Genomic DNA, 56,625 nt, shown 5'->3' with positions numbered 1-56,625 from the left:
GGCGCAGCCCAAGAATCTGGCCCACACCATCCTCGCCATGGCCCCCCACGCCGGGTATTATTATTCCGGCATCATCACCGGCGTCACCCTGGGGCAGGCCAACCTGGGCGAGACCATCCTCATGCTCGGCCCCAACCACACCGGCATGGGCAAATTCTTCGCCGTCTGGCCCGACGGGCGCTGGCTGTACCCCGGCGGCGCGCTGGCCGTGGACGACGAACTGGCCGCCCTGCTCTGCGAGCAGGAGCCGCTGCTCACCCCGGACACCCTGGCCCACCAGCGCGAGCACTCCCTTGAGGTCATGGTGCCTTTTCTGGCCACCATCAACCCGGCCACGCGCATCGTGCCCATCTGCGTCTCCCAGCCCAGCCTGGACACGCTGCTTGGCGTCGGCAAGGCCATCGGCCGCGCTTTGCGGGGCTTCACGCGCTCGGTCAGCATCCTGGTCAGTTCGGACATGAGCCACTTCGTGCACCACGAACTGGCCAAGGAGCAGGACAGCCAGGCCCTGGAGCCCGCCCTGCACCTGAATCCCGTGGCGTTTTACGAGACCGTGCGCGGCAACAGCATCAGCATGTGCGGCGTGCTGCCCATGACCATGGGCATTGCCGCCGCGCTGGAGCTTGGCGCCGCGGAAACCGAAATCACGGGGTACGCCACCTCCGGCCAGGTCAACGGCGAAATGCGCCGCGTGGTCGGCTACGCGGGCATGCTCGTCAGCTAAGGCACACAAGCCGCAAGCCGCAAAAAAGGCCCGGAGCAGCAATGCTTCGGGCCTTTTTGATGGCAATGAAACAGGAGGCGGCGCTACCAGCCCCGCGGCCCGGTCGTGCGCACCATACGGCCGGAGAACTGCGTGCGCTGGCCCGCGGGCCTGGCGCCTGCGTCCACGCGTTCGCAGGTGAGGGGAATGTCATCTTCCAGGGTGGCGCGCAGGTTGCCCACGCACTCCAGCACCTTGACCGACATCCGGGCGCGCAGAACGTTGGCCAGAAAACCCTGCGGATCGTGCAGCTCCCGGCGGGGCAGGGCCGGCTGCACGCTCAGGCGCAGATGCAGGTTGCCGCCGTCCATGGCCAGGCCTGTCAGACTCATGCGGTCCACCAGCTGCGAGTCGCCCTCAAGGGTGCCGTAGAGGGTGTCGCCGCCGGGCTTGAGCGCCAGCATGGGCAGCGCAAGATTGTTGTCCGTCTCCAGCCGCCACACTCCGGCCAGGCGCTCCAAAATGGCGGTGCGTTCGTCGACCCTGTCGACCCTGGGACGCGGCTTGGCCGGGCTGACCTTGGGCAGCTGCGGCATGGGGTCGACGCTCGCCACCTGGACCGTCGGCGCGGCAGCCGGCTTCTGCCCGCTCTGCTCCGCGGCCTTTTGGGCCTGGGCAGCCTGCTGGCGGGCCGCCGCCAGTTCGGCGCGCTCCTGCTCCAGCTTGCGGCGCTCGGTCTCCAGTATGGCCAGCTGCTCCTTGAGACGCTGCTCCTGCGGGGCTTGCGCGGCCTTGAGCTTCTGGGCCTCATCTTCGTCCAGCTGCTGCCTGCGGCGCACCAGCTCGGCCTTGTCGCGCTCGACCTGGCGCTTCTCCGCCTCCAGCCCGGCGATGTACTCCTTGAGCTTCTGGTCCTGCAAACGCTGCTGCTGCGCGGCCTGGGCCGAGGACATCTGGTTGGCCGCCTGTGCCGCCACCCCTTGGGGCTGGCCTCCGGCAAGGTAGAAATATCCGGCGATGGACGAAGATTCCCACGGCACCTGCTTCTTGCTTGTCTCGTTCATGACGCCGATGCGCACGCGCTTGAACACTTCCTCGATGGGCACGCCGGGCGTGGCGATGTTTTGCAGCAGGTACTTGGTGTACAGGCCGTTTCTTCCGCCGCCGTCCGAGGCCACGGAGTTGGGCGCCGTGGCGTAGGCCACCAGCGAACCGGTGGGCGCGTCCATGCGCGCCAGACCCTGATCGGCGGAGCGGAAGCTGCGGGCAAAGGGATTGTTGCGGCAGGCGTCGAGGATGACCAGGTTGAGCTCGTTGCCCGCGTCCTCCATCTTGCCCAGCACGCGGCCGGCGTCCACGCATTCGAACTTGGCGTCCGACTCGGACGTGAGCCGCGCGCCGATGGGCACGAGGTAGTTGACGCCCTGCACCTGGATGCCGTGCCCGGCGTAATAGAATATTCCTACCCCGCCGCGCTTGAGCTTGAGCCCGAAGTCGCGGATGGCCTCCTCGATATCGCGCAGCTTGGCGTCGGTCTTGAGCTGCACGTCGAAACCAAGGTTTTGCAGCGCGCGGGCCACGTCGCGGGCGTCGTTGGCGGGATTTTTCAGGGGCTTGTCCGAATAGGCGGAATTGCCGATGACCAGGGCGTAGCGCCCGCCGGAATCGGCCAGGGCCGGAGCCGTGAGCAAAAATAGCGCACAGAGCGCAAATCCGAGTCCTGGCAAAAGGCGCATAGGCATCCCCCGTCGTGCAAGCTATTCCAGTTCCGCTATCAATATCCAAGCCGGGAGCATCTGGCAATTGCTTAAAACGCGGGCACTTGCCAGACGCCTGGACAGCTGTGCTCCACGCGGGTACAAACATCAGGCAAATTGCCAGGCCCGGCGCGGCCAATGGAACACCTGAGCGTTTGCAAAGAGGGAGCCAGACGCGTGATAGTGAAAACTGTGAAGAACTGGTTCGCCCACCACCACGCCCCGCGCTTTTCCGGGCTGGAAATCCTCAAATACATCGGTCCCGGGCTCCTCGTCACCGTCGGGTTCATCGACCCCGGCAACTGGGCCGCCAATGTGGCGGCTGGCGCGGGCTTCGGCTACAAGCTGCTGTGGATGGTCACGCTGTCCACGCTCATGCTCATTGTGCTGCAGCACAACGCCGCGCACCTTGGCATCGCCACGGGCTTGTGCCTTTCCGAGGCGGCCGTGGCGCACATGCGGCCCCTTGCGGCGCGCGCGCTGCTGGGCTCGGCCATGTTCGCGGCCGTGGCCACGGCCCTGGCCGAACTGCTCGGCGCGGCCATCGCCCTCAACATGCTCTTCCACCTGCCCATCTGGGCGGGCGCGCTCCTCACCACGTCCTTCGTGGCCTGGATGCTCTACTCCAACTCATACCGAAGACTTGAGAAATTCATCATCGGCTTCGTGTCGCTCATCGGCATCTCCTTCATCTACGAGCTGACCCTGGTGCAGATTCCCTGGGGACACGCGGCCGCCTGCTGGTTCACGCCGAGCATGCCGCCCGGCTCCATCCCCATCATCATGAGCGTTCTGGGCGCGGTGGTCATGCCGCACAACTTGTTCCTGCACTCGGAGATCATCCAGAGCCGCCAGTGGAACCTGAAGGACAAGAAGGTCATCCGCCACCAGTTGCGCTTCGAGTTCGCGGACACCCTGTTCTCCATGCTCGTGGGCTGGGGCATCAACAGCGCCATGATCCTTGTGGCCGCGGCGACGTTCTTCGCCCAGGGCGTGGCGGTGGACCAGATCGAGCAGGCCCAGGCCATGCTGCAGCCCATTCTCGGCAGCTCCGCCGCGCTCGTCTTCGCTTTGGCGCTGCTCATGGCGGGCCTGTCCTCCAGCGTCACGGCGGCCATGGCCGGGGGCAGCATCTTCGCCGGCATGTTCTCCGAACCCTTCGACATCAAGGACGCGCACAGCAGGCTCGGCGTGGCGTTGACGCTCGTTCCCGCCGCCCTGTGCATCCTGTTCATCAGCACGCCCTTCCAGGGCTTGGTGGTCTCCCAGATCTTCTTGAGCATCCAACTGCCCTTCACCATCTATCTGCAATTCCGGCTCACGGCCTCGCGCGCGGTCATGGGCGAGTTCGTCAACACCAGCTGGCACAACTTCGTGCTGGCGTGCATCAGCGTGGTCGTGGTAGGCTTGAACGTGCTGCTGCTGTGGGACACGTTCTTCGGCAGCGGCGCGGCCTAAGGCCGGGCACTTCACACAGACGGGGACACAATGGCGGACAGCTTTCCATATGAGGTGACGGAATATACGGCGGACGGAGCCAAGCAGGTGGCCATCGAGGCCATCCGCGAAGTGCCGCTGACGATTTATCTCAACGGCCGCGAGGTGGTGACGCTTTTGTGCACCGGCAAGTACCCCCGGCACCTGGCCGTGGGCTTTCTCAAAAGCGACGCCCTGCTGACCGAGCCCTCGCAGCTTGAGCACGTGGACATCAAGGACGAGGACGGCCGCATCACCGCCAACGTCACGGTGAACCACGACCCCTTCGCCGACGGGCGCACCATCCAGCGCTCCATCACCAGCGGCTGCGGCAAGGGCACCAACTTCGACCGCAACGTGGCCACCATCTCCAAGCGCCGCGTGGAGTCCGACCTCAAGGTCACCCCGGCGCAGATACTGGCCCTGGCCGGAGAGCTGAAGCGCCGCAGCACGCTATATGGCCGCACGCGCGGCTGCCACAACTCCTCGCTGTGCACGCCGGACGAGATGCTGCTCTTCCGCGAGGACATAGGGCGGCACAACGCCATCGACATGATCGTTGGGGAATGCTTTCTTGAGGGCATGCAGACCGAGGACAAGATGATCGTCTCAACAGGCCGCGTGGCCTCTGAGATTCTGCTCAAGACCGTGCGCATAGGGGTTTCGCTGCTGGCGAGCACCGCCGTGGCCACCAGCTTTTCCGTGGAGCTGGCGCGCAAGATCGGCATGACGCTCATCGGCAACATCAAGGCCGACAGCTTCTGGGTCTACAACGACCCCGGCCGCATCGTCGGCAAGTAGGCGTCAGCGCGGCAGCGCCTTCAGCCATTCCAACACAAGCGGCGCAGCGGCCGTGGGCGTTCCCAGGTGGTCCGCGTCGACTGTGGCGTACCGGCTTTGGGGATGCGCGGGGGCGCGGTCAAAGGCATAGCCCGGGCCGGGCCGGGAGAGCGGATCCAGCGCGCCGGCTATCCACAAAATAGGCAGCGGCGGCTGTATCATGCCCGCGCTCACCGGCATTGCCGCAGGGCCCTGCGGATCATAATAGCTCAGGTACACCTCGGCCGAAACCACCATGTCGTGCGGCTTGCCCATGTTCAGGTCCGTGAAGCGGGCCTGGCTTGCGCCTTTTCCGGCGGCCACAAGCGCTCTTGCCTGGGCCACGCTCTCTCTGGAAATCTCCAACGCGCGGCCGATATCCGGCGTATGCGCGGCGGCGAGGCAAACAACGCCTGCCAGGCCGGGATATCGGGCGGCATAGGCCAGCGCGGCATTGCCGCCCAGGCTGTGCCCGCCCACCAGCACCTGCGAGGCGCCCTTGGCGCGCAGGCCGCGCACGGCCAGGTCCACCTCCGCCAGACCGGCCAGGAACCCGGCGTCATAGTTGCGGCGCTTGGACCAGGGCATTTCCGGCGTGGACACGAGATACCCGGCGGAGCGCAACGCCGAGGCCAAGACATCGATATGTTTGTCGGGCGCGCCGAACTTGCCGTGCAGCAGCACTATCCCCACCTCGGCCTTGGCCGGCGCGGCGGAAATGCCCGCAACGAAAAGCAGCGCCAACCCCACACAAAGAATGCGCAGCGGTGCTCTCATCAAAACCTCCGGGGGGGGCTATTTCGCAGGCGTGTCCAACTGGCTGAAGAGGTCGCGCAGCCACTCGGCCACAAGGCGGGCGGCGTTGCGGGGCACGCTCGCATGATCGCCGGGCACTGTTTCGTAGCTGCTTTTCGGGTGGCTGGGGGCTTTGGAAAAAGCATAGGAACGGCCAAGGAACTGCAACGGATCCTGCTGGCCCACCACCCACAAGAGCGGCAACGGCTCCTTGAGCGCGGCGCACGAGCGGGCCATCACGGCCTGCCCCTCCGGATCGTTGTAGCTCAGGTACACCTCCGCCGTGGTGGAGAGGTCGTAGTCCTTGTTGGTGTTGAAGTCCGTGAAGGTTGAGCGCTGGTTCCCGCTGCCGACGGTAAGCATGGTGCGCGCCTTGCGCACATCGGGCAAAAAGACCTCGCGGTGGCGGTCCGGGTCGTGGGAGGGGGCCAGGGCGGCGATGGCGAAAATGCCCGGCCTGCTGGCGGCATAGCCCAGGGCTGCGTTGGCTCCCAGGCCGTGTCCCACCAGGGCCACCCGGGTGCAGCCGTCGAGCCGCAGTTCCTCGGCGGCCAAGCCAATCTCCACCAGCGCCTGCTGATAGGTGGCGTCAAAGCCGCGTTTTTTCGACCACGGCAGCTCCGGCACGATGACCTGGAAGCCGACGTTGCGCAACACGCGGGCCAGATCCGCAAGGTGCTTCTCCGGCACGCTGTTTTTGTCGTGCAAAAGCACCACGCCGAGACGCTCCTCGGCCTTGGCCGGAGCAACGGCGCAAAACAGAAGCAGCGCAAGGGCTGCGGCGAGAATGGGGCAAAGCGGAAACCGTCGCGGCATGTCCACCCCGGCAGGCTGGTGCAACGAGGCGAAATGCCGCCTCATCCTGATGGAGATATAGCCCGGAGGATGAACTTTAGCAACCGTTTGAATCGGCTATCCGCCGCAGCGCGCCTCGAACTGGCGCAGACGCTCGGCATAGGGCGGGTGGCCGAAGAACGCTGAGCCGGACACCAGGACATCGGCTCCGGCGGCCGTCAGCTCCGCACAGTTTTCAAGGGTCACGCCGCCGTCCACCTGAATGAGCGTCTCGGCCCCGGCCGCGCGGATCATGGCCTTGAGCTCGCGCACCTTGTCCATGCAGAAGCCGATGAACTTCTGCCCGCCGAAGCCGGGGTTCACGCTCATGATGAGCACCATGGACAGCTGGGGCAGCAGGTAGCGCACGGACTCGAGGGACGTGGCGGGATTGAGGGCCACGGCGGGCTTGCACCCGGCCTGGGCGATGGCCGCGCAGGTGCGCTCCAGGTGGTTGGTGGCCTCGGCGTGGATGCAGATGAGGTCCGCGCCGGCCTTGGCGAAGTCGTCGATGTAGCGGCCCGGCTCGTCGATCATCAGGTGGCAGTCGAAGAAGAGCGTGCTGGTCTTGCGCATGGCCTTGATGACCGGCGGACCGAAGGTGATGTTCGGCACGAAGCTGCCGTCCATGACATCCAGGTGCGCCCACTTGATTCCGGCGGATTCAAGCGCGGCGAGTTCGTCGGCAAGACGGGCGAAATCCGCGGAAAGCAGCGAGGGCGAAAGAATCATGACGGGCTCCTTTGCTCTGCAGTGGGCACGGCCTACTCGGCCTGGTCGCCCATCTGGAAGTCGACCTTGATTTTGAACAACTTGCTGGCGGGCAGGTTCATGATGGGCACGCCGGTCTTGGCGGTGATGCCGTTCAGGGTCGCCTCGATGTCCTCGGTCGTGGGCGCGATGAGCGCGAACCAGACGTTGAACTTGTGCGCGCGCAGGTAGTTGTGCGTCACGCCGGGGTGCTTGTTCACCTCGGTCACAAAGGCGTCCAGCTTGTCCTGGGGCACCTCGGCGCCGCACAGGGTGGACTTCCAGCCCAGCTCGCGGGAGCCGAAGTTCGCGCCCATGCGGCGGATGACGCCCTCGCCCTTGAGCCTGCGCACGCGCGCCAGCACCTCGGCCTCGGTGAGCCCCACCTGCTCGCCCACAACGGCGTACGGGCGCGGGTCGATGGGAAAGCTCGACTGGATGATGTCGAGGATCTGCTTGTCGTAATCGTCCATATTGGGCACTTCCCTCTGCTTGGGCGCGGCGGTATTGCTCCGCAAGCCCTTGGTGTTTCTGCCGCGCCGGGCCGGTCAGGCCAGGCGGACGGCGTCGCCGGGGCGCACGGGACCGCCGGTCAGAACCTTGGCGAAGACGCCTTCCTTGGGCATGACGCAGGTGCCCACGGCCTGCATGATGGCGCAGCTGTGGCCGTGGCATTCCTTGCCGATCTGCGTCACCTCGAGCACGGCCGTCTCCCCGACGCGGATGCGCATGCCCGGCGCCAGTGCCAGCTCGTCCAGCCCCTGCACGTTCAGGTTCTCCGCAAAGTCGCCGGGAATGATGCTGGCGAGCTTCTGGCGCATGCGCTCCAGGCTCTCCAGGGCCAGCAGGCTCACCTGCCGACCGCTGCCGGCGTGGGCGTCGCCCTCGACGCCGGAATCATGCACCAGCATGATGGCCTCCACGGCCTGCTTCTTTTCGCCCTTGCGCTTGCTGACGCACACGGAATGCACAACCGCCATGGTCCGCCTCCTGGTGATTTCCGGAATCAGTCCTTGGCGCGCAGCTTCACCGGCGTGTGGGAGCACAGGGGCTCCTCGCGCAGGTAGTGGCCGCGCATGGTAGCCGCGCGCGCGCGGCAGCCGCCGCAGACCTTCTCGTATTCGCACACGCCGCACTTGCCGTCGTAGGCCTTGGGATTGCGCAGGTTGAGGAACTCCGGACTGCTGCGCCAAATCTCCGGGAAGGGCGTCTTGCGCACGTCGCCGCAGAAAAGGTCCAGGTAGCCGCAGGGCTGCACGATGCCCGAGTGGGAGATGAAGCAGAAGCCCACGCCGCCCAGGCAGCCCCGGCTCACGGCGTCGAGGCCGAAGGTCTCGAAGTTGACCGGGACGCCTTCCTCCTTGGCCCGCTGCCGCAAAATGCGGTGGTAGTGCGGGGCGCAGGTGGCCTTGAGCTGCATGCTGGTGGTCTTGCGGAAGTCGTAGAACCAGTTGAGCACTTCCTCGTACTCTTTGTCGCTGATGACCTGGGCGCCGAGCTCCGCCGCGCGGCCCGTGGGCACGAGCAGGAAGATGTGCCAGGCCGAAGCGCCGAGGCTCTCCGCCAGGTGGAAGATCTCCTTGAACTGGTGCAGGTTGTCCTTGGTCACCGTGGTGTTGATCTGGAACTCCATGCCCACGTTCTTCAGGTGCTCTATGCCCTGCATGGAGGCCGCGAACGCGCCTTTGACCCCGCGGAATTCGTCGTGGGCCGCGGCGTTGGGTGCATCGATGGAGATGGAGCAGCGTTCGATGCCGCAGTCCTTGATGCGCTGGGCGTTTTCAGCCGTCAGCAGCGTGCCGTTGGGAGCCATGACGCAGCGCAGGCCCTTGGCTTTCGCGTAGGGGATGAGCTCGAAGATGTCGTGGCGCATGAAGGGCTCGCCGCCGGTGAAGATGATGATGGGGCTGCCCGTGGCCGGGAAGGTGTCGATGAGGGCCTTGGCTTCCTCGGTGGAAAGCTCGCCCTCGTAGGGTTCGGGGTGCGCCTCGGCCCGGCAGTGCTTGCACGCCAGGTTGCAGGAGCGCGTCACCTCCCAGGCGATGAGCCGCAGGGGGGGCATGCCGTCCTTGCCTTCAATGTGCTGCTCGCCGGGATGCTTCCCCACGCTGCCGGGATGGCCACCGGAATGGCCACCGGGGTGCCCGCCGGGATGTCCGGCCGGATGCTGTGCTTTCGGATGTTCGCTCATGCGCTTGCGCCTATTTGTTGAGCCAGCCGAGAACGTCCTCGGCGAAGTAGGTGATGACGATGTCCGAACCGGCGCGCTTGAAGCTGGTCATCATTTCCATGACCATGCGCTGCTCGTCCACCCAGCCGTTTTGGGCCGCGGCCTTGACCATGCTGTACTCGCCGGAGACGTTGTACGCGGCGATGGGCGTGTCGAAGTTGTCGCGCAGTTGGCGGATGACGTCGAGGTAGGGCATGCCCGGCTTGACCATGAGGATGTCCGCGCCCTCGGCCAGGTCGGCCTCGGCTTCGCGCAGGGCCTCGCGGCTGTTGGCCGGGTCCATCTGATGGGTTTTGCGGTCGCCGAACTTGGGCGTGCTGTCCGCCGCCTCGCGGAAGGGGCCGTAAAAGGCCGAGGCGTACTTCACGGCGTAGCTCATGATGGGCGTGTTCATGAAGCCGTTGTCGTCCAGCATCTCGCGGATGGCCAGAATGCGGCCGTCCATCATGTCGCTGGGGGCCACCATGTCCGCGCCGGCGCGCACGTGCGACAACGCGGCTTGGGCCAGCAGGTCGATGGTGGGGTCGTTCTGGATCTCTCCGCCCTTGTGCACAATGCCGCAATGGCCGTGAGAGGTGTACTCGCACAGGCACACGTCGGTGATGATGACGAGCTCGGGGAAGCGGTCCTTCAGGCGGCGCACAGCCTCCTGAACGATGCCTTCGTCGGCGTAGGCCTGGGTGGCCAGTTCGTCCTTCACTTTCGGAATGCCGAAAAGCATCAGGCTGTTCAGCCCGTTCTTGACCGCGGCGGCCACGGTCTTCTCCAGCTCCTGCAAGGAGAGCTGGAACTGCCCGGGCATGGAGCCGATGGGCTTCTTGAAGGAGGCGTCGTCCGTCTCCACCACGAAATAGGGCATGACCAGGTCCGCGGGGCGGATCTCGTTCTCGCGCACGAGGGCGCGGATGCCGGGGTTCATGCGCAGCCGGCGGCCGCGATAGAAGTCGGAATCGAGCATGGTGTCAGCTCCTTGTTTGGAAACGGCGAAGGCCGTGAGGGGGTTCGCCGAAAATGGCGGGCAGGGCGGGCAAAGCCGTCCGGCCGCGGCCGCAAAGAACGCGGGCCCCCTTTCGGAGGCCCGCATGTCGCGTCGCTAGTCTTTTCTGATCTCGTCGTCCGTCAGGTAGCAGGCGGGGTCCTGGGCCCAGATGTCGCCGTAGTAGGCCTCGGCGCGGGCGCGGAAGTTGCCGCCGCAGATGTTCAGGAACTTGCAGGTGGCGCAACGGCCCTTCACAAAGGGCTTCTTGTCCTTCAACTTGTGCAGCAGCTCGATGTTCGGGTCGTCCCAGATCTGGGAGAACGGGCGCTCAAGCACGTTGCCGAACACATGCTGCCGCCAGAACTGGTCCGCGTGGACCTTGCCGTCCCAGGAGATGCAGCCGATGCCGCGGCCGGTGCTGTTGCCCTCGTTCATCTGCAAAAGCTCCATGACCTCGGCCGCGCGCTTGGGGTCTTCCTTCAGCATGCGGTAGTACACGTGCGGACCGTCGGCATGGTTGTCCACGGTGAGCACTTCCTTGGGCTTGCCTTCGTCGAAGAGCTTGCGGGTCTCGTCCATGATGAGATCCACCACGGCGCGGGTCTCGGCGTGGTCCAGGTCCTCTTTGATGAGTTCGGAGCCGCGGCCGGAGTACACCAGATGGTAAAAGCAGATGCGGGGCACGTCCAAATCGCGGATGATCTGGAACAGGGTGGGCACCTCGCCCTGGTTGCGCTTGTTGATGGTGAAGCGCAGGCCCACTTTGAGGCCCTCGGCCTGGCAGTTGGCCACGCCTTCCAGCGCCTTCTTGAAGGAGCCGGGCACCTTGCGGAACTTGTCGTGGATTTCCTCGCCACCGTCGAGGGAGATGCCGACGTAGGACAGGCCGACGCTTTTAAGCTCGCGGGCCTTTTCCTTGGTGATGAGCGTGCCGTTGGTGGAGATGACCGCGCGCATGCCCTTGCTGGTGGCGTGGCTGGCCAGCTCGACCAGGTCCTGGCGCACCAGGGGCTCGCCGCCGGAGAACAGCATCACCGGCGCGCCGTAGGCGGCCAGGTCGTCGATCATGGTCTTGGCCTGATCCGTGGAGATATCATCGACGCCGTTGGGATCGACGGCCTTGGCGTAGCAATGCACGCACTTGAGGTTGCAGCGCTTGGTCATGTTCCAGACCACAACGGGCTTCTTGTCCGCCGAGAACTGGAGCAGGTGCGAGGGCAGCTGCCCGGAGTGGCGGTTGTAGCGCAGGGCGTCGGAGGGCTCGACGGCCCCACAGTAAAGTTTGGAAATGCCGATCATGAAAACCTCGTTTCTTCAGAGCGTTGATATCGCGCGTATGCGCGGGAATTGCCACGAGGCCCCTCCCCTATCACATTCGCGGCCCGGAGCAAACCCGAAAAAAAGGGGCAGCCTGAGCCGCCCCCTTTATTAGGAATTATTCTTACAAATGTACAGCTAATTTGCCGGGCCATCCAGACGCACTTCCACGCGGCGGTTGCGCTGCTTGTTGGCCGGGCTGGTGTTCGGCACCAGGGGCCGCGTCTTGCCGAAGCCTTCGGTGCGCATGAGCTTGGGGTCGATGCCGCCGCGCTCCGCCAGATAGGCCTTCACGCTGGCCGCCCGGCGCTCGGAGAGCTTCTGGTTGTACTCCAGCGTGTAGTCCGAGTCCGCATGACCGGAAATGACGACACGCCGTCCCTTCAGCTCCTTGCCCTTCAGGGCCTTGGCCAGCTCGTTCAGCAGCGGGTAGGAGTTCTCGCGGATGCGCGAGGAGTCGACGTCGAACTCCACCTTGAGCTTCACGCCGTCGGTGGAGGTTATTCCGGAACGGCTCTTTCCGGCCATGCCGTTGCCGCCCCCGCCGCCGTTGCCGGAGCCGCTGGCCATGATGTTCCTGGTCATGCCCGACTCGTTGTCCGCAAAGCCGAGCTCCTCATCGGAGGGCGGCACCCAGGACTTGAGCGGCACGGCCATGTCGTGGGCGATGGAGGCGATGGCTTCCGCCAAGGGGGAGTCGGACAGGCGCGTTTCAATGGTGAACACGACCCAGTCCTGGGTGCGCTTGGCGTTCACGCGGGCGCTCTGGTCCATGGAAACCAGCAGGTTGCCGGTCTTGGTCTCATAGATGCGGATCTGCAGGGTCAGCGCGGTGCTGTCCACCGTGCCGCCGGTGATGAAGTACGGCACAATGCCCACGACCACGAGGTCGGCGCCGGAGGCGCGGGCCACGCGCACGGCCTGCTCGGGTCCGCGGTACACCAGCTCCGGATCATAGGCCAGGGTCTGAAAAACCTCCTCGCCGGTCCAGGTTTGGTGGAATATGCGCCCCACCTCCCGGCCCACCAGCATGTGGTTCTCCATCTTCTGCGCAATCCAGAAGGGATACATGAGCACCTTGGGCGAGTCGTACAACCTGGCCTTGGGCCGCACGTTCACGGCCAGCTTCGATTTCTCGACCTTCGCGTCGACGTAGACCTTGCTCTGCTGCGTTATGGAGGGCTCGACGTTGGCGCAGGCGGACAAAAGCAGCGCGGCCAGAACCGTCAATGCCAGGACGCGGAGGATATGTTTCATGGGCTACACTCGCTTTTTGGGGGGCCTTTTCCGCGCGCGTGACAAAACATCGACGCCGGCGCGGGTTCTGACCGTGTAAAGCAAGATACGTACCGGAAGGCGCGGCCGGGCAAGGCCGTCGACCGGGAACTACTGCAAAAGGCGGGTGGGCGCGGGCGTTTGGCCCATGACGCGCAGCAGTTGCTCGCGCGATTGGACCAGCCCCTTGCGCAGCATTTGGCGCTTGCCCGGATCAAGCCGCCGGAACTCCGGGGTTTCCGCCAGGGCGGCAAGGCGCAGCATTTCCTCGTGCACGGCGTCGATGCGCGCCTGCAGCTTGCGCTCCGGCGGGCACACGCGGCGCGCCGCCTCGGCCAGGGCGCGCACCTCGCCGGCAAGGCGCAGCAACCCGCCGGGATTCTGCTCCTTGGCCGCCTGGCGCGCGGAGCACAGGGCGCGCCACTTGCGGCCGAACCAGCCGAGAATGGGTCTGTCCGCCGCCATGGTCCTACCCTGCCTGCAGCATGCCCTGCAGCAGTCCGATCACAGCGGCGAGCATCATGAGGATGGGCACCAGCACCGCAAACAGCGCGGCCGAGGTGCGGGTCTTGTGCGCCACCTTGAGGCCGATGACCGTGAGCCCGATGCTCCACACGCCGCCCACAAGCGGCCCAATGGCGGGAATAACGCCCAAAAGCAGCGGCGCGGCGGAATAGCAGAGCACGCGGAAGGTGGCCTCCGCGCCGGAGTCGCCGGAGCGGATGAGCCGCAGCAGCACATGGATGATGCCGGTCACGATCATGACCCGCAGCACCAGCAGCAGCGGATAGATGAGAAAAAGCATGAGCGGCGCGGCCTGGGCCAGGCCAAGCCCCATGTCCATGACTTCCGGCTTGCCCAGGTACTCGGCGGTGGCGCCAATGCCCGCCATGCTCCACAGGTACTGGCAGACCACCATGAGCTCGGCCAGCAGGATGTGGAACGCCAGCGGCTTGGCCATGCCCGCGTGGGTGGGCATGGCGCGGAAGAACGCCACGGGGGTCATGGTCACCTGGCGGATTGTGCCCCAGATGCCGGGAAAGAAGCCGTAGCGCGGCAGATCCTCAAAGGGCACGGAGGAGCCGGTGGACGCGGGGCCTTTGTGCTCGGGATTATCCTGCGCGGCATTGGCCTGGACGTCATTGACCTGGGAATTCAGGGCCGAGGAGTCGGGAGCTGGCGCGCCCTGCTGCGCCGCCGGTACGCGCTGGTTCTGGCCGGCCGAGGCGGCATCGCCGGGCTTCTGCCCCTGCAAACGCTTCCAGGCCAAATCGGCCGCAAGGCGCTGCGCGGCCATGGGGTCCGGCTGCGAGGCCGAAAGATCCTGCCCGGAGGGGAAGCTCCCCGTGGTGTTCACGGGCGGGGGGACGGCGGCGGTGGCGCTGCCGGGCATCGTGCCCGGTGCTTTCGCCACGGCCAGGGGCTCAAGATCATCCACCACGCGGAAGCGGAACTTGTGGGCGCACTTGGGGCAGGTGGCCATCTGGGCGCGCGGGGGCACCTTGGCCTCGTCGATCTCGCGGCCATATCCGCACAGTGGGCAAAGAATCCGCATCCGTAGTCCTTGTGGAATTTTAAGGTTGGGCAACTCTTGGGAGTCTAGACTGTTCGTCCAAGGGAATCAAGCCGCCCTGCCCGCAAGCGTGGCAAGCCGCTGCACGCGACTGTACCACAAAGATAAAAATCAACCCAGCTCCGAGGGCAGCAAAAGTCCGTGCCGGGCACGCGTGGCGCGCGGCGACACGATGTCGCGCGGAACGCTGGGATATTCCACGCTCAAGGCGTGGCGCACAAGTCCGGTGCCGGCCTCGTCGAAGCCTTGCAGCTTGCGCCGAAGCTCGGCCTCGCTCTTGCGGATGCGGCTCAAATGCACAATCTCCAGGTCGAGGGCCAGCCCCTGCCTGCCGCACAGCCCGGTCAAACGCTCGTGCACGGGGTTGAAGAAACACAGCTCCTGGGTGCGGCGGAACAGCCGCAGCTGCAGATCGGGCCAGAGGCCGAAGCCCGTGAGCACACGGTCCGGCTCCGGGTACAGGGTGACGCGCGGAAACAGCCAGCCGCCCACGCCGGGCACGGCGCACAGGCGCGGCAGCGCGTCCCAGTCCAGGGACGAGAAGCCCTCGTCCGCATCCAGATAGAGCACGAAATCGCCCCGGCAGGCGGCCAGCATGAGGTTGCGCTGGGCCGAGAAATCGCGCTCCAGGCGGTGGGCCGACTGCCACACGGGAAAGTCCTGCGGCACGGGGATGTCCGGTATGGCGTCCGCGTCCCACACGATGGCGAGTTCAAAAAGCCAGTTCGGCAATTGGGCGAAGAACTGCGGCAGCCCGGGCTCGTCCGGCGAGAGGATGGCCGCGGCCGAAAGCTTGGGCAGCGGTGCGGAACTGGGCAGCGCCACCACGTCGGACCGGGTGAGCAGCAGTTCCAGAAGCCGCAGCCGGGCCTTTTCCGCGGGCGGCAGCTCTGGATTGGGCAGGACCATGAGCTGCGAAAGCTCCAGTCCGGCGCGGTCGAGCAGGAACAGCAGGGCCCAGGGCGAGGCGTCGAGCGCCAGGCGCGCCGGGCCGCAATCGCCGTTGGGCTGGCACCACAGCAGGCGCCCCTTGGTCAGCAGCAGGCGGGCCAGGCCCAGATCCTGCTCGCACACGAAAAGCGCGCCAGGCGGCAAGAGCTTGGCCAAGGCCGCGGCCACGGCCCCGGAACCGAGCCCCAGCAGCACGAGATGCGCCTTGCCCGACCGCGTGAAGGCGGCGGCGCAGCGCTCGGCCATGCGGGTGACCGCTGCGGGGGAAGGGTCGGCGGGAACCACGACGGGCGGCGCGTCCTTGAAGTCAAAAGCCAGAACCTCGGAGGCATATTCAAACAGCAGGTCCGGACCGCTCATGCGCCACCCCCATGTATCTTTCGCGCCAGGATTTCTGTGTACATTTTGCCAAGCTCCGCCGCCACGCCCTGGGCCCGGAACAGCCGCGCCGCCTTCTCGCGCCCGGCCCGGCCCATGCGCCTGGCCTCGTCAGGGTGCTCAAAGAGCCAGCGCACCGCCCCGGCGTATTCTCCGGTCGTCTGGGCCACCAGCCCGGTGACGCCCTTGTCCACAAGCTCCAGCTGCGCGTTGTCGCGCTCGCCCGGGCACGGCTGCGTCACCACGGGCAGACCGCAGGCCATGGCCTCGGCGATGACGAGCCCGAAGCTCTCCCCCGCGTCGTTGGCGTGGGCCAAGACGGAAAGCGAGCCGTAGAACGCCGCCAGCTCCGCGTCCGTCTCCAGCGGCGGCAAAAACTCCACGCACCCGCTCAGGCCATGCTCGCGCACAAAGGCCTCGGCCTCTGGAATGCCCCCCACGATGCGGCAGCGGAAGTCCGGCACGTCGCGTTGCAGCAGCGGCAGAATATTGAGCGCCAGCGGCGACCATTTGCCGGGGTCCGGCCGGGAGATGCGCCCCAGCACGGGGCCTCTGCCTTGCGGTTCGTCCGGGCAGGCGGCGGCGAAAAAATCCGTTTCCACGGGGTTGTACAAAACCCCGTAGGCGGGCCAGGCCGCGGCGATGCCCGTGTGCCGCGCAAAGCGCTCTGCACAGAAATGGGAGACGAACAGATGCGTGTCGATGACGCGGCCCGAGGGCGAAGGGTCGTACCGGCCAAAAACGTTGGTCTCGAACACGGCCACGGCGTTTTTCGCGGCGTAGTCGCGCACGGGCCGCAGGAAGTCCGGCTCCGGCCAGCCGGCCCGGTGCAGATGGATGACCTGTGGCCGGAACGTTGCCAGGGCCTTGGCAAGGGGAACGCCCACGAAGGTGGCGCTGCCGCCCGCGCGGATCTGCGCGGCGCGGGGGCCGTCGACCGGGCTGTGCACGGCGGTTTCAAAGCGCGCGGGGTCGAGATGGCGCAAAAACAGCTGGGCGACCTTCTCCGTGCCGCCCAGGCCAAGGGCCTTCAGCACATGGAGCACGCGAATGCGCGGCGCGGCGGCCTGGCTCATTGCAGACCTCCCGGCTCCGGCGCGGGCAAGACCAGGGGCGTGCCCAGCATGGTTTTGATGTCGGCGAGGAGCTTGGCGCGCAGGACGTCGGCCGCGCCCTGGTCGGCCATGGCCATGTCCAGCTGGCGGGTGTGCACCAGCAGGTAGCCCAGAATGCGCAGGCGCGCCAAAATGAAGTCGTGACGGCGGCTCTCCACCTTGGCGAAGAGATTGTCGCCGCGCAGCTTGGTCTGGAAGTCATACTGCTCCAGCACCTCGGCGATGAGCGCGGCCCGAAGGTTGCGCCGGTTCTCGTCCGCGGCGCCGCCGCTGAACTTGAAGCCCGCGTAGCTGTCGAAGCCGCCCTCGGCCAGCATGGCCTCGATGGTGGTGAAGTGGAAGCCAAAGCGCGAGTTGAGGCAGGCGTAGCGTTTGGAGATCATGAACACGTTGCGCTCGCCGAAGCCGCCGGCCGCGCCCTCGGCCAGTTCCGGGTTCATGGTGGCCTGCAGAAAGATGTTCATCATGCTGGCGTTGCTTGCGGGCGGCGGCCCGGCCCAGGGCACGGCGGTTATGCCGTCCCAGATGGCGAGCATGGGCGGGCTCACTATGTCCGAAAGATTCACGAAGCGTTCCGGCACCTCGCGCGCAAAGCCGTTGTCCAGGTTGACCACCCACCACTGCATGGGCACCTTGCACACCAGCTGCTTGCTGGCCTGGCTGGCCAGCCCGCTCTTGGAGCCGAAGTCGAACATGCCGCGCACGCTCATCTCGTGGGCGTAGCGGGTGATGTCGTGATACGTGGCGCAGGCTTCGGGCTTGAACTCCGGGGCCTCCGGGTCGGTCAGGTTCAGCGGCAGGATGAGCCGCGTGACCTCGCGCAGGGTCTCGTACACCGGGCTGCCCGCCATGACCGGCGCAGGCGCGGGCGACTGGTCGAGAAGCTCCTCCACCCGCCCCTGGTAGATGCGCCGCCCCAGGGCATCCACCGTGACGGTGCCGCCCTCGGCAAAGCGCGTGCTCGCGTCCTGCACGTCGAACAGCGCGGGCACCCCGAACTCCCGCGCGACATTGGCCAAATGCCCGGTGATGCCGCCCTGCTCCGTCACCAGGGCCGAGGCGCGGGACAACAGCGCGGCCCAGCGCGGCAGGGCCATGGGCGTCACCAGCACGCCGCCCTCGGGAAAACGCAGGGCGTCGAGCTCGTTCCTCGCCACGAACACGGGACCAGCGCCGACACCGCCGGAAGCCGTGGCCCCGCCGGCGAAAAGCACATCCGCCCCTTCGACCGCCCGGCCGGAGGGGACGGCGTCGGACGGCTGCGCCACCTGCTGCAACGGGCGGCATTGCAAAAGCTGCACGTCTCCGGCCTGGTCCACGGCCCATTCGATGTCCTGGGGGCCGCCGTAGGACTGCTCCAGCACAACGGCCAGCCGCGCCAGCTCCAGGGCCTGGGCGTCGGTGAGGGCGGCCTCGCCAGCCTGGGCGGCCTCGACGGTTTCGCGGCGCAGCCCTTCGCCCAGATCGGGCACGGTGCGCTCCGGTTTGCGCTTGATGGCCCGCTCGCGCAGGAGGAACGCGCCCTGGTCCGCGGCGGAGGAATCGTCCGGAGCGCCCGGCGCGGCGGCGGGCTTGCGCTCCACCACATAAAGATCCGTGGGCGTGGTGCCGTCCACCACGGCGGTGGGCAGCCCCCACACGGCGTTGATGAACACCGAGGCGTCGCGGGCGTCCAGTGGGTTGCGCGAGTACATGACCCCGCCCGCGCGGGCGTCCACCAGTCGCATGCAGCCCACGCACATGGCCACGTCCTCGTCGCGGATGCCCCGGTTCAGGCGGTAGGTCATGGCGTGCAGGGTGTGCTTGCTGGCGACGATTTCCTTGTAGGCGTCGAGGAGATGTTCCGGCGGCACGTTCAGGAGGCTCTTGAACTGCCCGGCAAAGGTGGTTCCGGCGGCATCCTCGCCCAGGGCGCTGCTGCGCAGCGAGACGCGCACGGGCGCGAGCGCGTTTCCGGCCTCGGCGCACAGGCGGCCGTATGCGGCGGTGATGGCGTCGGCCAGTTCCTCGGGAACGGGCGCGGCCATGATGCGTTGCTGGATGTCGGCCGAGACGCGGTAGCGCACGGCGATGGCCTCGGAGGCGTCGACCCCGGCGTTGTCCTCGGGCAGGGATTGCAGCCGGGCGTTGATCTCCGCCTGCAGGTCGCCCGCGGCCATGAAGGCCTCGTACCCGGACGCGGTGATGACGAAGCCGTCCGGCACGGGTAGGCCCAGACTGGTGCGCATGTCGGCCAGATTGGCCATTTTGCTGCCGGTCAGGTCCGCGGCGTGGCGGTCGATTTCTGAAAAATGCAGCACCAGGGGCGAGGCGTGCCGGGGCGCGCGGCGGGACAAAATTTCGTCGATGCCGGCCTGGATGGCGGCAAGGCGGGAATACAGCGTCTCATAGCGGCCGGGCTCAAGCTCGGTCAGGGCGCGCACCAGCTTGAACACGTTGACGCCCACGGCCGTGGCGCTGGCGCGCACAAAGCTCATGCCGAAGATCGTCGTGCCCTTGAGCGCTTCTTCAAGATCGCTCATTATTTCAAGTGCTTTGTTGTTGGCTTCCAGCAGGCGGGTAAAGGCCTGGGAACGGGCGACGAACAGCGCCCGCAATTCCTCATGACTGGGGGCTTGCGCTGCATTGCCGCCGGAAAGGGCCTGCATGATCCTGCCGAAGAACCCGGGTCGGTTGCCCATGTCTTTCCAATCGCAGAAAAATCCAGCCGAGACAAGCCGCGCGGGGCCGCTATCGCGTCCTGGGTGCTATTTTCTCGCCGCCAGCACGGCCCGCGCGCCAATCCCCTTGAAACCCCTTGCATAACGGACCTTCAGAGGGTATTGGGCAAGGCTGGGCGCAGGCTCCACAGCGTCTGTTTTGACGCCTGCGCTCTTTGCCCCCTAAACACCTGCACAAGGGTTCGCGACATGATCGAAAGCTCGGGCTATACGAAGCTGCGCATCAAGATGATCCTGACCACCCTTGGTTTCTCGCTCATCCCGCTCCTCATCCTCGGCTTCACCATCTACCGCCAGTTCGAAGCCGCGCACACGGCCAAAATCGTTCAGCACCTGAACCACATCACCGAGAACAAGCGCCGCACCATCGACCTGTTCCTGAACGAGCGCCTTTCCCAGCTCATGGCCATCGCCTACACCCACAAGCTGGAATACTTTCTGGAAAGCGGCACCCTGGAGCGCGTGTTCACGCTCATGCAGGCGCGCAGCAAATACTACATCGACCTGGGCATCATCGACCAGGACGGCAACCACGTCATGTACACCGGCCCCTATCAGGCCATCCGCACCGCCAACTACAAGGACCAGGAGTGGTTCGACCAGGTGCAGGCCAAGGGCTTCTACATCAGCGACGTGTTCATGGGACGCCGCAACTACCCCCACTTCATCATCGCCGTAAGCCGCCGCGACGGCGACCGGAACTGGATTCTGCGCGCCACCATCGACTCGGACATCTTCGACTCGCTGGTGCAGAGCGACCAGCTCGGCGCCAACGGCGACGCCTTTTTGCTCAACAGCGAAAGCATTCTGCAATCCAAGCCGCGCTTCGGGGCCAAGCTGCTGGGCAAAATGGACCTGGGCTCTTACGCGCGCTTCCCCGGCGTGCGGACCGAGTCCATCACCGTGGACGGCAAGCCCTATCTCTTCGGCCTCACCTGGCTTGAGAACAAGAACTGGATGCTCGCCATCCGCGACGACCCGGCCGAGGAACTGACCCCGCTTGCCCACACGCGCTCCACGGTCTGGATCATCCTTGCGGGCGGCTTTCTGCTCATCGCCGGGGGCACCATCCTCACCAGCAACACCATCCTGTCCCAGCTGCTGGAGTCGGAGCGGGAGAAAGCCTCGCTCAACGCCTCGCTCACGCAGTCGAGCAAAATGGCCTCCCTGGGCAAAATGGCCGCGGGCGTGGCGCATGAGATCAACAACCCGCTGGCCATCATCAAGGAGCAAGCGGGCTGGATGCGCGACCTGCTGGGCGAGGAGGACATAAAGGCCAGCCCGAACTTCAAGGAGTTCGCGGACTCCATCACCAAGATCGAGTTCCACGTGACCCGGGCCAAGGACGTGACGCACCGGCTGCTCGGCTTCGCCCGGCGCATGGACCCCGTGCACGACGACGTGAACATCAACGAGGTCATCCTCCAGACCATCACCTTTTTGCAGAACGAGGCGCGCTACCGCGCCATCGAGATAGACACCAACCTGCAGAAGGACCTGCCCTTCGTTGCCAGCGACCCGGCCCAATTGCAGCAGGTGTGCCTGAACATCATCGACAACGCCATCGACGCCATCGGCAAGGACGGCAACATCCACGTGGCAACCATGGCCGTGCACGACCCGGACGAGGTCATCATCACCATCAAGGACTCCGGCCCCGGCATTCCGAAAGAGAAGCTGGACAAGATCTTCGATCCGTTCTTCACCACCAAGAAGGTGGGCGAGGGCACGGGCCTGGGCCTCACCATCAGCTTCAGCATCATCCAAAAGCTTGGCGGCAGGCTCAAGGTGGAGAGCGAGGAAGGCCACGGCGCCACGTTCATCATCAGCCTGCCCATGCATTAAGAATCTGCCCCACACGGCATCAAGGAGCGCACATGGACATACACATCCTGCTGGTGGACGACGAAGCGGACTTCGTCGAAACCCTGACCAAGCGCTTCCGCATCCGCAAAATCCCCGTGGCATCCGCCGGGAGCGGAGCCGAAGCCTTGAAGCTCTTGGAGGAGCAGGAATTCGACGTAGTCATCCTCGACGTGCGCATGCCCGGCATGGGCGGCATGGAGCTGCTGCGCCAAATCCGCGCCAAATATCCCCTCACCGAGGTCATCATGCTCACGGGCCACGCCTCGCTCGAAACCGGCATGCAGGGCATGAGCATGGGCGCTTACGACTACGTGCTCAAGCCCGCAGATTTCGATGAACTGCTGGACAAGGTGCGCCGGGCCGCCGAGCGCAAGGCGCTCAATGTCCGAGCCCAGTCCGGCAACTAGCGCGCACAGCGCCCCCCAGAGCGGCGCTGCTGGGCTCTTTTCCAGGGCCACGGGCGCGCGCGTCTGGCGGGAGCACCGGCTGGTGCTCTGGCTGCACTTCCTTCTGCCCCCGCTCCTGGCCGCCCTTGTGGTGGCGGCAACCTTCGCCAGCCCGCCCCTGGCGGCCTTCCTCGCGGCCATGGTGCTTTTCCTGGCCGCCTGCTCGGCGCGCGGGCTCATGTCGAGCCTCTCCCGCGCGGAGGAAGCCAAGAACTCCCTCAACGCCCAGCTCATCCAGTCGCAAAAGCTGGCCGCGGTGGGCGAGCTCTCCGCTGGCATCGCCCATGAGATCAACAACCCCATCGCCATCATCGCCCAGGAAACGGAATGGGCCACGCACCTGCTGAGCGAGGCCGAGAAGCAGGCCACGCCCGACTTCGCCGAGGTGCGCGACTCCCTGCGCGAAATCCGCTCCCAGGTGGACCGCTGCAAGAACATCACGCACAAGCTGCTCGACTTCGCCCGCAAGCGCGAGCCCGTGCTGCAAGAGGTGGACGTGGCGCGCCTGGTGGACGACATGGCCCGGCTGGTGGACAAGGAAGCCTCGTACAAGAACGTGAGCCTGACCCGCGACCTGCCCGAGGACCTGCCCACCCTGCGCACGGATGCACCTCTTTTGCGCCAGGTGGTGCTGAACCTGATGACCAACGCCCTGCACGCCGTGGACAAGGGCGGCGCCATCAGCATCACGGCCCAGGCCACAGAAACGCGCATGGACATCATCATCTCGGACAACGGCTGCGGCATTGCCCAAGAGAACCTGGACAAGATCTTCAACCCCTTCTTCACCACCAAGCCGCCGGGCCAGGGCACCGGCCTGGGCCTTTCCCTGTGCCACAACCTGGTGCAGGGCATGGGCGGCACCATTTTGGTGAACAGCACCGTGGGCAAGGGCACCACCTTCACCGTGCGCCTGCCGCGCAACCCCTGACGTGCGCATATGATCCGCCTAACCACCCATGACGGCCAAAGCCTGGAGCTGGCCCCGGACGCCCGGCTCACCCTGGCCCAGCACATCTTTCTCGCCGGGCTGTGGGACGGCGTGCCCCTGTGCGCTGGCCTGGGCAAGTGCGGCCTGTGCCGCGTGCGCTTCGCCACCGCCGCACCGGAGCCCGCCGCCGAGGAGCTGAAGCGCCTGGGCCAGGCCGCCATCGACCAGGGCTGGCGGCTCTCCTGCCTGCATCCGGCCACGGCCTGCGACATCGAACTGCCCGAGCCCAAGCGCTCGGCGCAGCCGCGCAGCAGCGGGGCCACGGCGCAACCCGGCCAGCACGCGGACGGACTTTGCCTCGCCGTGGACCTGGGCACCACCAGCATCCATTGGGCGGTCAGCGCGGCCTCGGCGCAGGACGCGCCGCCGGGCGCACAGCCGGACACAACCGTTCTGTCCAGCGGCCAGGGTTTGAACCCGCAAATGGGCCTCGGCAGCGAGGTCATGTCGCGCCTGAGCTTCGCGGCCCGGCCCGGCGGTGAGGAGATCCTCTCCAGCCTGTGCCAGGAGCGCCTGCGCGCGCTGGTGCGCGAGGCCGAGACCCGGCACGGGGCAAAGGTCACGCGCCTTTGCGTGGCGGGCAACAGCGCCATGACCTATCTGCTTTTGGGCCTGCCCCTGGACGGCCTTTCGCGCGCGCCCTACCGCCTGGACGACGCGGGCGGCGACGACCGCGACATCGCGCCCGACCTGCCCCAAACGCGCATCCCGCCCCTGCTCTCGCCCTTTGTCGGCGCGGACCTGAGCGCCGGACTGGCCGCCCTGACCTTTGCGCCCCGCGAAGCCGGCCCCCCGCGCTATCCTTTTCTGCTGGCCGACCTGGGCACAAACGGCGAGTTCGTGCTGGCGCTTTCGCCCACGGAGCACCTGCTGGCCAGCGTGCCCATGGGACCGGCGCTGGAAGGCGTTGGCCTGCGGCATGGCCGCACCGCCGCGCCCGGCGCCGTGCGCGCCTTCGCCCTCACCCCGGCCGGGCTCAAGCCGGAATATATCGAACGCCCGCCGCTGACCGGCGTTGACGGCAAGACCGAAGACCCCGGCATCACCGGCGTGGGCTACCTGTCCCTGGTGGCCGCGCTGCGCCGCGCGGGCGTGCTGGACGACTCGGGCCGCTTCGTGGTACCCGCCACGCCCCTGGGCAAGCGCATCGCCTCCGGCCTGGGGCTGGTCCAGGGCGAGCCAGTGCTGGACCTGGGGTCCGGCCTCGCGCTTCCCGCCACGGACGTGGAGGAGCTGGTCAAGGTCAAGGCGGCCTTCAATCTTGCCCTGTCGCGGCTGCTGGCCGAATCCGGCCTGGCCGCGGGCGCGCTCACGGCCGTGTATCTGGCCGGGGCCATGGGCGAGCATGTGGACGCCCGCGACCTCGCCACCCTGGGATTTTTGCCCGAAGTGCTCACCGCGCGCCTGGTGCGCGCCGGAAACACGTCCCTGGAGGGCGCGGGCTTACTGTTGCATTCCGCCGAGGCCTGGGCCTGGGTGCGCGCGCTGCCCGCCAGCTGCCGCGCCCTCGACCTCGCCTCGGATCCGCGCTTCGGCGCTCTTTTTGTCGAAAGGATGGTGTTGCGCCATGTCGCCTGAACAAATTTTTCCGCGCCCCAGCCGGGAGTTTTTGACCCTGCTCGCCGGTCTTCCCAAGCACCTGGACGCGGCCATGCCCATGCGCCGCCAGCACCGCCGCGAGCTGCCGGGCGACATCCGCCACCTCTCGCACCTGCTCACCGACGAGCGAGGCGACCTGCGGCGCGACTATCTGGCCGACCCGGCAGCGCTCTCGGCCTACATGCGCTACTTTCTGCCCTGGAACATCTACCGCCTGGGCACGCTCTTCGCCGGGCTGTCCATCGATCCGGGCGGCGACAATCCGGACGGCGCGGCCACCATCGTGGACCTGGGCACCGGGCCGCTCACCGCGCCGCTGACCCTTTGGATGAGCCGCCCGCACCTGCGCAAGCGCCCGCTGACCTTCATCTGCGTGGACCGCGCGCCCAAGCCCATGCGCCTGGGGCTCGACGCCCTGCACAGCCTCGCCGCCGCCCAGGGCGGCCTCGCCCCCTGGAAGGTCACGCTGGTCAAGGGACCGCTGGACGCGCGCCTGCGCGAAAAGGCCGACCTGCTCATCATGGCCAATGCCCTGAACGAGGTGCTGCACCGGGGCGAGGGCGAACTGCTGGAAGACGCCGACGCCCTGGCCTGGCACTTGTCCAACATGCTCACGCCCACGGGCTCGCTTTGCGTCGTGGAACCGGGCATCCGCCCCTCGGCGCACCTCATGTCCGCCCTGCGCCGGGGCTTTTTGCACCACGGGCTGAACCCCATCGCGCCCTGCCCGCACACCGGCCCCTGCCCCATGAGCGGCCGGGGCTTCACCGCCTGGTGCCATTTCAATTTCGACGCCGAGGCCGCGCCCAACTGGCTCAAGGCCTTGTCCGACGAGGCCAAGCTGGCCAAGGACAACGTGAGTCTGAGCTTCCTCAGCTTCTCGGCCAAGGGCCGCAAGCTGGAGCCCGCGCCCGGCAAGACCTTTGTCCGCGCCGTGTCCGGCCCCTTTGAGCTGCCCGCGCCAGAGGGCCAGAACGCTGCGCGGCGCTTCGGGCAATATGCCTGCTCCGAGCACGGCCTGACCTTGCTGAGCGTGGCGCAGAAGCACCTTGTGCCGCTGCCCGGCGCGCTCCTGGAGGCCACATGGCCCGCGGAGCCCGTGCAGGACGCCAAGTCCGGCGCGTTGATCCTGCCCATGGGCACGGAGCACACGGCCATGCGCCGCAGCGAAGCCGATCCGGCGGACCCGGCGCCGAAGCACACGTCTGCGACAGCCGCCCGCAAGGACGCTTCGACACGTCGGGACGCGCCCGCCCGCCATGATGCGCGCGATGGGCGGAACGCAAGGGACTTCAGCGGCAAGAAGGACGGACGCTCTGCCGCGCCGCGCTCCCGGCGTCAGGACGAAAGCGGTGCCGACGCGCCCGGACGCGGACCGGAGCGCACGCCGCGCCCCGCGTCTGACCATGGGTCTGGTCCCGCGGCCGCCAAAACATCCCCGCGCCCGCCCAGGGACAGCGCGCCCCGAGACGCAGCACCTCGAAACGCGGCGAAGGACGGCCCGAAGCGCACGCCAAGGCAGGATCGGAACCCGGAGCAGGAGCGCGAACGTTCCCAGAGCCAGGGCCAGCCGTATGACCGCCCCTCCGAGCGGAAGCAATCCGCTGGCGCGCCCGACAAATCCCTGCCGAAAACCCTGACGGTGGACGCGCTCATCGCTGCCGAGGAGTCCGGAACCATTGCAGCGCCCAAGGCCGAGCGCCGCAAGCGCCTGCCTTCGGAACGCCCGGCGGACGAGAAGCGTTCCCCGCGCAAGCCCGGAGCAAAAAAGCCCGGCGCGAAAAAACCGGATGCCAAAACTGGCGGCAAGGCCCACGCATCCCGCGCGGAACGCAAGGCCGGCGGCAAGCCAGGTGCCCAAAACAGCGGCAAGCCAGGCTCAAAACCGGGCAACGCCAAGAAGCCCCGGAGCAAAAAGGAGTCGTAACGTGCGCATCGTGGACCTGGGGCTCATGCCCCATCACGAGGCCGAGACCCTGCAACTGGAGACCCTGGCCGAGGTGCAGCAGGGGGCCGAGGAAACGCTCTTCTTCGTGGAGCACCCCAAGGTCATCACCCTTGGTAGGCAGGGCGGGGCCGAGAACCTGCACGTGGGCCGCGCCTATCTGGAGGCCCAAGGCATCGAGCTGGCGCAGACCCGGCGCGGCGGCAACATCACCTGCCACTTTCCCGGCCAACTGGTGGCCTATCCTGTTTTCCGCGTGGAGAAGCGCCCCGGCGGCATTCGCCAGTTCTTCTTCGACATGGAGGAAGCCGTGATCCGCACCACGGCGGCTTTCGGCGTCAACACCGCACGCCGCCAGGGCTTTCCAGGCGTCTGGACCGGCAGCGACGCCAGCGCGCGCAAGATCTGCTCCATGGGCATCGGCGTCAAACGCTTCGTCACCTACCACGGCCTGGCCCTGAACGTGGCCGAGGACGTGAGCCTTTTCGAGCTCATCACCCTGTGCGGCATAGGCGGCGCGCACGCAACGTCCATGAGCCGCGAGGCCGGGCGCACCATCAATATGGAGGAAGTGAAGGATGTCCTTGCCGGAGAGTTCCGCGCCCGTTTTGCGCATTCCCCCCTGGCTTCGGGTCAAGCTGCCCAGGGATAAAGGCTTCGCCTGCACCAGTTCGCTGCTGCGCGACCTGGACCTGAACACCGTGTGCCAGGGCGCGCGCTGCCCAAACACCTGGGAGTGCTTTTCGCGCAGCGTGGCCACCTTCCTCATCCTCGGCAAGGAATGCACGCGCAACTGCGCCTTCTGCAACATCAATCCCGGCCGCCAGCTGCCGCCCGATGCCGACGAGCCCCGGCGCGTGGCCGAGGGCGCGGCGCGGCTCGGCCTCAAGCACGTGGTCATCACGTCCGTCACGCGCGACGATCTGCCGGACGGCGGCGCGGCGCACTTCGCCGAGACCATCCGCCAGGTGAAGCAGCGCATGCCCGGATGCACCATCGAGGTGCTCATTCCCGATTTCCAGGGCGATGCCGAGGCCCTTGCCGCAGTGCTCGCCGCCCGGCCCGATGTGCTGAACCACAACGTGGAGACCGTGCCCCGGCTGTATACGGACATCCGCCCCCAGGCGGACTACGCCCAGAGCCTGGAGCTGCTGCGCCGCGTGGCCGAGGGCGGCACGGGCATACCCGCCAAGAGCGGCCTCATGGTCGGCCTGGGTGAAACGGACGAGGAGCTCAGGGACGCCATCCGCGACCTCAAGCGGGCGGGCTGCTCCATGATCACAGTCGGGCAGTACATGCGGCCCTCGCGCCTGCATCCGCCCGTGGTGCGCTACATGCCGCCGGACGAATTCGACGCCCTGGCCGCGTTCGGCCGGTCCATCGGCGTGGCCAAGATGTTCTGCGCGCCCCTTGTGCGCAGCAGCTATCACGCGGCGGAAATGGCGGCTCAACCGGCCCCTTGATTTTTGCAGGTTACGAGAGCCCAAACGCAAAAATCCCTCTGGATTCTCTGGACAAGCTTATGGCGAACGACTAACTTGTGAATTGTAGAACAAGATCTTTGAAGCATGCCCGTATCAGCCCCCGTTCCTTTCACCTTAGGAGGACACCGTGAGCAGATTATGGAAGGGTCTCATTCCAGTCCTGGCCGCGCTGGCAGTCTGGGCAATCCCGACGCCGCAGGGCCTGGAGCCCTACGCGTGGCAATATTTCTCGATTTTCGTCGGCGTGGTCGTAGCGCTCATTCTGGAGCCCATACCCGCCGCTGCCGTCGGCCTTGTCGGCGTTGTTCTCTGCGCCTCGCTCATGCTCGTTCCCGGCGATCCGCCCAAGCCGGCCCCGCCCAAGGCCGATGCGGCCAAGGCCGCCGATGCGCCCAAGCCTCCTGACGGCGTAAAGGCCCCGGACGGCGCGAAGCCGCCTGTCCCTGATGCAGCCAAGCCCGATGCCGCCAAGCCGGGCGCGCCTGCCGCAGCCGCAGCTCCCGCCGTGGCCCCGCCCGCCGCTGGCGCAGCCCCCGCTGCCAAGTCCGACGCAATCAAGCCAGACGCCCCCAAGGCGGATGCTCCGAAGGCCGACGCCGCAAAGAAGCCCGAGGCCAAGAAGCCGCCCAAGCCCGCCGACGAGATCAAGTGGGCCCTGGCCGGATTCTCCAACGGCACGGTGTGGCTCATCTTCATCGCCTTCATGTTCGCCCTGGGCTATGAGAAGACCGGGCTGGGCAAGCGCATCTCCCTGGTGCTCATCAAGAAGCTGGGCAAGCGCACCCTTGGCCTGGGCTACGCCGTGGCCCTGGCCGATCTGGCCCTGGCGCCGTTCATGCCTTCCAACACCGCGCGCAGCGGCGGCACCATCTTCCCCATCATCAAGAACATTCCCGGCCTGTACGGCTCCACCCCAGACACCGAGCCGCGCAAGATCGGCGGCTACCTCATGTGGGTGGCGCTGGCCACAACCTGCGTCACCAGCTCCATGTTCTTCACCGGCCTGGCCCCCAACCTGCTGGCCATGAGCCTGGTGGAAAAGACCATCGGCCTCAAGTTCACCTGGATGGAGTGGTTCACGGCCTTCGCGCCCGTGGGCATCATCCTGTTCCTGGCCGTGCCCTGGCTTACCTACGTGCTCTACCCGCCCACCATGAAGACCAGCGAGGACGCGCCCAAGTGGGCCGCCAGCGAGCTGACCAAGCTGGGCCCCATGACGGGCAAGGAATGGGCAATGGCCGGACTGGCCTGTTTGGCGCTGCTGGGCTGGATCTTCGCGGGCGACTACCTGGACGCGACCCTGGTTGCGCTCATCGCGCTCACGCTCATGATCCTCTTTGACGTCATCAACTGGAACGACCTCTTGGGCAACAAGCAGGCCTGGAACGTGCTGTTCTGGTTCGCCACCCTGGTGACCCTGGCCGACGGCCTGGGCAAGGTCGGCTTCCTGAAGTGGTTCGCCACCACGGCGGCCGGGGCAATGGTCGGCTACTCGCCGAACACGGTCATCATCATGCTCTTGGTGCTGTTCTTCGTGGTGCACTATCTCTTCGCCAGCCTGACGGCGCACGTCACCGCGCTGATGCCGGTGTTTTTGACCACGGCGGCGGCGATTCCGGGCGTGAACCTGAGGACGCTGGCGCTGCTGCTCTGCCTCAGCCTGGGCCTCATGGGCATCATCACCCCGTACGCGACCGGGCCAAGCCCGATCTACTACGGCTCCGGCTTCGTGAGCCGCAAGGACTTCTGGCTGCAAGGCTTCATCTTCGGCGCCATCTTCCTGGGCGTGCTGCTCCTGGTGGGCGTGCCGTACATGATGGCCATGTAAGCGGACTAGCTTAGCTTAAGGCAAAACAAAGCCCCCCGAGCCGAAAGGCGAGGGGGGCTTTTCACAGAAACCAATAGATCATCGTGCTAATAACTTTGAGCTGACAAGACGCTTTCGCGCATTATCTTGATCAATCGTAAGGCTAAGGAATGGTATTATTTTTTCTGCAAGTTCATACTGTTGTACTTCCAAGGCCTTAGCGATAATACGCTTATATGCATCGTCTTGCTCTATCGACAGACTTAACTTAGATACAAGAGGAGTGGCAAGATCAGGCCTACTATTATTTAAACAATTAGTAATAATTTCTTTGTAAGCATTATTACGGTCAATACTCAGAGTCATCAAGTCTGCCGCCCGAGTGGCAATAACAATATTACGCTCTAGCCTATCACCAGGAGAAGGCACAACTCCTTCGACAACGACTCTATCTGTCAACGGAGGATTTTCATAATCTGAAACAAATTTTGCTGGTTGTTTGGAGAATCTCCGCTCTAGTACATCATAAATTTCATCAAACGCCTTTGTACATTTCGCCAAAGACACAATAAAAATTGTTCCCCCAGCAATCCATGCGAATAATTTCTTTTTCATAAGCCTCAGAATCAGATTTGAATTCCTAAAATAATAACATTGTTTCGCATCAATCCCGTCACACGATTCCAAAGTCCGGATAGATGCTTTCCACCTATCTACCCACGTTGTCCTCTACTTCCCCCGCTCAACCTGCCCCTTGACCAGTCCCTTCAACCGCACAACATCGTTGAAGGATATCTTGTTCTTGTCGAAGAGGGCCATGAGCTCGAAGAAATTATTCGCCGTGCAGGTGAGCTGCTCGGGCGGGATGCTGACCGTGCCGCCGAAGTTCTCCAACCCGCCGAAGCTGATGGAGATGTCCCGCCCTTTCAGCCCCCTGGCCGTGAACGTGTACAGCTTCCCGATGGGCCGAAGCTGGCATATCCATTTTCCCAGCGCCATGAATTCCTGTCTGCGGCTAGCCATTGAATCTCCTTAAGAATGCACGGCAACACGTTGCAACGGCCCACGGCGCACGGGGGCTTGCGGCGCGCGCCCGCACGGCGGCCCCCCCACGGCCAAGCGCCCTATTCATCCCAGTCCTTCACCTGCAGCTCAATCTTCGGCACCCCGTCGAAACGGTCGATGCGCGGGGTGAAGGCGAAGCGCTTCAGCGTGCCCATGACGTCGCGCGTCAGCTCGCTGGCCTTGCGCCAGGCCTTGGCGGGCAGCACCGCGCCGGGCCGCACGCCCACCTGGTCGGCGGGCAGCTGCTCCACCAGCTTGAGCTTCACGTGGTCCTTGCCGAACACGCGGTAATCTTTGACCATGACCGGCGGCGAGACGAAGGTGGGCTCCGGGTTGCCCATGCCGAAAGGCTGCAACATCTCCAGTTCCTTCAGCAAAGTGAAGGAGATGTCGCCAAACGAGAGCTCGCGGTCGAGCTTGAGCGAAGGCTTGAGCGGCACCGGGCCAAGGGACGCCTCCACGGCGAGGTGGAAGCCCTCGCGCAGGGCCTCAAGGTTCTCCAGCGGCATGGAAAGCCCGGCCGCCTGCTTGTGTCCGCCAAAGCCCAGGAACAAATGCTCCATGCCGGAAAGGCCCTCGTGCAGGTCGAACTCGGACACGCTGCGGCCGGAGCCCTTCCAGTGCCCGCCGCCCGCATCCTCCTCGCGGCAGAGCATCAGCACCGGGCGGTAATACCGCTCCACCACGCGCGAGGCCACAATGCCGATGACGCCGGGGTGCCAGTGGTCCGCGGCGAGCACGAGCCCCAGCCGCTCCTTCTGCTCCTCGGCCTGGGCAAGGGCTTCCTCAAGGATGGCCTGCTCTTCGCTGCGGCGCTTGGCGTTCAGGCCGTCGAGCTTGGAGGCCAGCGGATTGGCCGTGTCCATGTCCGGCGCCAGCAGCATGGTCAGCGCAATCTGCGGGTCGGCCATGCGCCCGGCCGCGTTGATGCGCGGCGCCAGGCCGAAGCCGATCTGCCCCGCGCCCAGCTCGGCCAGGCGGTCGTAGCCGCTGTAGACCTTGAGCGAGGCGATGCCGGGCCGCTTGGCTTCCTTGATGAGCAAAAGTCCGTTCTTGACCAGGATGCGGTTCTGGCCGGTCAGGCCCACCACGTCGGCCACGGTGCCCAGGGCCACGAGGTCCAGGAATTGGCGCATGTCCACGGGCTCGCCGGGCAAAAGCCGGTTCAGCGCCGCAAGCAGCATGAAGGCCACGCCCACGCCCGCCAGCTCGCACATGCCCACGCACGCGCCGCCGCAACCGCCGGAATAGCCGCCCAGCACGCCCTCGGAGCCCTGGCACAGGCGGGGATTGCAGATGGCCGCGGCAGGCGGCAGCTCGCCCGGCGGCATGTGGTGGTCGCTCACCACCACGGTCATGCCGAGTTCATTGGCCCGCGCCACCTCGGCCACGGCGCTGATGCCGCAGTCGACCGTGAGCAGCAGGCGCACGCCGTCCTCGGCCAGGCGTTCGATGCCCGCCGCGTTCAGGCCGTAGCCGTCGTCCACGCGGTTGGGCAGGTAGTGGCGCACCTGTCCGGTACCGTCCAGCGCGCCCTTTTCCGGTCCGAGCCGCTTGAGGAAAAAGTCCTTCACCAGCGCGGTGGCCGTGATGCCGTCCACGTCGTAGTCGCCCCAGACGCAGAGGCGCGCGCCCGCCTCAAGCCCGCGGGCCAGCACCTGGGCGGATTCGCTCAGGCCGGGGATGGACTCCGGCTTGGCCAGGTGCCGCAGACCGGGCGAAAGAAAACGGTCCATGTCCTGGGGGGACGTGAACCCGCGCCGCCACAGCACCTCGGCGATGACTTGGGTGATGCCGAGTTCCTCGGCGATGGCCCCGATGTTGGCGGGCACGGGCGAGCCCGAAAGCAGCTTCCAGTTGCAGGGCATGGCGCGCCTAGCCCTGCGCCTGGGCAGGCTGGGCGGCGGCCTGGGCGATGCGGCGCAGGAACTCGCGGGCGCTGGCCACGGGTCCGCCCTTGTCCTCGGGCGCGCGGGTCACCGGCCTGCCGACCACGAGAAAATCCGCGCCGGCGGCCACAGCCGCTTCGGGGGTCATGATGCGGCGCTGGTCGTCGGCCGGGGCGGTGGGATCGGGCAGGCGGATGCCGGGGGTGAGGCAGAGGAAGTTCTCGCCGCAGGCGGCCTTGATGCGTGCCGCCTCCTGGCCGGAACAGACCACGCCGTCCAGCCCGGCCGAATGCGACGCCCGGGCCAGCTCCAGCGCAACCTCAGCAGCCGCCCGGCCCTGCAAAATGGGGTTGTTCGTGTCCTGCATGCTGGTAAGCACGGTGACCGCGAGCAGCAGCGGCTTCACGCTCAGGCCGTGCTCCTTGACCGCCTCGTCGCGCGCGGCAACGGCGATGCGCGCCATGTCCTGCCCGCCGGCGGCGTGGATGTTCAGCATGTCCGCGCCGCTTTTGACGGCGGAGCGCACGGCCCCGCGCACGGTGTTCGGAATGTCCAGGAACTTGAGGTCGAGAAAGACGCGGAAGCCCATGTGCTTGAGGGCGCGGACGATCTCCGGCCCCTCGGCCACAAAGAGCTCCAGGCCCACCTTCATCCAGGGCTTGGCCTGCCCCGGCGGCGTGGCGTTTTGCAGATGCCGGGCCATTTCCAGGGCCTCGGCCCCGGTCTGAAAATCAAGGGCGATGACGAGTTCCGGCTGGCGCATCAAGCCTGCTCCCACTGGGAAAGAAGACCGGACACAAGCCCCGGACGGCAGATGGCCCGGGCGCGGCCCGCCACATACACGGCGCGCAGCTCGTCGGCCGCCTCCTCGATGTCGTCGTTCACGATATGGTAGTCGAAGTGCTTGGCCTGCTCCAACTCGCCCAGGGCGTTCTTCATGCGCTTGGCGATGACGTCCTCCGAATCCGTGCCGCGGCCGCGCAGGCGGCGCTCCAGCACCTCGCGGCTGGGCGGCAGAATGAACACGTACAGCGCCTGCGGGAACACGGCCTTGAGCTGCAAGGCTCCCTGCACGTCGATGTCGAAAAGCATGTCGTGCCCGCGCGCGAGCTTCTCCTCCACAGGGGCCTTGGGCGTGCCGTAGAAGTTGCCGTGCACCTCGGCCCATTCGGCGAAGTATCCGGCGTCGCGCTTGGCGATGAAGGTCTCGCGCGTGAGGAAGTGATAGTGCACGCCGTCTTCCTCCGTGCCGCGCGGAGCCCGCGTGGTGCAGGAGATGGAATAGGCGAAGCCGGGAAACTCCGCCCGCAGGCGGGAGACAAGGGTGCTTTTGCCCGCGCCGGAGGGAGCGGAGAGCACGAGGCAGAGGCCTTTTCGTGTGGTGCCCTGGAGGTTGTCCAAGGGGGAGTCTGTGGGGCGCATTATTCCTCCTCGCGCTTGGGCGCGCTTTCCTCGGCCAGGAAACGCTGGCCGATGGTCTCCGCCTGGATGGCCGAGAGGATGACGTGGTTGGAGTCCGTGACGACGATGGCGCGGGTCTTGCGGCCCTGGGTGGCGTCGATGAGCCGCCCTTCCTGGCGCGCGTCCTCGCGCAGTCTGCGCATGGGCGCGCTGGCCGGGTCCACGATGGCGATGATGCGCCCGGCCACGACGAAGTTGCCGAAGCCCAGGTTCACCAGCCGCTGGCGCGGCGTCTGTTTGGGTGCGCTTTTGTCCATGTCGCTACTCGATGTTCTGCACCTGTTCGCGGCATTTTTCCAGCTCAACCTTGAAATCCACGGTAAGCCGGCTCACTTCCACATCCTGGGCCTTGTTGCCGCAGGTGTTGATCTCGCGGAAGGCCTCCTGGATGAGGAAGTCCAGACGCTTGCCCGCCTCGCCGTTGGCGGCCACGGCCTCGTCCAGGCGATCCAGGTGCGCGGCCAGACGGGTGATTTCTTCGCTCACGTCCAGACGGTCGGCCAGCACTGCCACTTCCTGGGCCAGGCGCTCCTCGGTGAAGGTCATGCCCGCCTGGGCCACAAGGCCGTTCAGGCGCTCGGCCGTGGCGGCCTGCTTGTCCTTCAGCACCACGGGCACGCGCTCGGCCACGGCGGCGGCCAGCACGCGCAGGCGCGCAAAGCGCTCCTTCAGGTCGCGGGCAAGCTCTCCGCCCTCCACCCGGCGCGAGGCGTTCCAGTCCGCAACGGCCTTCAAAAAGCCCTGCTCCAGACTGGCGGCGAGCTTCGGATCCGGCTCGGCGGAGTCGTCGCGCCAGAGGTGCGAGGCGGACATGAGCCGGTTCATGTCCGGCGTGAAGGCCACGCCCTGGACCTTGGCCAGTTCGCGCAGTTGGTCGAGCATGGCTCCGGCCTGGGCGGTGTTCAGGCTCACGCCCAGAAGCGCGGCGCTGCGGGTCTCTACCGAGAGGTTGATGTCCACCCGCCCGCGCGAGGCGCTTTTGCGCAGCAGCTTGTCGAACTTGGCCTCCAGGCTGCGCAGCACAGAGGGCATGCGCCACTTCACGTCCAGAAAGCGGTTGTTGACGCTCCTGATCTCCCACACATGGCTGAAGTCCTCGGCGTTCGTCTCCACTCGTCCAAAACCGGTCATGCTCACGGGCATGGGGATTCTCCTTGGTTCAGCCGGGATTCCCCGGCCTCGATTGCTGTTTTATACATGGCCCGCAGCGCGGTCAGGCGCCGTTTCATATCTTCAGTGGCGTAGTCCGGAAACGTCCAGGGCAAGTCCACCCAGCCCTGGCGCTTGTTGTAGATGAGCGTCAGATCGGCCCAGATGCCGCCGCCCAGGTACACCCGGTGCGTGAAATTCTTGCCCGAGGCCAGCACGAGGCGTTCCAGCGTGAGAAGCCCTGGGTCCAGGTTCACCCGCCGCGCGCCGTTTTCTCCGGCGAGGCCGCGCTCCAGCCCGTTGGTGGCGAGCTTCAAATCCTTCAGCCCGTCCAGGCGAACGAGACGCTCAAAGCCAAGAATTCGCCGGAACAGGGGCGCGCCCAGTTCCTCTTCATAATATGCCGTGTGATCAAAGGCCAGCGGTTCCGACTCGTAATCCACAGGGCCGAAGCGATCCGCAAGGGCGGCGCGCAAGGGCTCCCAGCCTTCTTCCCACCAGCGTTGCGCGGCCAGCACGGAAAGAACGAGCTTGCCGGGCAGCGGTTCGCGCGGAGTGCTCACACTTTTTCTCCACAGATTTCATCGGCGGCAAGGGCGGCGCCGGTGATTCTGCCCCCGGCCACGGCCTCCGGCCGCATGCCTACAAGAGTGCCAGGACGCAGGTCTTCGCCACGCACCGCGCAGGCCGCGTAATACTCGCACACGCCCTGGCCCGTGGCCGCGTTCTCCACAAGCACGGTCAGGCGGGGCAGGGCCGCAAGCTCCTTCTGGAAGGCGCGCTTCCTGCCTTCCGCCAGGCCGCGCAGCCGGGCCGCGCGCGCCGTGCGCTCGGCCTTGGGCAAATGATCCGGCCAGGCCGCGGCGACGGTTCCGGGCCGTGGCGAAAAGGGAAACACGTGGGCGTAGGTCAGCGGCAGTTCGCGGCAAAAGGCGTAGGTGGTCTCGAACTGCTCCGCCGATTCGCCGGGAAAGCCCGTGAGCAAGTCCGCGCCAAGGCCCAGGCGCGGCCAGTGGCGGCGCAATCCGGCCAGAAACTCCAGCACCTGCCCGGGGCGGTAGTGCCCGCGCCCCATGCGCTTGAGCACTCCGGCGTCGCCGCTTTGCAGCGAAAGATGCAGATGCGGGGCGACCAGACGCGAACCGCCCAGCACGTCGAGGGCCTTGGCGTCCAGTTGGCCCGGCTCAAGGGAGCTCAGACGCAGGCGCGCACGGCCGGCCCACTGCGGCGCAAGCTCGGCCTCGATGCGCGCAAGCAGATCCCAAAAGTCCAGAGGCTCCTGCAAGTCGCGGCCATACTGCCGCAGGTTCACGCCGGAGAGCACCAGCTCGCGGTACCCGGCTTCGAGCAGGCGGCGCATCTCGGCCAGGGCGGCGGCGGGTTCGCGGCTGACGCTGGCCCCGCGCGAAAGCGGCACGATGCAATAGGTGCAGTGGTGCGAGCAGCCGTCCTGCACCTTGACCACGGCCCGCGCCCGGTTGAAGGCCGCTATGGAGAACGGCGGAAAGACGCGCGCGGCCGTCTCCCCTTCCGGCCCGGCGTCCGCGACGCCCACCTCTGTATTGAAAGCCTCGAAGAGGCCGAAGGGCCCGGCGAGCAGCGCGGCCTTGCGGTCCTGCGGCACCACGGCGTCCACCTCGGGCATGGCGGCGATGTCCTTGGCCAGCACCTGCGCCGCGCAGCCCGTGACGATGATGCGCGCGCCCGGGTTCTGCTGGCGCATGCGGCGCACGGCGGCGCGCAGGTCGCTCACGGCGCGGTTGGTCACCGCGCAGGAATTCACGAGAAGCACATCCGCGGTTTCGGCGTCCCCGGCTTCGGCGTGGCCCAGGGCGCTCCAGGCCTCGGCTATGGCCTCGGACTCGTATTGGTTGATCTTGCAGCCCAAGGTGGCCACATGAAAGGTTTTGGCATCGGCGTTTTTCGGCATGGTCTGCGCTATATTTCCCTGGATTGTTGGAGGCGTCTGGATGAAAATGCGTGCGGCTGCAAAAAAGGAGGCACCATGCGTTCCGTCACCTGCTCCCCCCTGCCGGTCCTCGCGCTTCTGCTGCTCTCAAGCCTGGCCGCAGGCTGCTCCCCGGCCATGCGCGGCAGCCTGGCCCTTGCAAGCGGAGACTATCCGCAGGCCCTGGCCCGCTACAACGAGGCCCTGCAAAAGGAGCCCGGCTCCCTGCATCTGCGCCAGCGCATCGGGCTCACGTACTTGGCCATGAAGGACTACGCCAAGGCCGAGGCCAGCTTTCAGGACATTCTGGCCCGCGCCCCTGGCGAGCCGAACGCCCTCTTCTACCTGGGCCTGGCGCGCATTGGCAAGGGAGAGGGCCAGGCGGCGCTCAAGGACCTGGCGGGGCTGCACTGGCCGTTCAAGTTCTACCAGCAGCAGTTCGTGCAGGAGGAAGCGGCGCGGCTGCTGAACCACCCGGAAATGCCGCCGGACGAGGCCATCCGCAGCATGCGGGCCGCTCTTGAGCGGGGCCGGCAGGAGCAGGACCGCTACGAGCGCGAAATGCTCAACATGCTCAACTGACCACAGCCCCCGCAAGCACTGCGCCGTCCGCGCCGTACAGCGCGGCCACCTGCCCCGGCGCTGGTCGCACCTGCTCCTCGGCGAAGCGCACCCGCAGCGCGCCGCCGCAAAGTTCCGCCCGCGCGGGCTTGGCTTGCTCGCGGTAGCGCGTCTGCACCAAGACCTCGGCGGGCCACTGGGCCGGGTCCGCCAGCACGTTGACCTCCCGCGCCGCAAATTCCCGCGCCAGCAATGCCGCGCGCGGAGCCACGATGAGCGTGTTGCGCGCGATGTCCTTGTCCAGCACGTACAGCGGCTCGCGCCAGGCCAGGCCCAGGCCGCGCCGCTGGCCGATGGTGGCGCGCCACAAGCCCTGGTGCGCGCCCACGACAGTGCCGTCCGGCAGCATGGCCGGGCCCGGCCCGGGCAGGGCCGCCGTGCGCGAGGAAAGAAACGCCCGGTAGTCGTCGCCCGGAACAAAGCAGATCTCCTGGCTTTCCTCCGGCAGGGGCGGCGCAACGCCGCGCTGGTCCAAATCCGCGCGCACGGCGGCCTTGCGGGCTTCGGCCAGGGGAAAGCGCGCGCGCTGCAACCTTTCGCGCGGGACAAGCGACAGAAAATAGCTCTGGTCCTTGCCTGGATCGGCCCCGCGTGAAAGCGCCCAGCCGTAAACAGGGTGCGCGCCTGCCGCGGCGTAGTGCCCGGTGGCGAGCATTTCCGCGCCGAGGGAAAGCGCCTTGTCCAGCAGCAGACCGAACTTCATGGCGGCGTTGCAGCGGGCGCAGGGGTTGGGCGTGCGGCCCGCAAGATATTCCGAGGCGAAGGGCGCGGCCACGCGGGCCTCGAATGCGGCGCGCAGGTCCAGCAGGTGCAGGGGCACGCCAAGGCGGGCGCAGGCCTCGGTCAGACCATGGGCGGCCTGCCGGGCGGTGGCGTTGTCCGGATCGGGCAAAAACTGGCCATGCAGGGCGATGACCTCGTGCCCGGCCTCGCGCAGCAGCAGCAGGGAGGCCAGGCTGTCGCCGCCGCCGCTGACGGCAACGGCCAGCTTCACGGCCTGGGTCCCCAGTCTTCGGTCTCGCCCGCGCGCAGGTGCTTGAGAAAGGCGTAAAACGCTCCATGCACCGCGTTGATGAACCCGGCGCGGCCGTCGAGGACGCCGAGCTTCAGCAGATAGAGCTTGAAAAAGCGCGCCACGCCGTGGATGACGCCGGCCAGCACCCCGCCCGCGCGGCCCTTGGCCTTCAGCGCATCCGCACCCTGCTGCGCGTAGGAGTTCACCTTGTCCAGGTGCTCGCGGAAGTTGCGGTAGGGATAGTGGATGATGTCGCCCTTGAGCTTGTGCGTGGGGCCGAGGGGATGAAAGCTGTAATGCGCCCCGCTCACGTGCACCTCGATGGCGTCCGGCCGGAACACGCGGAACAGATAGTCCGGGTACCAGCCGCTGTGGCGCAGGAAGCGGTCGAAATAAAACGACGAGCGCGGTGTGAGGAAGCCCGCGGCGTCGCCGGGCGCTTCAAGCGCGTGGACGACATTGTCGCGCAGTTCGTCGGTCAGGTACTCGTCCTGGTCCAGGCTCACCACCCAGTCCACCTTGGGCTCCATGGCGCGGATGTGCTCCAGCGCGAAGCGGAACTGCGGGCCCGGGCCTTCCCACCGGCGGGAAAGCACGGTGGCCCCGGCGGCCTGGGCGATGTCCTGCGTGGCGTCCGTGCTCAGGGAGTCGACCACGATGAGCTCGTCGCAAAAGCTTAGGGATGCGAGGCAGCGGCCCAGCAGGCGTTCGCCGTTGTAGGTCAGTATGAGTCCGACGGTGTGGGGAGCCATGCGCCCTCGTATGCTTGCGGTGTTGGAACGAAAAACCGGAGCGCGCCTTGCCGACGCGGTTTCCCGCTGGGGCATTCCGGTGCGACTGGCCGGTGCGGCTTGCCGCTCGGACTTGTACGACGCGCCCCGGCAGGGGTCAAGAAGCCCCGCCCGCCGCGTTGCCGCGCCGTTTGTGCTTTTTCGCGTCACAGGCTATGAAGCGGGCATGAACCACGATACCGACAACGACACCAGCGCCGACCAGAACACCGCTCCGGAGCCCCTTTGTCGCCGCGCCGCGCCGCAGGACGCGGACATGCGCCTGGACCAGTTCTGGGTGCGCGAATACACAGGCCAGGGCGTCTCGCGTGAGCGCATCAAGGAATGGATCACGGCCGGGCTGGCCCTGGTGGACGGCAAGGTCTGCGCCAAGCCGGGCCAGCGCCTGGAGGGCCGCGAACAGCTGACCCTGAGCGCGCCGGACCTGACGGGCGACGACTCGCCCAAGGCCGAGGACGCGGACCTCGACATCATCTACCGCGACGAGAGCCTGGCGGTCATCAACAAACCGGCCGGGCTCACCACGCACCCGGCGCCCAGCCAGCCGGACCAGACCCTGGTGAACCGCCTGCTGCACCATCTGCCGGAACTGGCCCCGGAGATCTCCGGCATGCAGGGCGAGCGGCCCGGCATTGTGCACCGGCTCGACAAGGACACCAGCGGGCTCATCCTGGTGGCCCTGAACGAGGCCGTGCGCCTGGAGCTTTCCCAGGCCTTCGCCGACCGCCGCGTGCGCAAGACCTACCTGGCCCTCGTCCACGGCAGGCCCAAGGGCGACGAGTCCGGCCGCTTCGGCGAGGACGCGGGCTACATCGACCTGCCCATGGGCAGGCACCCCTCCATACGCACCAAGATGGCCGTGCTGAACAAGGGCGGCCGCGAGGCGCGCACCAGCTGGCGCAGGCTGTGGACCGACCGCCTGAGCCGCGTGAGCCTGCTGGCGGTGGATCTGCACACGGGCCGCACGCACCAGATCCGCGTGCACCTGGCGCACATCGGCCATCCGCTGGTGGGCGACCCTGTGTACGGACCGGTGCAGAACGCGCGCTGGCTGGCGCAAAGCGGCCCCCTGGCGCAGCTTGCGCCCAGGCAAATGCTCCACGCCTTCCGCCTTTCGCTGGAACACCCGGACACGGGCGATGAGCTGCTCTTCCGCCAGAACCCGCCGGAAGACTTCATGACCCTGCTGCGCACCCTGGCGGGCGACTGCCAGCGCGTGGCCCTCACCGGCATGCCCGGCTGCGGCAAGTCATCGCTGCGGCGGGCGCTGGCCGAAAGCCCGGAGGCTCCACCGACCTTCAGCGCCGACGCCTGCGTGGCCGCGCTGTATGCTCCGGGAGGCAGCGGCGCGCAGGTGCTGGCCCGCAGCCTGGGCAAAGAGATTTTAGAGCCGGACGGCTCCGTGGACCGCAAGCGCCTGCTGGAGCTGCTGCTCACCAAGCCTGCCCTGCGCCGCGAGGTGGAGGACATCGTGCACCCCATGGTGCGCTACGAGCTGCGCGAATTCTGGGCCGCGCACAGCCACGCGCCCTATGCCGTGGCGGAGATTCCGCTCTTTTTCGAGTCCGGCTACGGCGGCGGCAAGGCCGCGGGCAAGTCGCGCCGCTTGGCTGACACTGTTGTGGGCGTGCACTGCCCGGAGGAGCTGCGGCGCGGCACGCTGCGCGAAAGCCGGGGCATGGCGCCCGAGGTGCTGGCGGCCTTCGAGTCGTGGCAGTGGCCGGAGGACCGCAAGCTGGCGGCCTGCGACATCGTCGTGGAAAACGGCGGGAGCCTCAGCGATCTTGCCCGCAAGGCGGGCGTTCTGCAAAACCAGCTGGCCGCGCTGCGCCAGGCGCGGGCGCAAACCTTCGAAGCGGACCTGGCCGACCTGCTCACCGACGCCGCCGAAAACGGCGCCCTCAAGGACGGCCCCGGCCAGGGACCGGACGCCGGCCTGCTCTGGGAGGACGACGACGAATGATCCCGCTCAAGGACGACATCCCGCGCGTGCACACGCCCGTGGCCGTGATCCTGGTGATCCTGGCCAACGTGGGCCTGCAGTACGTCATCAGCGGGCAGCCGCCCTATGTGCGGGAGGCCCTCATGCGGCTTCTGGGCGTGGTGCCCGCGCGCTACGCCTTTCCGGACTGGGCGGCCTTCGCGGGTTTTCCCGCCATGGGCGCGCTGCCGTTCTTCTCCTACATGTTCCTGCACTCCGGCTGGTGGCACGTCATCATGAACATGTGGATGCTCTGGATCTTCGCCGACAACATCGAAGACGTCATGGGCCCGCTGCGCTTCCTGGCGTTCTACCTGCTCTGCGGCCTGGCCGCGCTGCTCCTGCACATGGCCTTCAACCTCACGGAGAGCTCGCCCATCATCGGGGCCTCCGGGGCCGTGGCCGGGGTCATGGGCGCGTATGTCACCCTGTACCCGCGCGGCCGCGTGCTCACCTTCATCCCCATCATCATCATCCCCTACATCGTGCGCCTGCCCGCGTGGCTGTTCCTGGGATTCTGGTTCGCCACCCAGGTGCTGGCCGGGCTGTTCGAACAGCTGGGCGCGCCGGTCCAGGGCATCGCCTGGTGGGCGCACGTGGGCGGCTTTCTTGCCGGCATGTTCCTCGTACGCCTGTTCATGCGCCCGGAGCGGTGCTATTACTGCGAGTACAAAGGCCGGGACTTCCGCTTCAGCTAAGTCTTTCCAGCGTATCCCCCGCGCCCGGCGACCTGTGGAAAACTCCCTTGACAGGGCGCAAACACACACTATTTTGCAATAAGAAGCGACAAGCGGCCCCCCGCCGCCAAGGAGTTAGGACTCAATGAGCGTGGAATTCAAGGACTACTACAAGATTCTGGGCGTGGGCCGCAGCGCCTCCCAGGACGACATATCCAAGGCCTTCAAGAAGCTGGCCCGCAAGCACCACCCGGACCTGAACCCCGGCGACGCGGGAGCGGAGGCGAAGTTCAAGGAGGCGGGCGAGGCTTACGAGGTGCTGAAGGACCCCGAGAAGCGCAAGCTGTACGACCAGCTTGGCCCCAATTGGCAGCAGGGCCAGAATTTCCAGCCGCCTCCGGGCTTTGAGAACATGCGCTTCAGCGGCCAGGGCGGTTTTGGCGGTCCCGGCGGCGGCTTTGGCGGCGCGGGCGGGTTCAGCGATTTCTTCGAGACGCTGTTCGGCGGCGCGGGCGGACCCCGCGGCGGCTTCGGCGGCGGCGGCTTCGGCGGCGGGTTCCAGCAGCGGCCGCGCCGCGGCCAGGACGCCGAGGTGGCCTACGAGATCGGCCTGGAGGAAGCATACAGGGGCGGGCCGCAGTCCGTTAACCTGCAGGAGCAGGTGGCGGGCCCGGGCGGTTTTCCCACCATGCAGAGCCGCACCCTCAAGGTGAACATCCCGGCCGGCATCAAGGACGGGCAGAAGATCCGCCTGGCGGGCCAGGGCAGTTCCGGCGGCTCCGGCGGGGAGCCGGGCGACCTGTACCTCAAGATCAAGGTGCGCCCCCACCCGCAGTTCAAGGTGAAGGAAGACAACGTGGTGTATGATCTGGCCCTGACCCCCTGGGAGGCCGCCCTGGGCGCCACCGTGCGCGTGCCCACCCTGGACGGCGCCGTGGAGATGAAAATTCCGCCGGGAGTGGGCTCCGGGGCCAAGCTGCGCATACGCGGCAAGGGCCTGGGCACGGCGGGCAAGCGCGGCGACCAGCTCGTGCGCATCATGGTGCAAACGCCCAAGACGCTCACCGATGAAGAGCGCAGGCTCTTTGAGGAATTGGCCCGGACCTCAACCTTCCAGCCCCGCGCCTAGGCGCGCCAGGACGCAAGAAGAGCCCAAGGGCACGCCTGAAACGCGAGGAGTACGTCATGTCGCAGTTGAGCAAGAACACGCAGCAGACCCTGCCCATACGCTCCGAGCTCATCGCCTGGGCGCAGCTGGTGGAGCTGACCTGCGTGGAGCCCGCCACCGTGGCGGAGCTGCTGGAGATGGGCTGGATCGATCCCGTGCGCACCGGCGCGGAGGACTATCTCTTCCGCTCAAGCGACGTGTACCGCATCCAGAAGCTTTTGCGCCTGTGCCGCGACCTGGAGATATCCTTCGGCGCGGGCAGCATCATCGTGGACCTGCTGGAGCGCGTGGAGCGCCTGGAGCAGGAGATTTCGGAGCTGAGACGACTGCTGTAAACCACGGCCGAACACCGTGATATTTGGGAGGACAACACCATGGATCCCAACAAGTTGACTCAAAAATCCCAAGCCGCCCTTTCCGAGGCCCAGAACCTGGCCATTTCGCGCGGGCACCAGCAGGTGGACACCCTGCACCTGCTCTACGCCCTGGCGACCCAGGAAGGCGGGCTTGTGCCGCAGATCATCGGCAAGTGCGGCCTGGACGCCAAGGCCTATGCCCAGGCCGTGGAGGCGGAGCTTTCCCGCTTGCCCAGCGTTTCCGGCCCCGGCGCGCAGCCCGGCCAGGTCTACGTGACCCAGGCCGTGAACGCGGTGCTGGTGCGCGCCGAGGAAGCGGCCAAGCGCATGCAGGACGAGTTCGTCAGCGTGGAGCATGTCTTTCTGGCCATGCTCGACGAGCCGCCCTCTTCCGGTCCCGGCAAGGTGAACCGCCAGTTCGGTTTGACGCGCGACAAGTTCCTCACCGCCCTCACCGAGGTGCGCGGCAACCAGCGCGTGACCAGCGACAACCCGGAAGACACCTACGACTCGCTGAAGAAATACGGCCGCGACCTGGTGGACGAGGCCAAGAGCGGCAAGCTCGACCCGGTCATCGGCCGCGACCAGGAAATCCGCCGCGTGGTGCGCATCCTTTCGCGCCGCACCAAGAACAACCCCGTGCTCATCGGCGAGGCCGGCGTCGGCAAGACCGCGATAGCCGAGGGCCTGGCCCAGCGCATAGTGAAGCAGGACGTGCCCGAGGGGCTGAAGGACAAGACCATCTTCGCCCTCGACATGGGCGCGCTCATCGCCGGGGCCAAGTACCGCGGCGAGTTCGAGGAGCGGCTCAAGGCCGTGCTCAAGGACGTGCAGAAGTCCGAGGGCCGCATCATCCTGTTCATCGACGAGATGCACACCATCGTGGGCGCGGGCAAGGCCGAGGGCGCAATGGACGCCGGCAACATGCTCAAGCCCCTGCTGGCGAGAGGCGAGCTGCACTGCATCGGCGCCACCACCACAGATGAATACCGCAAGTACATCGAAAAGGACCCGGCCCTTGAGCGGCGCTTCCAGCCCGTCATGGTCGACGAGCCGAGCGTGGAGGACACCATCTCCATTCTGCGCGGCCTGAAGGAACGCTTCGAGGTGCACCACGGCGTGCGCATCAGCGACTCGGCCATCGTGGAGGCGGCGACCCTCTCCAGCCGCTACATCAGCGACCGCCAGCTGCCGGACAAGGCCATCGACCTCATCGACGAGGCCGCGGCCATGATCCGCACGGACATAGACAGCCTGCCCACGGACCTGGACGAGACCAACCGCCGGGTGCTGCAGCTTGAAATCGAACGCGAGGCCCTCAAGCGCGAGACCGACGTCGCCAGCCGCGACCGCCTGGAGAAGCTGGAAGAGGAGCTGACCGAGCTGAAGGCCAAGCAGGGCGAGATGATGGGCCAATGGGAGCGCGAAAAGAGCGCCATCGAAGTGGTGCGCCACATCAAGGCCAGCATCGAGCAGACCAAGCTGGACATCGAGGAGGCCGAGCGCAAGCTCGACTACAACCGCGCCGCCGAGCTGCGCTACGGCACGCTGAACGCCCTGGAGAAGCAACTGGCCGAAAGCGCGCCCACGGCGGATGCGGATGGCGACGCCCCGCGCCTGCTCAAGGAGGAGGTCGGCCCGGACGACATCGCGAGCATCATCTCGCGCTGGACCGGCATCCCGGTGACGCGCCTGCTGGAAGGCGAACGCGAAAAGCTGCTGCGTCTGCCGGAAGAACTGCACGAGCGCGTGGTGGGCCAGGAGGAAGCCGTGCAGGCCGTGGCCGATGCCGTGCTGCGCGCCCGCGCGGGCCTGAAGGATCCGCGCCGGCCCATCGGCAGCTTCCTGTTCCTGGGCCCCACCGGCGTGGGCAAGACCGAGCTGTGCAAGACCCTGGCCCAGGCGCTGTTCGACACCGAGGAGAACATGATCCGCCTCGACATGAGCGAATACATGGAGAAGCACTCCGTGGCGCGGCTCATCGGCTCGCCCCCGGGCTACGTGGGCTATGACGAAGGCGGCCAGCTCACCGAGGCAGTGCGCCGCAAGCCCTACGCCGTGGTGCTGTTCGACGAGGTGGAGAAGGCCCACCCGGACGTGTTCAACACCCTGCTGCAGATTCTGGACGACGGACGCCTGACCGACAGCCATGGCCGGACGGTGGACTTCAAGAACACCATCCTCATCATGACGAGCAACATCGGCGCCCAGTACATGCTCGCGGGCATCACGCCAGAGGGCGAGTTCGGCCCCGGCGTGGAGGACCAGGTCATGGAGGCCCTGCGCGGGCACTTCCGGCCGGAGTTTTTGAACCGCGTGGACGAGACCGTGCTGTTCAAGCCCCTCCAGCAGCGCCAGCTCATGGCCATCATCGAGCTCTTGGCCGGCAGCCTGCGCGAGCGCCTGGCCGACCGCAAGATGGGCCTCAGCATCACCGACGCGGCCAAGACCTTCATGGCCGAGGCGGCCTACGACCCGATCTACGGCGCGCGGCCCCTGCGGCGCTACCTGCAGACGCACCTGGAGACGCCGCTGGCGAGGGAGATCATCTCCGGCCGGCTCATGGACGGCTCCGAGGTGGTGGTGGACGCGCAGGACGGACGCATCGTGTTCGGGACCAAGGACGAGGACGGCAACGCCATCTTCGACGCCGAGGTGACGCCGGAGCCCACAGTGGCCGCCCAGCGCAAGATTCAATAACGCCGCATCCGCCGGGCGGGCATGACTGGCAGCAGTTGTGCCCGCCCGCGCGCCCTCTCCGCCGCATCATTCCGCCCCCCTTGGCGAAGCGGAAAAAATATTTCAATTTTGCGTACCGGTCGCAAGGCTGTTTCACTAGCGCAACCCCCACGAATATTATACGATCCATTCAAGATCACGCAGAACCAGCGAACGGAGTCCCCCCGGCGCACTTCGCCCTCCCTCGCCCCTGCGGCGCACCAGCCTTTGGGCACAGCCCAGTGAGGACACGCCAATGCTCCCGGAACGCGAGCACATCATCCGCGCATTATTTGACCAGTACATCGAGATGTACGCCGGGCGTGACGACAATCTGACCACGCGCTTCAGCGAGAACTTCAGCGGCTTCGCCGGCGGCAGCGATGTTTTGGTCAAGGACCGGGCCGAGTGGATCAAGGTCACCCGGCATGATTTTTCGCAGGTGCCAGGCCGCATCCGCATCGAAATGCTCGACCTCTGCCTGCAGGACATAAGCGACGACGTGGTCATCACCACGGCCTTTTTCCACATCCATCTGCCCTTCAGCGACGCCATCCTCTCACAGGAGACGGCGCGCCTTGTGCTGGTGTTCCGCCGCGAGGCGGCCGATTGGAAGATCGTGAGCAGCACCATCTCCATTCCCTACCGCCTGGTGCAGGACGGCGAGGTGTATCCGCTGCGCAGCCTCTATGCGCGCAACCGCGAGCTGGAAAGCATGGTGGAGGAGCGCACCCGCGAGTTGGAGGCCACCAACGCCAAGCTGGAGGCCATGAGCAACACGGATGCGCTGACCGATGTGGCCAACCGCCGCAGCTTCGACCACACGCTGGCGCTGGAATGGAACCGCGCCATGCGCTCCGGCAGCTCTCTTGCGCTCATCATGCTCGACGTGGACCACTTCAAGCACTTCAACGACCACTACGGCCACCTGGCGGGCGACGGCTGCCTGAAGGCCCTGGCCCAGACGCTCATCAAGGCGGAGCGCCGGGCGGGCAAGCTCGTGGCGCGCTACGGGGGCGAGGAATTCGTCGTGCTGATGCCGGAAACCACGGAGGCCGAGGCCCTGGCCACGGCGCGGCACATCCAGAAGGAAGTCTGGGCCATCGCCCTGCCCCATGCGGAAACCGAGCCCGGCATCGTCACCGTGAGCCTGGGCGTGGCCAGCCTGGTGCCGACCATGGAGCTGACGCCGGATGCGCTGCTGTGCCAGGCCGACGCGGCCATGTACCGCGCCAAGCAGCTGGGCCGCAACCAGGTGCAGGGGGCGGAGGGAGTCGCACAGTAGGCGCACGCAATGGACATGCGCCGCGTGGTTCGGTAGCGCAAAGAACACCGGGAGCACGCGGCCGCGCGTCAGCGGCCGGTCATCCGCATACCTGACAGGAGGTGCGATGCGGCCCAAGGAACTCGTTCTGGCCTGGGTGGAGGCTTTCAACAAAGCGGATGTGCAAACGCTTGCCGCTCTCTACCACGAGGACGCGGTGAACCATCAGGTGACGCAGCCCCCGGTGGAGGGCCGCGAAGCCATCCGCGCCATGTTCGCGCGGGAATTCGCCCAGGCCGAGATGGTCTGCATGGTGGAAAACATCTACGAGGACGGCGAGGTCGCCATTTTGGAGTGGCGCGACCCACTGGGCCTGCGCGGCTGCGGTTTCTTCCACGTCAAAGATGGCCGGATCGCCTTCCAGCGCGGCTACTGGGACAAGCTTTCCTTTCTTAAAATGCACGGGCTGCCGGTGGAGTGACCGGCGCCTGCCCAGAACACGCGGAGATCCATTTGTCCCACCTCTCCCCCGACACGCTCGCCTCCTACGCCGAGGTCCTCATTTGGGGCCTGCGCGCCAGCCGCGCGGTGCCCTTTCAGAACGGCGACCTGGTGCTGCTGCGCTATGACGTGGCCGCCACGCCCCTGGCCGAGGAAGTCTATTCGCTCCTGCTCGACGCGCACCTGCACCCCCTGCCCCTGGCCATGCCCACAAGCGCCATGCAGGCCCAGCACTACGGCAACTCCAGCTTCGGCCAGCTCACCTTTGCCCAGCCCGGGCTCGACGACCTCCACCGCGCCACGGCGGGCGTCATCACCATCCTCGCGCCCGATTCCCTCGACCTGCTGGCCGAGGTGGACCCGCGCAGCATAGCCCAGGGCGAAAAGGCCGAGATGAAGGCCCACGCCCTGCTCGACCGCCGCCGCCGCACGGGCCTGCTGGGCTCCACCGTGTGCCTGTACCCCACGCAGGCCCTGGCCGAGGCCAGCGGCATGGAGCTTTCCGAGTACGCCGAGCGCCTGGCCCGCGCCTGCCTGCTGTTCATGCCCCAGCCGGTGACCCAGTGGAAGCGCGTGCAAAAGGAGCTGGCCCAGACCGCCGACTGGCTGAACAGCCTCAAAATCCAGCGTCTGCACGTGGAGAGCGAGCACATCGACCTGACGCTGCAACCCGGCGAAAGCAGGCGCTTTGTGAGCGTGGGCGGGCGCAACATTCCAAGCTTCGAACTCTACCTCGCCCCGGACTGGCGCACGGTCTCGGGCGTGTATTATGCCGACCAGCCGTCCATCCGCTGGGGCAGAATGGTCTCGCAGGTGCGCCTGGAGTTCAACGACGGCGTGGCCGTGGAGGCCAAGGCCGGGCACGGGGGCTCGTTCCTCACCGGCCGCATGACCACGGACGCCGGGGCGCGCAGCGTGGGCGAGTTCTCCCTCACGGACAAGCGCGTGTCCCGCGTGGAGCGCTTCATGGCGCACACGCTGTTCGACGAGAATTACGGCGGCGAGTTCGGCAACTGCCACATAGCCCTTGGCGGGTCCTCGGCCGCCAGCTTCACCGGCCCGCCGGACGAATTGACCGCGGAACGTCAGGAGGAGCTGGGCTTCAACAACTCCAGCATGCACTGGGACTTGGTGAACACCGAGCCGAAACGCGTCACGGCCACCCTTGCGGGCGGCGGCAAGCGCGCCATTTACGAGGACGGCCAGTTTCTGCTCTGACGGCGCGCCTGTGCATTTTTTTGCCCTTCGGGTCCGCAAACCCGCGCCCCCGCGTGTTGACAAGCCATGAACCGTGCTTACAAATGTGACTGACCACGACGCCGGGTACGCTTCCTTCAAGCAGCCCGGCGTCGGCTTGTGTCAGACCTCATGCCGGGCTTATGCGCCCGGCGACCCAGAAGGACGGGATTGTACATGTCTGAGAACGAGAAGAACGAGGCCAAGAACGCCGACCAGATGGCTGACCAGACGGCCAATCAGGCGGACAAGGCCGAAGTGAACCTGAGCGAGGAAGAGCTTGCCGCCCTGTGCAAGGCCCACGTGTGCACCAAGTGCGCCGTCATGGCCGAGGCGGAGGACATCAAGCTGCGCGCTCTGGCGGACAACGAGAACTTCAAGCGCCGCATCCAGCGGGAGACCGAAGAGGTCCGCCGCTACGCCACGGAGTCCGTGCTGGCCGACCTTCTGCCCGTGCTGGACAACCTGGCCCTGGCCATAGACCACGCGCGCGGCACCGAGGCCTGCAAAAACGTCGTCATGGGCGTGGACATGACCCGCAAGATCTTCCTCGACACGCTGAAGAAGCATGGGCTTGAGTGCGTGGGTTCCTGCGGCGAAACCTTCGACCCCAACATGCACGAGGCCATCGGCACCGTGTGCGAGCCCGGCCAGGCCGAAGGCTGCGTGGCCAAGGTGGCCCAGGCCGGCTACGTGCTCAAGGGCAGAGTCATCCGCCCGGCCAAGGTGCTGGTGAACAAGACGGAAGCCTAGCGCGCGGCCTTTACAACGGGAAAAGCGGACTTACTACAGTCCTTACATGTAAAACATTATTCCTCACCCGGAGGTTCAGATCATGGGCAAGATTATCGGCATCGACCTGGGGACCACCAACTCCTGCGTCTACGTCATGGAAGGCAAAGACCCCAAGTGCATCACCAGCCCTGAGGGCGGACGCACCACCCCGTCCATCGTGGCCTTCACGGACAAGGAGCGCCTGATCGGCGAAATCGCCAAACGTCAGAGCGTGACCAACCCCGAGAAGACCATCTACGCCATCAAGCGCCTCATGGGCCGCCAGTACGACGCCCCCGAGGTCAAGAAATGGCGCGAGCATTGCCCCTACAAGATCGTGGCGGGCAAGAACAACGACGCCTGGGTCGAGATCGCGGGCAAGAAGTACAGCCCGCCCGAAGTCTCCGCCTTCATTCTGCAGAAGCTGAAGAAGGACGCCGAGACCTACCTGGGCGAACCCGTCACCGAAGCCGTCATCACGGTTCCGGCTTACTTCAACGACTCCCAGCGCCAGGCCACCAAGGACGCGGGCAAGATCGCCGGCCTTGAGGTCAAGCGCATCATCAACGAGCCCACGGCGGCTTCCCTGGCCTATGGCATGGACCGCAAGAAGAACGAAAAGATCGCCGTGTACGACCTCGGCGGCGGCACCTTCGATATCTCCATCCTCGAGGTGGGCGATAACGTCGTGGAAGTGCGCGCCACCAACGGCGACACCTTCCTCGGCGGCGAGGACTTCGACCAGCGCATCATCCAGCACCTGGTGGAAGAGTTCAAGCGCGAGAACGGCATCGACCTCGCCAAGGACCGCATGGCCCTGCAGCGTTTGAAGGAAGCCGCGGAAAAGGCCAAGCAGGAGCTCTCCTCCACCATGGAGACCGAGATCAACCTGCCCTTCATCACCGCCGACCAGAACGGCCCCAAGCACCTCCAGATCAAGCTTTCCCGCGCCAAGCTGGAGCAGCTGGTCATGGACCTGGTGGAAAGCTCCATCGGCCCCTGCAAAAAGGCCCTGGCCGACGCCGGACTCACCGCCAAGGAGATCGACGAGGTTGTGCTGGTTGGCGGCATGACCCGCATGCCCCTGGTGCAGCAGAAGGTGGGCGAGTTCTTCGGCAAGGAGCCCAACCGCTCCGTGAACCCGGACGAAGTCGTCGCCATGGGCGCGGCCATCCAGGGCGGCATCCTCGCGGGTGACGTGAAGGACGTGCTGCTCCTCGACGTGAGCCCCCTGTCCCTCGGCATCGAGACCATGGGCAGCGTGTTCACCAAGCTCATCGAGCGCAACACCACCATCCCGACTCGCAAAAGCCAGGTGTTCACCACCGCGGCCGACAGCCAGCCCTCGGTGTCCATCCACGTGCTGCAGGGCGAGCGCCCCATGGCCAGCGACAACATGACCCTGGGCCGCTTCGAGCTCACCGGCATTCTGCCCGCGCCGCGCGGCGTGCCGCAGATCGAAGTCACCTTCGACATCGACGCCAACGGCATCGTCAACGTCTCCGCCAAGGACACCGGCACCGGCAAGGAGCAGTCCATCCGCATCACCGCCAGTAGCGGCCTGTCCGAGAGCGACATCGAGCGCATGGTGAAGGACGCCGAGGCCCACGCCGAGGACGACAAGAAGAAGCAGGCCCTCATCGAGGCCCGCAACCAGGCCGACAGCCTGGTCTACAGCACCGAGAAGAGCCTGAAGGACATCGGCGACAAGGTCGATCCCGTGCTCAAGGCCGATGTGGAGTCCAAGATCGAGGCCGTGAAAAAGGCCCTGGAGACCGAGGACGCGGACACCATCAAGACCGCTGCCGAGGCCCTGGCCCAGAGCTCCCACAAGCTGGCCGAGCAGCTCTACGCCCAGAAGGGCGGCGATGCCGGAGCCGGTGAAGCGGGCGCTGGCGGCTGCGCCGGCGGCAACTGCGGCGGCGGCCAGGCCAAGCCCGCCGACGAGAACGTGGTGGACGCCGACTACACCGAAGTGAAATAACGCCCCGAGCCCTGCGCGGCTTGCCTTGCGGGGCAAGACAGCTTAGCATATCCCGGCCTGCGGACCATCGCGGGCCGGGATTTTTTATGGACCCAGGCTGAGGGAGGCCAAAGGCATGAATCCGAAAATCAAGATGCGCCCCTTGGGCGTCCGCTTTTGCGCCGCGCGTTTCGTGACGCTCGCCCTCGCCCTGACGGCCCTGCTTTTGGCGGCGGGCTGTGCGGACCTGACCTTGCCGGCGGCCTCGGAGCCGAAGCAGGAGGTCAAGCCGGAGCAGAGCACGGCGGACCTCGCAGCCGACGCCGAGGGTTTCTGGAAGGCCGGCAACCAGCCGCTTTCGGAGCTGCTTTATGCGCGCCTGCTGGAACGCGCCGACCTGAGCGAGACGGAACGCGCCCAGACCCTGGACCGCCTCGCCTCCAGCGCATACGGCGCCAAGCATTACCGCCAGGCCAAAATCGCCTTGGACCGCCGCGCCGCCGCGGACAAAAGCGTGCTGGGCACCTGGCAGTGGCACGAGCTGTACCTCAAGACGCTCATGGCCCTGAGCCGCACCGATCTCTTGGAAGCGCACCAGGGCTGGATGATGACCCACACCGAGCTGCCCTACGAGCTGCGCTGCCGCGCCATGGTGGCCTTCTCGGCCTACGCGGCCCAAAGCGGCGACGCCGCCCGCGGCCTCAACCTGCTGGCCGAGCTGCACCGCCAGGCCCCGGACGCCGCTTCACGCGCGCGCATGGAGAGCATCTACGCCGAGAGCCTGAGCGACCTGCCGGAGGACCAGCTCGCCACCCTGGCGCGCCTTACCGGAACCATCGGCCCCAAGGCCGCAACGGTCTTCCCCCACGCCCTTGTCCAGCGCGAGGCCGCCCGGCGCAGCCAGCGCCTGGGGTCCAGCCTCGCGCCCCTCGCCGCGCCGCAGGCTTCCAACGCACAAATTGGCAGCCCGCAGATTTCCGGCGCGCCCGCCGCACTGGCCGCGCCCCCGCTGCTCTCCACCCAGCAGGCAGCCAGCCCTGTCGCCGCCGGCCCTGTCGCCGCCGGGGTGCTGCTGGCGCAAAACGCCACGCGCAAGCAAACGGCCTCCGACCAGCCCGCCGCGTTGTTGCCGCGCCAGACAGACGGCGTGACCAACCTCGCCCTGGTGCTGCCCCTGACCGGACGCTTCGCCAGCACGGGCCAAAAGGTGCTGCGCGGCGCCGGAGCCGCTCAAAAGCGTCTTGCCGCCCAGGGGCGCAAGGTCGAAATCAAGGTCATCAACGCCGAGTCCCCGGACTGGCGCGAACAGCTCGCCGCCCTGCCCGCCAACGTCTCCATCGTGGGCGGCCCGCTCTTAAACGCCGACGGCATGCGCTCGCTGCAGGCCAGCGGAGCCTTGGCCAAGCGCGCCGTGTTCGCCTTCCAGCCCGACCTGGGCAACATCCAGGAAGGCAAGCAGGCCTGGCGCTTCTACCCCAGCCTGCAGGACCAGGCCCGTGCCCTGCTCGACCTCACGGCCGACGGCCTGGGCATCCGCTCCGTTGCCGTGCTGGCCCCAAGAAACCGCTACGGCCAGCGCATGGCCGAGGTGTTCCAGAGCGAAGCCAAGGCGCGCGGACTGCGCGTGGCCGCGAACGAGACCTACCCGCCGGACGACCACCCGCGCTGGATGCAGAGCGTCAGCCACCTGCTGCGCGTGCCGGACGGCTTCCGCCACAACAAGAACACGCCGCTGCCCATGCCGGAATTCGGGGCCGTGTTCATGCCCGAGGACTGGACCCAGGCCGAGATGCTCGCCTCCAACTTCTACTTCTTTGAGGGTCAGCACCTGCTCTTCCTGGGGTCCGACCTCTGGAGCGTCGGGCTGGACAACGCCAAGGACATCGACGACACGTACTTCCAGCACGCCGCCTGCCCCGGCGCCTGGTGGCCGGAGACCAACGGCGGCCGCGCCCTGCAGGCCGTGCTCGACGAGCAGTCCCTGGGCCAGGCCGACATCTGGGTGGCCATCGGCTATGATTTCGTGCGCCTGGCCTCGCGCCTGAACCTTGGCGCGGACTGGAATCCGGCCGAGGTCAACGCGCGCCTTGCGGCCTTGAAGGACCTGGACTACAGCATGGCTCCCATCGTTTGGAGCGCCGACGGCCACGCCCGCCAGAAGCTGTATGTCTTCACCCCCCGCAAGGAGGGCAAGGCCCTGGTGGACACCGCCACCATGCGCGAGAGCATCCAGAAGGCCAAGGACCGCCGCGAAAAGCGCATCGGCACCGCGCGCGAAATTCAAAAGAACAAGAAGAGCGGCGCGACCGGAAGCCTTACCCGCGACGCGCAGAATTAAGGAGCAGCAATGAAGATCAGTTCCGAGGAAGTGGCCAAGGTGGCCCGCCTGGCAAGGCTGGACCTGAGCCAGGACAAGCTGGACCAGTACGCCGCCCAGCTGGGCGATATTCTGGGCTACATGGACAAGCTGGCCGAGCTCGACACCGCCAGCGTGGAGCCCATGTACACCCCGGTCGATCAGGTGAGCGTCATGCGCGAGGACGTGGTCAAGAAGGACTACGCCCGCGAGGACATTCTGAAAAACGCCCCAGAGACCGACGGCGCCTTCTTCATCGTGCCGCGCATCGTTTAACCTCCCCGCCACGGAAACGAGCCATGCCAGAACTTTCGACCCTTTCCCTTTCCGAGATCCGCGCCAAGCTTGCGGACAAGACCGTCAGCGCCGCCGAGGTCACCGAGTCGGCCCTTGCCCGCATCGACGCCACCGAGCCCAAGGTCAAGGCCCTGCTCTCCCTGCAGGCCGAGGAAGCGCGCGCCCTGGCCAAAACCCTGGACGCCGCCGGCCCCGACCCCGCCAAGCCCCTGTGGGGCGTGCCGCTGGTCATCAAGGACGTGCTCGCCGTCAAGGGTGCTCCCACCACCTGCGGCTCCAAGATTTTGGAGAACTTCCGCCCCGTGTACGACGCAACCGCCGTGGCCCGGCTCAAGGACGCCGGAGCGGTGCTTTTGGGCAAGGCCAACATGGACGAGTTCGCCATGGGCTCCACCACCGAGAATTCGGCGTACTTCGCCACCAGGAACCCCTGGGATCTTGAGCGCGTGCCCGGCGGCTCCAGCGGCGGCTCCGGCGCTACCGTGGCGGCATGCCAAGCTTACGGCGCGCTCGGCACCGACACCGGCGGCTCCGTCCGCCTGCCTGCCAGCTTCTGCGGCATCGTGGGGCTCAAGCCCACCTATGGCCGCGTGTCGCGCTTCGGCATGGTGGCCTACGGCTCCTCCCTCGACCAGATCGGGCCCATGGCCCGCACTGTGGAGGACGCCGCGCGCATCCTGGCGGTCATCGCCGGGCACGACGACAAGGACTCCACGTCCGTGGCCACGCCCGTGCCCGACTATGTCGGCGCCCTTGCGCAGCGCACGGATCTGCGCGGCCTGACCATCGGCCTGCCCGCCGAGTACTGGGGCGAGGGCCTTTCGCCCGAGGTCGCCGAGACCTGCGCCGCGGCGATCAAGCTGGCCGAGTCCCTGGGCGCGAAGACCGTGCCCGTGAACCTGAAGCTTTCGCAGTACGCCATCGCCACATATTACATCATCGCCACGGCCGAGGCGAGCTCCAACCTCGCCCGCTTCGACGGCGTGCGGTACGGCTACAGGGACAAGGACGCCGAAAGCCTCATCGACATGTACGTGAAGAGCCGCTCCAACGGCTTTGGCGACGAGGTGCAGCGGCGCATCATCCTGGGCACCTACGTGCTCTCCTCCGGCTATTACGACGCCTACTACCGCAAGGCCGCGCAGGTGCGCCGCCTCATCCGGCAGGACTTCGAGGCCGCCCTGGCCCAGTGCGACGTGCTCTGCGGGCCGGTGTGCCCCACCACGGCCTTCAAGGTGGGCGCCATGACCAGCGACCCCTTGCAGATGTACCTCATGGACATCTTCACCATCAGCACCAACCTGGCGGGCCTGCCGGGCATGAGCATGCCCGTGGGCCTTGGCCGCGAGACGAACATGCCCGTGGGGTTGCAGATAACCGGCCGCGCCTTTGACGAGGCCAAGATGCTCCAACTGGCCAACGTGCTGGAAAAGCACGTGCCCGCCACGGGCCAGCCGAAGCTGTAGGAGCCGCCCATGCCCGTCACCCTGGTGAGCATCCTCAAGGGCCGCAGCGCCGCCGAAAAGCGCTCGCTCATGACGGCCGTGCAGACGGCCATCACGACGACCCTCGGCCTGCCCCCGCA

General features: G+C 66.7%; 52 protein-coding genes (2 of these 52 cut by a window edge). 26 read left to right on the top strand and 26 right to left on the bottom strand.

The features are described 5' to 3' along the window. Positions 1-724, top strand: the 3' portion of a protein-coding gene (gene amrB, locus ACYQ4W_RS04215; protein ID WP_459853197.1) for an AmmeMemoRadiSam system protein B. Its footprint begins 110 nt before the window's first position; only the last 724 of its 834 coding nucleotides appear in the window; its start codon lies beyond the left edge, outside the window; it ends in the stop codon at positions 722-724. Positions 725-807: 83 nt separating this feature from the next. On the opposite strand, the gene ACYQ4W_RS04210 is transcribed toward amrB, so the two are convergent. Further along, positions 808-2,439, bottom strand: coding sequence for a caspase family protein (locus ACYQ4W_RS04210; protein ID WP_459853195.1), 1,632 nt, complete (start codon positions 2,437-2,439; stop codon positions 808-810). A 198-nt stretch (positions 2,440-2,637) separates the two neighbouring features. Here ACYQ4W_RS04210 and ACYQ4W_RS04205 point away from each other — a divergent pair, with 198 nt between their 5' ends. Then, complete coding sequence (locus ACYQ4W_RS04205) at positions 2,638-3,918, top strand: Nramp family divalent metal transporter (protein ID WP_459853193.1); 1,281 nt, start codon at positions 2,638-2,640, stop codon at positions 3,916-3,918. 30 nt (positions 3,919-3,948) lie between these two features. Next, a complete protein-coding gene (gene fdhD, locus ACYQ4W_RS04200) occupies positions 3,949-4,737 on the top strand; it encodes a formate dehydrogenase accessory sulfurtransferase FdhD (RefSeq protein ID WP_459853190.1) in 789 nt (262 codons plus the stop codon). A 3-nt stretch (positions 4,738-4,740) separates the two neighbouring features. On the opposite strand, the gene ACYQ4W_RS04195 is transcribed toward fdhD, so the two are convergent. The 14 genes from ACYQ4W_RS04195 to ACYQ4W_RS04130 all read right to left on the bottom strand — a co-directional run bounded on the left by ACYQ4W_RS04195 (position 4,741) and on the right by ACYQ4W_RS04130 (position 19,633). Beyond that, positions 4,741-5,532, bottom strand: coding sequence for an alpha/beta fold hydrolase (locus ACYQ4W_RS04195; protein WP_459853187.1), 792 nt, complete (start codon positions 5,530-5,532; stop codon positions 4,741-4,743). A gap of 18 nt (positions 5,533-5,550) precedes the next feature. Continuing rightward, positions 5,551-6,366 (bottom strand): alpha/beta fold hydrolase, encoded by an 816-nt coding sequence (locus ACYQ4W_RS04190; RefSeq protein ID WP_459853185.1) that lies wholly within the window; start codon positions 6,364-6,366, stop codon positions 5,551-5,553. Positions 6,367-6,462: 96 nt separating this feature from the next. Continuing rightward, positions 6,463-7,116, bottom strand: a complete 654-nt coding sequence (gene rpe / locus ACYQ4W_RS04185) for a ribulose-phosphate 3-epimerase (protein WP_459853183.1) — start codon at positions 7,114-7,116, stop codon at positions 6,463-6,465. A gap of 32 nt (positions 7,117-7,148) precedes the next feature. Then, positions 7,149-7,607 carry a siroheme decarboxylase subunit alpha gene (gene ahbA, locus ACYQ4W_RS04180; RefSeq protein WP_459853180.1) on the bottom strand — a complete coding sequence of 153 codons (459 nt, stop codon included), beginning with the start codon at positions 7,605-7,607 and terminating at the stop codon, positions 7,149-7,151. 75 nt (positions 7,608-7,682) lie between these two features. After that, positions 7,683-8,114: an MOSC domain-containing protein gene (locus tag ACYQ4W_RS04175; RefSeq protein ID WP_459853177.1), complete on the bottom strand. Its 432-nt coding sequence runs from the start codon at positions 8,112-8,114 to the stop codon at positions 7,683-7,685. Positions 8,115-8,140: 26 nt separating this feature from the next. Then, the gene (gene ahbD, locus ACYQ4W_RS04170) at positions 8,141-9,325 is read right to left on the bottom strand and encodes a heme b synthase (RefSeq protein WP_459853175.1); all 1,185 of its coding nucleotides are present in this window, start codon (positions 9,323-9,325) and stop codon (positions 8,141-8,143) included. 10 nt (positions 9,326-9,335) lie between these two features. After that, positions 9,336-10,322: a porphobilinogen synthase gene (gene hemB / locus ACYQ4W_RS04165; RefSeq protein ID WP_459853172.1), complete on the bottom strand. Its 987-nt coding sequence runs from the start codon at positions 10,320-10,322 to the stop codon at positions 9,336-9,338. A 135-nt stretch (positions 10,323-10,457) separates the two neighbouring features. Continuing rightward, positions 10,458-11,642 carry a 12,18-didecarboxysiroheme deacetylase gene (gene ahbC, locus ACYQ4W_RS04160; RefSeq protein ID WP_459853169.1) on the bottom strand — a complete coding sequence of 395 codons (1,185 nt, stop codon included), beginning with the start codon at positions 11,640-11,642 and terminating at the stop codon, positions 10,458-10,460. A gap of 156 nt (positions 11,643-11,798) precedes the next feature. Then, positions 11,799-12,917: an OmpA family protein gene (locus ACYQ4W_RS04155; protein WP_459853166.1), complete on the bottom strand. Its 1,119-nt coding sequence runs from the start codon at positions 12,915-12,917 to the stop codon at positions 11,799-11,801. A gap of 129 nt (positions 12,918-13,046) precedes the next feature. Continuing rightward, the gene (locus tag ACYQ4W_RS04150; RefSeq protein WP_459853163.1) at positions 13,047-13,400 is read right to left on the bottom strand and encodes a hypothetical protein; all 354 of its coding nucleotides are present in this window, start codon (positions 13,398-13,400) and stop codon (positions 13,047-13,049) included. A 4-nt stretch (positions 13,401-13,404) separates the two neighbouring features. After that, positions 13,405-14,490, bottom strand: coding sequence for a YIP1 family protein (locus tag ACYQ4W_RS04145; protein WP_459853160.1), 1,086 nt, complete (start codon positions 14,488-14,490; stop codon positions 13,405-13,407). A 129-nt stretch (positions 14,491-14,619) separates the two neighbouring features. After that, entirely contained in the window at positions 14,620-15,819 is a 1,200-nt protein-coding gene (locus ACYQ4W_RS04140) for a glycosyltransferase family protein (RefSeq protein WP_459853157.1), read from the bottom strand. Continuing rightward, positions 15,816-16,913, bottom strand: coding sequence for a glycosyltransferase family 4 protein (locus tag ACYQ4W_RS04135; protein WP_459853154.1), 1,098 nt, complete (start codon positions 16,911-16,913; stop codon positions 15,816-15,818). Before ACYQ4W_RS04135 ends, ACYQ4W_RS04140 begins: the two co-directional genes overlap by 4 nt. Further along, positions 16,910-19,633, bottom strand: coding sequence for a PEP/pyruvate-binding domain-containing protein (locus ACYQ4W_RS04130; RefSeq protein ID WP_459853151.1), 2,724 nt, complete (start codon positions 19,631-19,633; stop codon positions 16,910-16,912). The genes ACYQ4W_RS04135 and ACYQ4W_RS04130 overlap by 4 nt, the downstream gene beginning before the upstream one ends. 228 nt (positions 19,634-19,861) lie before the next feature. Between ACYQ4W_RS04130 and ACYQ4W_RS04125 the strand changes: the two genes are divergently transcribed. The 8 genes from ACYQ4W_RS04125 to ACYQ4W_RS04090 all read left to right on the top strand — a co-directional run bounded on the left by ACYQ4W_RS04125 (position 19,862) and on the right by ACYQ4W_RS04090 (position 29,831). Continuing rightward, entirely contained in the window at positions 19,862-21,517 is a 1,656-nt protein-coding gene (locus tag ACYQ4W_RS04125; protein WP_459853149.1) for an ATP-binding protein, read from the top strand. Positions 21,518-21,549: 32 nt separating this feature from the next. Beyond that, positions 21,550-21,945, top strand: coding sequence for a response regulator (locus tag ACYQ4W_RS04120; RefSeq protein ID WP_459853147.1), 396 nt, complete (start codon positions 21,550-21,552; stop codon positions 21,943-21,945). Then, a complete protein-coding gene (locus ACYQ4W_RS04115) occupies positions 21,920-22,915 on the top strand; it encodes a sensor histidine kinase (protein WP_459853144.1) in 996 nt (331 codons plus the stop codon). Before ACYQ4W_RS04120 ends, ACYQ4W_RS04115 begins: the two co-directional genes overlap by 26 nt. 9 nt (positions 22,916-22,924) lie before the next feature. Next, positions 22,925-24,553, top strand: a complete 1,629-nt coding sequence (locus ACYQ4W_RS04110) for an ASKHA domain-containing protein (RefSeq protein WP_459853141.1) — start codon at positions 22,925-22,927, stop codon at positions 24,551-24,553. Then, complete coding sequence (locus ACYQ4W_RS04105) at positions 24,543-26,501, top strand: small ribosomal subunit Rsm22 family protein (RefSeq protein ID WP_459853138.1); 1,959 nt, start codon at positions 24,543-24,545, stop codon at positions 26,499-26,501. The genes ACYQ4W_RS04110 and ACYQ4W_RS04105 overlap by 11 nt, the downstream gene beginning before the upstream one ends. Before the next feature lie 25 nt (positions 26,502-26,526). Next, entirely contained in the window at positions 26,527-27,171 is a 645-nt protein-coding gene (gene lipB, locus ACYQ4W_RS04100) for a lipoyl(octanoyl) transferase LipB (RefSeq protein ID WP_459854459.1), read from the top strand. Then, positions 27,098-27,982: a lipoyl synthase gene (lipA, locus tag ACYQ4W_RS04095; RefSeq protein ID WP_459853135.1), complete on the top strand. Its 885-nt coding sequence runs from the start codon at positions 27,098-27,100 to the stop codon at positions 27,980-27,982. The genes lipB and lipA overlap by 74 nt, the downstream gene beginning before the upstream one ends. Positions 27,983-28,130: 148 nt before the next feature. Beyond that, positions 28,131-29,831, top strand: coding sequence for a DASS family sodium-coupled anion symporter (locus ACYQ4W_RS04090; RefSeq protein WP_459853132.1), 1,701 nt, complete (start codon positions 28,131-28,133; stop codon positions 29,829-29,831). A 78-nt stretch (positions 29,832-29,909) separates the two neighbouring features. Here ACYQ4W_RS04090 and ACYQ4W_RS04085 read toward each other — a convergent pair whose 3' ends face one another. The 9 genes from ACYQ4W_RS04085 to mtaB all read right to left on the bottom strand — a co-directional run bounded on the left by ACYQ4W_RS04085 (position 29,910) and on the right by mtaB (position 37,304). After that, complete coding sequence (locus tag ACYQ4W_RS04085) at positions 29,910-30,425, bottom strand: hypothetical protein (protein ID WP_459853129.1); 516 nt, start codon at positions 30,423-30,425, stop codon at positions 29,910-29,912. Positions 30,426-30,539: 114 nt separating this feature from the next. After that, positions 30,540-30,833, bottom strand: coding sequence for a hypothetical protein (locus ACYQ4W_RS04080; RefSeq protein ID WP_459853126.1), 294 nt, complete (start codon positions 30,831-30,833; stop codon positions 30,540-30,542). Positions 30,834-30,934: 101 nt separating this feature from the next. Further along, positions 30,935-32,743 carry a single-stranded-DNA-specific exonuclease RecJ gene (recJ, locus tag ACYQ4W_RS04075; RefSeq protein ID WP_459853123.1) on the bottom strand — a complete coding sequence of 603 codons (1,809 nt, stop codon included), beginning with the start codon at positions 32,741-32,743 and terminating at the stop codon, positions 30,935-30,937. A 7-nt stretch (positions 32,744-32,750) separates the two neighbouring features. Next, complete coding sequence (gene pyrF / locus ACYQ4W_RS04070) at positions 32,751-33,527, bottom strand: orotidine-5'-phosphate decarboxylase (protein WP_459853120.1); 777 nt, start codon at positions 33,525-33,527, stop codon at positions 32,751-32,753. Next, entirely contained in the window at positions 33,527-34,186 is a 660-nt protein-coding gene (gene gmk / locus ACYQ4W_RS04065; protein ID WP_459853117.1) for a guanylate kinase, read from the bottom strand. The genes pyrF and gmk overlap by 1 nt, the downstream gene beginning before the upstream one ends. Next, positions 34,186-34,482, bottom strand: a complete 297-nt coding sequence (locus tag ACYQ4W_RS04060; RefSeq protein WP_459853114.1) for a DUF370 domain-containing protein — start codon at positions 34,480-34,482, stop codon at positions 34,186-34,188. Before ACYQ4W_RS04060 ends, gmk begins: the two co-directional genes overlap by 1 nt. 4 nt (positions 34,483-34,486) lie before the next feature. Further along, on the bottom strand, positions 34,487-35,368 hold the full coding sequence (locus tag ACYQ4W_RS04055) for a YicC/YloC family endoribonuclease (protein ID WP_459853111.1): 882 nt from the start codon (positions 35,366-35,368) through the stop codon (positions 34,487-34,489). Beyond that, positions 35,359-35,937: a DUF4416 family protein gene (locus ACYQ4W_RS04050; RefSeq protein WP_459853109.1), complete on the bottom strand. Its 579-nt coding sequence runs from the start codon at positions 35,935-35,937 to the stop codon at positions 35,359-35,361. Before ACYQ4W_RS04050 ends, ACYQ4W_RS04055 begins: the two co-directional genes overlap by 10 nt. Then, positions 35,934-37,304, bottom strand: a complete 1,371-nt coding sequence (gene mtaB / locus ACYQ4W_RS04045) for a tRNA (N(6)-L-threonylcarbamoyladenosine(37)-C(2))-methylthiotransferase MtaB (protein ID WP_459853108.1) — start codon at positions 37,302-37,304, stop codon at positions 35,934-35,936. Before mtaB ends, ACYQ4W_RS04050 begins: the two co-directional genes overlap by 4 nt. Positions 37,305-37,379: 75 nt before the next feature. On the opposite strand from mtaB, the gene ACYQ4W_RS04040 reads away from it, so the two are divergent. Then, positions 37,380-37,904 (top strand): tetratricopeptide repeat protein, encoded by a 525-nt coding sequence (locus ACYQ4W_RS04040; RefSeq protein WP_459853106.1) that lies wholly within the window; start codon positions 37,380-37,382, stop codon positions 37,902-37,904. Here ACYQ4W_RS04040 and mnmA read toward each other — a convergent pair. Further along, complete coding sequence (mnmA, locus tag ACYQ4W_RS04035; RefSeq protein WP_459853104.1) at positions 37,897-38,937, bottom strand: tRNA 2-thiouridine(34) synthase MnmA; 1,041 nt, start codon at positions 38,935-38,937, stop codon at positions 37,897-37,899. The two genes, ACYQ4W_RS04040 and mnmA, sit on opposite strands and share 8 nt — an antisense overlap. Beyond that, positions 38,934-39,710 (bottom strand): glycosyltransferase family 2 protein, encoded by a 777-nt coding sequence (locus tag ACYQ4W_RS04030; protein WP_459853102.1) that lies wholly within the window; start codon positions 39,708-39,710, stop codon positions 38,934-38,936. The genes mnmA and ACYQ4W_RS04030 overlap by 4 nt, the downstream gene beginning before the upstream one ends. A gap of 205 nt (positions 39,711-39,915) precedes the next feature. Between ACYQ4W_RS04030 and coaE the strand changes: the two genes are divergently transcribed. The 14 genes from coaE to ACYQ4W_RS03960 all read left to right on the top strand — a co-directional run. Beyond that, positions 39,916-41,712 (top strand): dephospho-CoA kinase, encoded by a 1,797-nt coding sequence (gene coaE / locus ACYQ4W_RS04025; RefSeq protein WP_459853100.1) that lies wholly within the window; start codon positions 39,916-39,918, stop codon positions 41,710-41,712. Beyond that, positions 41,709-42,428, top strand: a complete 720-nt coding sequence (locus tag ACYQ4W_RS04020; protein ID WP_459853098.1) for a rhomboid family intramembrane serine protease — start codon at positions 41,709-41,711, stop codon at positions 42,426-42,428. The genes coaE and ACYQ4W_RS04020 overlap by 4 nt, the downstream gene beginning before the upstream one ends. Positions 42,429-42,552: 124 nt before the next feature. Then, positions 42,553-43,536, top strand: coding sequence for a DnaJ C-terminal domain-containing protein (locus ACYQ4W_RS04015; RefSeq protein WP_459853096.1), 984 nt, complete (start codon positions 42,553-42,555; stop codon positions 43,534-43,536). Between the two features lie 56 nt (positions 43,537-43,592). Next, positions 43,593-43,910 carry a chaperone modulator CbpM gene (locus tag ACYQ4W_RS04010; protein ID WP_459853094.1) on the top strand — a complete coding sequence of 106 codons (318 nt, stop codon included), beginning with the start codon at positions 43,593-43,595 and terminating at the stop codon, positions 43,908-43,910. Positions 43,911-43,949: 39 nt separating this feature from the next. After that, a complete protein-coding gene (gene clpB, locus ACYQ4W_RS04005; RefSeq protein ID WP_459853092.1) occupies positions 43,950-46,631 on the top strand; it encodes an ATP-dependent chaperone ClpB in 2,682 nt (893 codons plus the stop codon). Positions 46,632-46,905: 274 nt separating this feature from the next. Further along, positions 46,906-47,934: a GGDEF domain-containing protein gene (locus ACYQ4W_RS04000; RefSeq protein ID WP_459853089.1), complete on the top strand. Its 1,029-nt coding sequence runs from the start codon at positions 46,906-46,908 to the stop codon at positions 47,932-47,934. Between the two features lie 106 nt (positions 47,935-48,040). Next, complete coding sequence (locus tag ACYQ4W_RS03995) at positions 48,041-48,394, top strand: nuclear transport factor 2 family protein (protein WP_459853087.1); 354 nt, start codon at positions 48,041-48,043, stop codon at positions 48,392-48,394. 32 nt (positions 48,395-48,426) lie between these two features. Continuing rightward, a complete protein-coding gene (locus ACYQ4W_RS03990) occupies positions 48,427-49,632 on the top strand; it encodes an aminopeptidase (protein WP_459853085.1) in 1,206 nt (401 codons plus the stop codon). A 195-nt stretch (positions 49,633-49,827) separates the two neighbouring features. After that, on the top strand, positions 49,828-50,403 hold the full coding sequence (gene grpE / locus ACYQ4W_RS03985) for a nucleotide exchange factor GrpE (protein WP_459853082.1): 576 nt from the start codon (positions 49,828-49,830) through the stop codon (positions 50,401-50,403). Between the two features lie 82 nt (positions 50,404-50,485). Then, a complete protein-coding gene (gene dnaK, locus ACYQ4W_RS03980; protein ID WP_459853080.1) occupies positions 50,486-52,408 on the top strand; it encodes a molecular chaperone DnaK in 1,923 nt (640 codons plus the stop codon). A gap of 115 nt (positions 52,409-52,523) precedes the next feature. Beyond that, a complete protein-coding gene (locus ACYQ4W_RS03975) occupies positions 52,524-54,725 on the top strand; it encodes a penicillin-binding protein activator (RefSeq protein ID WP_459853077.1) in 2,202 nt (733 codons plus the stop codon). A gap of 9 nt (positions 54,726-54,734) precedes the next feature. Next, positions 54,735-55,019 (top strand): Asp-tRNA(Asn)/Glu-tRNA(Gln) amidotransferase subunit GatC, encoded by a 285-nt coding sequence (gatC, locus tag ACYQ4W_RS03970; protein WP_459853075.1) that lies wholly within the window; start codon positions 54,735-54,737, stop codon positions 55,017-55,019. A gap of 23 nt (positions 55,020-55,042) precedes the next feature. Continuing rightward, the gene (gene gatA / locus ACYQ4W_RS03965; RefSeq protein WP_459853072.1) at positions 55,043-56,506 is read left to right on the top strand and encodes an Asp-tRNA(Asn)/Glu-tRNA(Gln) amidotransferase subunit GatA; all 1,464 of its coding nucleotides are present in this window, start codon (positions 55,043-55,045) and stop codon (positions 56,504-56,506) included. 9 nt (positions 56,507-56,515) lie between these two features. After that, a protein-coding gene (locus ACYQ4W_RS03960; protein WP_459853070.1) for a tautomerase family protein crosses the window boundary here: on the top strand, positions 56,516-56,625 show its 5' end (the start). 280 nt of this gene lie beyond the right edge of the window; the window shows 110 of its 390 coding nt (coding positions 1-110); its start codon is at positions 56,516-56,518; its stop codon lies beyond the right edge, outside the window.

The organism is Humidesulfovibrio idahonensis (genome assembly GCF_054657715.1).
Note: the sequence above shows the minus strand (reverse complement) of the source record. Positions and strands in the feature narration are given on the sequence as shown.

Coding starts and splice junctions, on each gene's coding strand:
- rpe (WP_459853183.1), bottom strand. CDS start 7,116: ATGATTCTTTCGCCCTCGCTGCTTTCCGCGGATTTCGCCCGTCTTGCC.
- ACYQ4W_RS04105 (WP_459853138.1), top strand. CDS start 24,543: ATGTCGCCTGAACAAATTTTTCCGCGCCCCAGCCGGGAGTTTTTGACC.
- ACYQ4W_RS04060 (WP_459853114.1), bottom strand. CDS start 34,482: ATGGACAAAAGCGCACCCAAACAGACGCCGCGCCAGCGGCTGGTGAAC.
- coaE (WP_459853100.1), top strand. CDS start 39,916: ATGAACCACGATACCGACAACGACACCAGCGCCGACCAGAACACCGCT.
- ACYQ4W_RS04040 (WP_459853106.1), top strand. CDS start 37,380: ATGCGTTCCGTCACCTGCTCCCCCCTGCCGGTCCTCGCGCTTCTGCTG.
- ACYQ4W_RS04125 (WP_459853149.1), top strand. CDS start 19,862: ATGATCGAAAGCTCGGGCTATACGAAGCTGCGCATCAAGATGATCCTG.
- ACYQ4W_RS04155 (WP_459853166.1), bottom strand. CDS start 12,917: ATGAAACATATCCTCCGCGTCCTGGCATTGACGGTTCTGGCCGCGCTG.
- ACYQ4W_RS04120 (WP_459853147.1), top strand. CDS start 21,550: ATGGACATACACATCCTGCTGGTGGACGACGAAGCGGACTTCGTCGAA.
- ACYQ4W_RS04145 (WP_459853160.1), bottom strand. CDS start 14,490: ATGCGGATTCTTTGCCCACTGTGCGGATATGGCCGCGAGATCGACGAG.
- ACYQ4W_RS04080 (WP_459853126.1), bottom strand. CDS start 30,833: ATGGCTAGCCGCAGACAGGAATTCATGGCGCTGGGAAAATGGATATGC.
- ACYQ4W_RS04115 (WP_459853144.1), top strand. CDS start 21,920: ATGTCCGAGCCCAGTCCGGCAACTAGCGCGCACAGCGCCCCCCAGAGC.
- grpE (WP_459853082.1), top strand. CDS start 49,828: ATGTCTGAGAACGAGAAGAACGAGGCCAAGAACGCCGACCAGATGGCT.
- ACYQ4W_RS04210 (WP_459853195.1), bottom strand. CDS start 2,439: ATGCGCCTTTTGCCAGGACTCGGATTTGCGCTCTGTGCGCTATTTTTG.
- ACYQ4W_RS04085 (WP_459853129.1), bottom strand. CDS start 30,425: ATGAAAAAGAAATTATTCGCATGGATTGCTGGGGGAACAATTTTTATT.
- ACYQ4W_RS04030 (WP_459853102.1), bottom strand. CDS start 39,710: ATGGCTCCCCACACCGTCGGACTCATACTGACCTACAACGGCGAACGC.
- lipA (WP_459853135.1), top strand. CDS start 27,098: ATGTCCTTGCCGGAGAGTTCCGCGCCCGTTTTGCGCATTCCCCCCTGG.
- ACYQ4W_RS04110 (WP_459853141.1), top strand. CDS start 22,925: ATGATCCGCCTAACCACCCATGACGGCCAAAGCCTGGAGCTGGCCCCG.
- ahbC (WP_459853169.1), bottom strand. CDS start 11,642: ATGATCGGCATTTCCAAACTTTACTGTGGGGCCGTCGAGCCCTCCGAC.
- lipB (WP_459854459.1), top strand. CDS start 26,527: ATGCCCCATCACGAGGCCGAGACCCTGCAACTGGAGACCCTGGCCGAG.
- ACYQ4W_RS04055 (WP_459853111.1), bottom strand. CDS start 35,368: ATGCCCGTGAGCATGACCGGTTTTGGACGAGTGGAGACGAACGCCGAG.
- ahbA (WP_459853180.1), bottom strand. CDS start 7,607: ATGGACGATTACGACAAGCAGATCCTCGACATCATCCAGTCGAGCTTT.
- ACYQ4W_RS04135 (WP_459853154.1), bottom strand. CDS start 16,913: ATGAGCCAGGCCGCCGCGCCGCGCATTCGCGTGCTCCATGTGCTGAAG.
- pyrF (WP_459853120.1), bottom strand. CDS start 33,527: ATGCGCCAGCCGGAACTCGTCATCGCCCTTGATTTTCAGACCGGGGCC.
- dnaK (WP_459853080.1), top strand. CDS start 50,486: ATGGGCAAGATTATCGGCATCGACCTGGGGACCACCAACTCCTGCGTC.
- gatC (WP_459853075.1), top strand. CDS start 54,735: ATGAAGATCAGTTCCGAGGAAGTGGCCAAGGTGGCCCGCCTGGCAAGG.
- ahbD (WP_459853175.1), bottom strand. CDS start 9,325: ATGAGCGAACATCCGAAAGCACAGCATCCGGCCGGACATCCCGGCGGG.
- clpB (WP_459853092.1), top strand. CDS start 43,950: ATGGATCCCAACAAGTTGACTCAAAAATCCCAAGCCGCCCTTTCCGAG.
- mtaB (WP_459853108.1), bottom strand. CDS start 37,304: ATGCCGAAAAACGCCGATGCCAAAACCTTTCATGTGGCCACCTTGGGC.
- recJ (WP_459853123.1), bottom strand. CDS start 32,743: ATGCCCTGCAACTGGAAGCTGCTTTCGGGCTCGCCCGTGCCCGCCAAC.
- ACYQ4W_RS04150 (WP_459853163.1), bottom strand. CDS start 13,400: ATGGCGGCGGACAGACCCATTCTCGGCTGGTTCGGCCGCAAGTGGCGC.
- gatA (WP_459853072.1), top strand. CDS start 55,043: ATGCCAGAACTTTCGACCCTTTCCCTTTCCGAGATCCGCGCCAAGCTT.
- ACYQ4W_RS04175 (WP_459853177.1), bottom strand. CDS start 8,114: ATGGCGGTTGTGCATTCCGTGTGCGTCAGCAAGCGCAAGGGCGAAAAG.
- ACYQ4W_RS03975 (WP_459853077.1), top strand. CDS start 52,524: ATGAATCCGAAAATCAAGATGCGCCCCTTGGGCGTCCGCTTTTGCGCC.
- ACYQ4W_RS04130 (WP_459853151.1), bottom strand. CDS start 19,633: ATGGGCAACCGACCCGGGTTCTTCGGCAGGATCATGCAGGCCCTTTCC.
- ACYQ4W_RS04015 (WP_459853096.1), top strand. CDS start 42,553: ATGAGCGTGGAATTCAAGGACTACTACAAGATTCTGGGCGTGGGCCGC.
- ACYQ4W_RS03995 (WP_459853087.1), top strand. CDS start 48,041: ATGCGGCCCAAGGAACTCGTTCTGGCCTGGGTGGAGGCTTTCAACAAA.
- ACYQ4W_RS04140 (WP_459853157.1), bottom strand. CDS start 15,819: ATGAGCGGTCCGGACCTGCTGTTTGAATATGCCTCCGAGGTTCTGGCT.
- fdhD (WP_459853190.1), top strand. CDS start 3,949: ATGGCGGACAGCTTTCCATATGAGGTGACGGAATATACGGCGGACGGA.
- ACYQ4W_RS04010 (WP_459853094.1), top strand. CDS start 43,593: ATGTCGCAGTTGAGCAAGAACACGCAGCAGACCCTGCCCATACGCTCC.
- hemB (WP_459853172.1), bottom strand. CDS start 10,322: ATGCTCGATTCCGACTTCTATCGCGGCCGCCGGCTGCGCATGAACCCC.
- ACYQ4W_RS04000 (WP_459853089.1), top strand. CDS start 46,906: ATGCTCCCGGAACGCGAGCACATCATCCGCGCATTATTTGACCAGTAC.
- ACYQ4W_RS04020 (WP_459853098.1), top strand. CDS start 41,709: ATGATCCCGCTCAAGGACGACATCCCGCGCGTGCACACGCCCGTGGCC.
- ACYQ4W_RS04195 (WP_459853187.1), bottom strand. CDS start 5,532: ATGAGAGCACCGCTGCGCATTCTTTGTGTGGGGTTGGCGCTGCTTTTC.
- gmk (WP_459853117.1), bottom strand. CDS start 34,186: ATGCGCCCCACAGACTCCCCCTTGGACAACCTCCAGGGCACCACACGA.
- ACYQ4W_RS04190 (WP_459853185.1), bottom strand. CDS start 6,366: ATGCCGCGACGGTTTCCGCTTTGCCCCATTCTCGCCGCAGCCCTTGCG.